This window comes from uncultured Traorella sp., assembly GCF_944327115.1.
Classification (GTDB): domain Bacteria; phylum Bacillota_I; class Bacilli_A; order Erysipelotrichales; family Erysipelotrichaceae; genus Traorella.
Genome location: NZ_CALVGS010000052.1, coordinates 1 through 48,247 on the forward strand (window position 1 = coordinate 1; position 48,247 = coordinate 48,247).

Genomic DNA, 48,247 nt, shown 5'->3' on the forward strand with positions numbered 1-48,247 from the left:
CTGCACCGCTATGTCTTTTCCTCTTATCTGATTGATAAGATGAGAGCGTATAATGTGATTCCCTTGTTTCTGTTTGAAGAAACTCAGTTTTATGAATGTGACGGCTTCATCTTAGCCGGAGGCGGCGATATCGATCCTAAGCGATATCATCAGCCAAAACATCCCGAAACAAAAATCGATACATGCAAACTTGAAGAAATGGAATTTGCGGTTGTGGACCATGTTCATAAAAGACAGCTTCCCTTGCTTGGCATCTGCAAAGGAATGCAAGTCATCAATGTCTTTTTTGGCGGTACGCTTCATCAGCATATATCCCAACACCAAAATGTAACACATCCGGTTATCTTATCAAATAAAAAAGAGATCCTTGTTTACAGCGACCATCATCAATGCATCGATCAGCTTGCTTCAGGCTTCCAGATCAAAGCAATGAGCCGTGACCAAAGGATCGAAGCAATACAGATGAATCAGATATTGGGGGTCCAGTGGCATCCTGAAGTAGAAAAGGATTCTTTCCTGCTAACTTCTTTTTTTCAGGAAGTATCGGCCCATAAAGTAACAAAGCATCAGAACCGATAGAATGATCATATAACGGTCAAAGTGGAAATATTCATTTAAAACTGATGAAAAATAAATCAAAAGCAAAGAGCGCAGCCATCGGCATCCCCCATCCAGCAGCATAAACACCCAGCGGTTCATCTTCAACATGCCTGCTGCATAGGAAAGTATAAAGTCAGGAAACGGGGAAAGAGATCCAACAATGATATATAAATAACCCATTTTTTGAAATTTCTCCACCGCTGATGCCATCATTTCCTCACTGACAAACCTTAAAGCTGCCTTTCTGCCATAACGGTTGCTGATCTCATAGCCGATATGACCGCCGATACAGGTACCAAAGCCACTCAGCATTGAATAGAAAAAAGCTTTGTCAGGATATAAAAGACAAAGTGGCAATAAAACTGCTTCCAGTGAAGGAAGTGGTAAAAAAGCTTTAAAGATTGAATAAATAAAAAGAAACAAGCCTGATTTCATATCTCACCTGTTTCATTTTATGTGTCTTTTACTGATTTAATTCATCCAGTCGGTGAATGATACGATCCGGATAGATCTTTAAGCGTTCAATATCTTTTTCATGATGGACACCGCTAAGCACCAGGATCGTTTCCACATGCTCATTTGCTCCCAACGCTATATCTGTTTCCAGATTATCACCGATGATGATACATTCTTCTTTAGAAAGATGATAATAATCAAGAGCTTCATAAAGAAAAGCGCTGTGTGGCTTGCCGATCTTCATGGACGTCTGCCCACTGGCATATTCAAACATCTTAACAATCGATCCATTTCCGATATGAAACGTATCACCATGAGCCAATAACCGGTCATCATTCGTTCCCACCAGAATAGCTCCTCTTAACAGATACTGCAGCGCATGAGAATATTTCTCATAGTTTCCAAGCTTATCAAGTCCCACAAATAAGCATTGCGGTTCTTCGCTGATTTCAAAACCATTGTTATGCAAGGCTTCTGCCAATCCATCCATACCGATCATCTGCGCTTTATCATAGCCTTTCTTACGCATGATGCGTGCTGCCGCCATGGAGCTGGTAAAGAAATGCTTCTCTTCTATTCCTTTAAAACCTAATTTTTCCATATGCTCCACATTTTGCCGTAATGTCCGAGTCGCATTATTTGTCAAAAAGAAAAAAGGAATATGATTCTTTAAGCAGTTATCTATAAATTCCTTTGCACCGGCAATATTACTATTGCCGCGATACATCGTACCATCTAAATCAATCAGATATGTTTTCATTTTTAATCACCACACCTACTTTACCATATTTTCTCATAAAATACCAAATAAGAAAAGGAAAAAGCGCAAATGAGGCGAAAATATACAAGGCCGTATCAAAAGAAAACCATGCTGTAAGCATTTGACCTAATAAAGAAGCAACAAAACCGCTCATACCGAAATACACCGCAAAACCGATGATCTGCGAAGAAGCGGCTAAATAAGAAGGTGTACAGCCAACAATGAGCTTTTTAGAAAGGACGACGATGATCGGATGCGTAAAAATCTGAAGCAAAGATACGATAATGATCATATAGCTGACAGATACAAAACCATAGAGAGCAAATTTCAATGCACTCATCAATGTACAAAATACCAAGAGCTTAGAAATCGAAAATTTATGAAAGATCTTTTTTATACTTAAATATATTGGTATTTCCATAAAAGCCTGCAAGGCATATTTCAAAGAGATCATTCCTGCGGAAGCTTTCAGCTGTACCATCTTATCAACAACGATATATTGATCGGCAAACCCCATCAGCATCAAAAAGAAAAATATCATTAAATAACCGATATATTCTTTATTTTTCAATAAAAGCAGAAAATCCTGCACCTTGATTTCTGTCTTTTCCTTTTGTTTCTCCGGCCACTGATAGATCAAAAAGAAGCTGATCAATGAAGAAAGGATACACAAGCTTCCCTTACCGACAGGCATGAGCTGTGCAGAAAGCAAAGAACCGCTGATAAGTCCCAATGCTCCCATGCTTTGATATTTTCCGAAATTATCCGGTTTTGCCATTAGAACAATGGTTTCACAGCTGCTCATCAATGTTCGTGAAACACCAATTAATCCTATTAAGAAAAATGCTTTGAAAAGCATTGAATCAATCAAATAAAAAAGGATCATAAATCCTATATATAAGCTTGTACTGATATAAAAAGAAGGCTTTAAACGGCCCTGACCATCACTCTTTTTTCCCAGCCACAAAGACATCAAAAATGAAAATAAGGCACCTCCGCCAAGAATCATGCTTTTCTCAAAAGCCGTATAACCTGCATCATTGATCAAAGGAATCAGTTGAGATGCAATACATCCTACCGATACATATGAAAAGTAAAGAAAAAAAGCAAGCCGAACATTTTTCATGTTTTCACCTGCTTTTAGTATATGACTACAAAGTAGTTCTATGTATAAGGGAAGATAGAGTTACCAGCTGGTATGAGAAATGAATGAAAAGGGAAATTTAGTACCAACCTTTGTTTAATAACTCTATCATGGTTATTATACCATAAAAAAACTAAAATGGTTAAAAAATAACTAAAAATTTTCTTTTTTTTATTAAATAAGTGTTTATCATTTATTCATCTGCATTGTATGATCATAAATGATCAATGATTACTGCCGTTTTTTATATGCATCGAATAATCTATGTAAAGCAATCTCAAGCTGCTTGGTAGGAAGCGCTAAATTGATCCGCATAAAGCCTTCACCATTCTTCCCAAATGTACTTCCTTTATTTACGATAAAGCAAGCATCATCATATAAGAAAGAAAACATTTCTTCTTCATTTTCAAAATAAGCACGCATATCCACCCACATTAAATAAGTCCCCTGCAATTCACTGTGCCATGCTTTTGGAAAACAGGAAGCAAAAAAATCAGATGCTTTTTTATAATTGATGCCGACAACATGCATCATTTCTCTGATCCACCGATCACCACATCGATAAGCACATTCTGTTGCTGCCATGGAAAGCGGATTGATCGAAACATGATCTTCACCGATATAAGCTGTTCGAAGCTTTTCATTCGGAATGATGATATTGCTTGTCTGCAAACCTGCCAGATTAAACGATTTACTGGCAGCGGTACATAAAATAATTTGATCATAGGTATTTAAAAACTTTAAGATATTCGTATGTACATAACCTTCCATGATACAGTCATGATGAATCTCATCTGCGACGATCAGGATATCATTGGCTTTGCATATCGCAACGATATGTGCTAATTCTTCCTGTGTAAATACTTTTCCGACCGGATTATGTGGCGAACATAAAATCAATACCTTATTATTTTTTTCCTTTGCCTGTTTTTCAAACAAGGCAAAATCAATTTCATAATGCTGATCTTTTAATATCATCGGACATTCGACAACACTTGTCTTATTTGAACGTGCTGCCTTAAAAAACGGCGGATAGACAGGAGTAAAGATGATCACTCCATCTCCCTCTTCCGTAAATGTTTTGACGCTGCGCACAAGAGCTTCCACAACTCCGTGACTCAGCACGATCCAATCTTTATCCACATGGACATGATGATGACGTTTCATCCATGAAACGATGCTTTGCAGATAAGCATCGCTCACTGCCTGATAACCATAAGGATCCATTTCATCTACCGCTTTATGCAAGGCAACCTTTATTTCATCCATGACCTTGAATTCCATATCGGCAACACTCAGGGGAATGATATCTTCAGGATATTCTTCATTTTTTGTGTTACGCACCATCCATTTTGATGCGAAGGTCTTTTTTCGATTCAATTTAGATTCAAAATCGTACATAATTACTCCTCATTCAATAAACGCTTTTCATAATTTCCAATGACATGCAAGCCTTCCGAAATAACGATGAAGGCATGTTCATCCATATCCAAAACAAGCTTTTTCAAAGCCGAAATCTCATATTTTGAGATAATCGTCACGATGATATCCATATCATGATCCGTATAAGCACCATAGCCATGCCAATAGGTCACCCCTCGGCGAAGCTGTGAAATGATCTTTTTCTTGATCTCTTTATTTTGTGAAAAGATCATGACATGGGTTGCGATATTCTGTGTATGAAAACGATCGAGTGCCAGCGTAAAAACGGTCACATAGAGAATCGAATAAATGGCCGTTTCAATATCAAATAAAACAGCACATATCACATAAACAACAGCATTTAAGATCAGTGATAATCGGCCGACAGAACCACCCTTGGTCTTTAAGGCATAATACATGCCCAAAATATCAAAACCGCCGCCGCTGCCGCCTTCTCTCAAGCATAAACCAATCCCGATGCCGCCAATCAAACCGCCTACCAAAACACTTGTCAGCGCATCTTCCAAAAGCGGCGTCTGCGGTATGGGAATCAAGACCAGCACGATAGATTGAACGATCGTCGAAAGAACCGAAAGATAAAAGAAACGATGTGACAAGCTGCGATAAGCCATGATATATAATGGTATATTCAATGCGAAATAAACATATCCCGACCAATCATACTGTGACTGGCTTGAAATGACTAAATTAACAATGGAGCGCAATACCTGAGAAACTCCTAATAAACCGCTGCTGTAAAGATTCAGCGGCACGACCAATAAATTGACCCCTAAAGCAAACAAACTTGACCCAAATATGACGATAACATAGGGCTTGATCTGTTTCCAATTCATTTTTCTTCACCCTCTAACTATATTTCTTATGATCTTTGGCACGCTTCAGCTTCTCTAAAACATTTTCCTTAGAAAGATCTGCCTGATCCAGTTCATGAATATCAAAACCAAGCTCCTTTAGAAGCATTTCAATGATCTCACGGGGATCGACATCTCTGTAAAGCATATCATTTTCCGCATAATAAGCTTCATCTAAAGCAGCCATATCATTCGTCAGCACACATTCGATGTCCAACGCTTCGACAAGCCCCTCCAGTTCACTTTTAAGCAGCGGATCGCGCAGCAGCAGTCTGCGATCAATACCATATTTCTGCCATCTTGCCAATAATAACCGATAAATTTCATACACCATCGTTTTTAATGAAGTACAATAGATCTGAACATCCTGAAAGCCATCCTCTTCATTGCCCACGATACACAATGTCTGAAGCTCATCCTTCAAAGGCAAGGTCATGACCTCTATCATGGCTTCCCCGTCACCTCTTGCACACTGTTTTTTTATTTGATCGATGCGTGATGGATCAAAATAATCAATACGCAATACCTTCATCTTTCCCTCACAGACAGAAATTTGCGCATCAGATATATATTCGACCATTTTACCGCTCTCATATTTGATCTGATTTTCAGCACAATAAGCAATCGTCTTTACATAGCGATGCAAAGCTTCCAGATAGATCGTTCGATATCCGTAAGGTATCTCTTCATTGCTGTTGACATTGGCATAGCACAAAAAACCGCCATAGCTTCCCACATTTAAGTCAAAATCATCCGGCTGATCCGTCCTTGTCCGCTTCAATAATGCCAATTCAATACAGTCATGGTATTTTATGATGCTCTGCGAAGGTGCCTGCTGATTAATGCCCATATACTGAGCCAGCTTATCGGCACTGATATGAAAATTCAGGACGACATCCTCGCTCGCATCACAGCCCATATATACGACCCTGCTGCAAGGAAGATGGATCTTCACGATCTGGTTATGCATATAATCCTGAAAAAAACGTATTTTCACAAGCTGGCTGATTTCTTTTTGAACATCATCATAAAAGCTTCTTCTATGATCCGTTTGAAAAGAAGCCAGCATCTTATTGATCCATTCGAGATCCGCATCGCTTTGCAGTTCTTCTTCAATACCGCTGCCGGCACCCTCATAAAGATTTTTACCGACGGCCTTGATACATATCGGCACGATATCTGCCTGTATCTCCTTCTCAACAGCAACTATAAAATGAAGCTGATCGATCTTATCATAATAGTAATCAAAGCTTTCCTTTTCCTTGATACGCACCAATGTTTTTTCAACATTACGATGGGCATCTTTCTGAATCCATTTATCATTAACATGAAACGCATAAGCTTCTACATCATCTAAATTAAAAAGAAGCTGAATCATGGAATGTAACTCTTCAAAGGTTGTTTTCTTTGAAACCAGCACTCGGCGCATCACTCTTTTTTTCATTCCTGTTAAAGAAATTCTCAGTTGAATTGCTTTCATGAATCCTCCTTTATCCTGAGTACATTATACTATATTTTTATTAAAATACTTACTTTTTTTCAAATCAATCAAAAAGAAGCAGAGCTACCTGCTTTTCGTATAGATCATAACTTCATTTGGCATACATACGATAGGTGAGAGCGAATCCTTATCATGCCAGCCCATCTGCTCACAATTGTGATTAGGACATTCAACATCCACGACCCGAAATTTAGAATCCTTGACCTCCAGATGCATGACACCGTAAGAGCCGCTGAATTCATATGTCTGATCGACATCTATATCAAATTCCAAAATTACTTCATCCCGATATTCCACGACACCGAGATCGCCATGATGCATGCTGCCGATCAGCTGATATACGATCACGCCTGCAATTGCTATGATTAATAATCCTATAATCAATTTTATATCTTTTTTGTTCATCATTTTTCTCCAGTAATAAGATTATAGTTGATTCTTATAAATTATACAAATGTTTCTCTTAAATTTTTTCAATAAAGCTATCCACATAAAAAATAACGTGATAAAATAAAGAAAAAAATAGGAGATATGAGATGAAAGATAAATTACCTGTATTAACATTAGACCCAAATTCAGAAGAAATTCAGGAAACGGTAAATCAGCCGGATGAAATCGTCTTAACAAGTGAAGAAGAAAAACTCGTGCAGGAATTTTCTGAAAAGATCGATATCAGTGATGCCAATATGGTGCTTCAATACGGTGCCAGCGCTCAATCAAAAATCAGTTCTTTTTCAGAAAGTACCCTTGAGAAGGTTCGTACCAAAGATCTGGGTGAGATCGGTGACTCGCTCAGCGAGCTGGTCGCACAGCTGAAAACAAATGAAAAGCCGGCCAAAAAAGGCTTCTTTGGTTTATTCAATAAATCCAGGATCGAACAGCTCAAGGCCAATTATGCTTCTACGCAGACAAATATTGACAAGGTCGTTTCTGTCTTAGAGAAGCATCAGATTTCTTTGATGAAAGATATCACGATGCTCGATCACCTCTATGAGATGAATTTAGAAAATTATAAAGAATTGACATTGTATATTTTAGCCGGCAAGCGCAAATTGGAAACTGCCCGTCAACAGGAGCTTCCAAAGCTTGTGGAAAAAGCAAATCAGTCCCGCTTGCCTCAAGATGCCCAGGCGGCCAATGATTATGCGGAATTCTGCAATCGCTTCGAAAAGAAACTGCATGATTTGGAATTGACACGTACGATCAGCATTCAGATGGCACCGCAGATCCGTCTGGTACAAAATAATGATACATTGATGGCGGAAAAGATCCAGTCATCTCTGATCAATACGATTCCTCTTTGGAAAAGTCAGATGGTGCTGGCATTGGGCATTGAGAATTCCCGTCAGGCCATGGAAGCCCAGCGTACGGTTACCGATATGACAAACGAGCTTTTGAAACGCAATTCAGCTATGTTGAAGCAAGGAACGATCGAAACGGCAAAAGAAAGTGAACGAGGTATCGTTGATATTGAAACGCTGCAGTCTACCAACAAGGATCTGATCGAAACCCTTGATGAAGTATTGAGGATCCAAACGGAAGGTCAGCAGAAACGTCAGCAGGCTGAAGCTGAATTAAGAAGGATCGAAAACGAATTAAAAGAAAAACTGACAAATACAGTAAAGGCATAAGATCATTGGATCTTACGCCTTTTACTTTCATCTACTAACTGTTGGATTGCTTTGGCAGGGCAGCCATCGGCATGCGCACAACCGCTGCATCCACTGCCACAGCCCTTTTGTTTTCTCATAGATCTTATTGCGAAATATACACATACCAGCAGTATTACCAATACGATAGCAGTTGTCATAATCCACCTCTATTGAAAGCATAGCACGATTCAAAGATACTTGCAAATCTTATGAATTTCGATTAAACTATATCTACAAGGAGGCTTTCTCTATGAAATATGATCCACACAAATCATCTTTATTTGATTTAGATGCCAATGTGGCAGCAATTCTGGTCTATCTTCTTCCATGGATGGTCAGCATCATCTCCTCTTCTTTAGGCGGTGTTGCATGGATCATACCTCTTTTAGCGCTGATCTTGGAAAGAAAAAGTGATTTTGTTAATTTCCATGCGGCAAATGCACTTGCTTTTTTTGTGATAAATGCTGTCATATATTATATCACCGTGTTTTTCGGTCTTACAGCAGCATTAACCTCTTGGTTAGATAATATGTTCATATTGGGTATCTTTTATATGGGTATCCGTGGAATCATTTCAGTGATTTTGGGAATCATCTTCGCAATCATTGAAATCTATTTGGGTGTCGGAAAATTATTTTCCATTATCAGAGCTTATGAATATAAGGACATCAACGTTCCCGTCATCGCTCAGATTGCCAGAATCATCTTAAGCTTTAAAAGATAAAAGCACAATAGAATGTGCTTTTTTTTATCTGCTTACAATTTTTTCTTTCATGACCTTACAGTGTACATTCCCCTGCTTTACAGCTTCAATTAATATTCCATGAGCCATATCATTTTCACAATCACGGATAAACTGCAAGGTCTTGATCTCCAGTTCATTTTTCCGCATCTCAACACAGATATCTACCAAACGATCTGAGCGGTGCACCAAATAAAAGCGTCCCTTTTCTTTCAACAGGCGATTTGCACTGGCGCATAGCACTTCTAATGTAAGATAACATTCATGACGGGCAATCCTTTTATAATCGCTGACATTTAACTGCTTATCGCTGGTAACCTTAAAATAAGGGGGATTACAGATGATCACATCAACAGGTTCACATACCACATCCTTGATATCTGCATGAATGATCTCAAAATCTTTGATATGATGCTCATTAAGATTCATTTGTGCCAGCTCACAAGCCTCTTTTTGGACATCAACTCCTATCAGCTTCCCTTTCGTATATAAAGAGGCATAAAGCAAAAGAGCACCATTATTCGTTCCGATATCCAAGACGCGCTCATCCTCTTTGATTTTCATAAAATGGCCTAACAAAGCTGTGTCCGTGTTCATACGGAACATATCTTTACGCTGATGAAGATAAATATCGGTTCCCGGAAGATAATCATAAGTCATATTCATAGCAACATCTTATCAAAATTTATATAGAAAATAAAGAATATTTTTTATATAATATCGAGTATGAGCATTAGAAATTATATCGGTAACAAAGACTTTTATAAACAAACGGCCCTTCTAGCCATTCCTTTATCGCTCCAGCAATTGCTGGGAAGCGCTATGGAAATGATCGATTCTTTGATGGTCAGCTGGATCGGTATGATCAGTGCTGTCGGAAGTGCTTCACAGGTAATCATCATTGCCTCTACGATTACATGGGGCATTTTAAGCGGCACCAATATCTTTGCATCACAATTCTATGGAAAAAAAGATGATGCCCACTTAAAAAAAGTATTTGGTCTTTCCTTATGCCTGACATCGATAAATGCTTTATTTTGGATGCTCTTGATTTCACTGTTTCCGCAAAACCTGATCCGTTTCTACATCAGTGACAATGATATCATCATCCATGCCCTGGATTATTTGAATATCGCACGATTTACGATCCTTCTTGAAGCAGTTTCTTTTACGTTCAGCTATCATTATCGCTGTGTCAATAAGGCTAATCTTACTTTATATGTCAGTATTTTTTCCATGCTTTGCAATATCGTCTTAAATTATATCTTTATCTTCGGATGGGGACCTATTCCGGCCATGTATATTTCAGGAGCCGCTTTAGCAACCTTGCTCTCACATTTCTTCTCCATTCTGATCTATCTCATATACGGCATCAAAACCAAACAGCCGTTTCTTGGCAGCTTTCATGAAATGTTTTCCTTTAGCTTCGACTTTGTCCGCCATATCTTACGACGTGTCTATCCGCTCATCATCAACGAAGCCCTATTTGGCTTTGGCAGCTCTTTGATCATCAAAGCACTCGGCGGTCTTAGCCGAGAAAACTTGGAAGCTTATTATATAGGAGATCAGATTGCCGCTTTCTTCTCCTTTATCATATGGGGCTTTGGAGGGAGTGTCCAGCTCATGTTGTCATATGATCTTGGAAAAGGAAATCAAGAAGGAGCCATTCAAAAAAGCAAGCATTTCATGGGTCTGGCTTTTGTGCTGGCAATCTTATTAGCTTCTTTGTTATCCTTATGTTCACCTTTGATCATGAGCTTCTATAATATTCAAAATGAAGCTATCTATGCATCCACAAGAGCAGTTTTATTTGTATTTTGTTTAAAGATTGCTTTCCGCTTGTTTAATTTTACGATCTTTTCAATATTACGCAGTGGCGGTGATTCCAGGATCATTTCCTTTTTGGATGCGGGAATCATGTATCTTGTGGCCATTCCGTTATCTTTTATAAGTGTTTATCTTTTTCATATTGAAAGTGTTGCGATCGTATATCTTATTACTCAAAGTGAACAAGTCGTACGTTTCATATTTGGAATCAAAAGAATTCGTAAGGGTATATGGGCTGCGGATCTGACACATGTCAAATAAATATATTATTTTTTGTATATAAAAACTATTCATAATGTCAGGATTAGTGTAAAATAATATTGTTAAGAGGGAATGCAAATGAATATGTCTAAAAAGAAAGATTTTATTATTAATTTTATATTTTATGGAATCCTTTTGGGACTCTTATATATTGGATTTAAGTATATTGCTCCTATTTTGATTCCGTTTATGATCGGTTTTCTGATATCTTATTTTATCCAGCGGCCTGTCCGCTATCTTCATAGAAAGCTGCAAATCAATAAAAAAATTCTTTCCATTACCTTACTGCTTCTTTTTTATGTGCTGATCAGCTTTTTGCTTTTTCTATTATGTGTCAATGGTTATTCATGGATCATGAGCCTAACAAATGAATTACCAAAATTTTATGAATATGTTGTCCAGCCGACGATTGATAATCTGATTCAGGAAATATTATTATTAACTGAAAATATGCCTCCTGAGTTTAAGAGCGCTCTTGATGAGCTTACAAGATTGATGCTGGACAGCTCAAAACAGCTTCTGGGAACCATATCTAATTTTATCGTCCAGTATCTTGCCAATGCCGTAAAAGGAATTCCCGGACTGTTTATTTCATTCGTCATGACGATCATCTCATCATTCTTTTTCATCATCGACTATGATAAGATCATTCAGTATATCTTGTCACATTTAAATGATACGGCTCGAACATTTTTATCCGATACCCAATATTTCTTAAAAAACAAGTTATGGGTCATCATCAAAGCCTATGCTAAGATCATGACATTGACCTTTGTTGAACTGTCTATTGGTTTAAGTCTGATAGGTACGGAGCATCCGATTTTAATAGCACTTGCCATCAGTATCTTTGACATCCTGCCGGTCTTAGGTACCGGAGGTATCATGATTCCTTGGAGCCTGATATGTCTTATTCAAGGAAATATCGCAATGGGCGTGAAACTTTTGATCGTATATGTAATCATCACTGTGATCAGAAATATCATTGAACCTAAGATCGTGGGTGCTGAGCTGGGCATCCACCCATTGGCAACTTTGATGGCGATGTTAGTTGGTGGTCAGTTGTTCGGCATCATCGGATTATTTGGCTTCCCGATCTTACTTTCATTCATTCTATTCAAAAAAGAACAAAATAATCAAAAAAATAAAAATATCTCTGTATGATTTATACAAAGATATTTTTTAGAGAAATCATTTTTCTCATTTAAAGGTTTTCCAGTCTTTTGATCATCTCTTCCATGGCATTAACATCGCTTCCCTGATAAATGATGAAGGCTTCCATCAAAATTTTTTCAATCTGTTTTTTATTTTCATTTTGAGAAACCTGCACCTTTTTTTGAAGCAATTCTTTTAACCGATTTTTTGCCTGGAACAGATGATGCTCCTGCATGACCTCATCAAGCAGATCCTTCAATGTCCATGAAAGGTTATGAGGTGTTGATGCTATAAAAATTGCATTGATTCCTTTTGATTTCAAGCTGTCAGTAATCTCATTCATCTTATCTTCTCCATAGTCAAACATATATACAAAAGAATTTGACAATGACATCCTGGTTTCTTCCTGATTACTTTGAAGCACCAGATCTTTCATTTTAGTATGCAGATCCTGATCTGAAAGATAAGAATAGTCAAGCTTTAAATCATGGATCATTTCCTTGGAAATATTTGCGATAAGACATTTACTCATATTTTTTCTCCTCATCATAAGTATCTAAAAAATGATAACTCTTTTCTTTATCAAAATAAGATATAATTTGTCCGATATTTACATTTGCTGAACTTTTAAAAATATTCTTTTCCACATACGGATTGACTTCATGAAGCTGCGCGATCAGATCCTTGATCTCCTTACGTTTAGAAAAATGTTCAACTTCATCATCCTCGGTAAATTTACAGGCACATCGTATAAAAGAAAGATCATTATGCTTGCACCAACGCAAGACATCCGCTTCCCGGATCAGATAAAGCGGTCGTATAAGCTCCATTCCCTCATAATTATCTGAGTGCAGCTTTGGCATCATGGTCTGATATTGTCCTGCATAAAACATGCCCATCAGGATCGTTTCGATCACATCATCAAAATGATGACCAAGAGCAATCTTATTACAACCGTTTTCCTGAGCGATACGATACAGATGACCTCTTCTCATCCTTGCGCAGATAAAGCAGGGATTTTTCTGCAAGGTCGTGACATAACTAAAAATTCTGGCAGGAAAGATCTCAATAGGTATTTCCAATTTCTTTGCATTCTCAATGATCTTATTACGATTTGCTTCATTATAACCGGGATCCATCACGATATATTTCACATCAAAATCAATTTTTCCATGACGTTTCAGCTCCTGAAACAGCTTTGCCATCAGCATGCTGTCCTTGCCGCCACTGATACAACAAGCAATGACATCCCCTTCTTGTATCATATCATATTCACTGATAGCTCGTACAAAACGGGCCCATAATTCTTTACGATAAGTTTTTACGATACTTCTTTCTGCTTCGTTCCATGCTCTCATGCCTGTTATTTTATCAGACTTTACAAGTAAATGCCACTATAAAAACCAGTAAATGTTTTTTGCCATGGCCTATTAATTAGTAAAACCTGTTTCATATGAATATGACAATTTATCTGTTATGTCGAGATCAGAAAGTATCGCTTGATCAATTTTTCAAAAATATCCTATGTGATTTTATGATCAAAATAATCTAAAAGAAAAGACGGATATCCGTCTTATTCCTTTGCTATGTCGCAAATACGCTGAATATGTAAGCCCAAATAGCCAATTTCAATTCTAGGGATCGTATGGTGCAGTTGGCTTCCGATTTTGATCAGAATGGTTTCCGCAGTTTCATAGGCCAATGGAAAATGTGTCTGTACATATTCATCCATATCTAAATTCAATTTTTCATTGGTCCTGATCCTTGCCAGCATATATTTTATATGTGTTAATAACCGGCTATAAGCTAATGACTGCATATTGATGGAAGTATTCAGCTTTTCTTCGATCATCTTGATACTTTCTTGTACGATTATGGCCACCTTCATGCTTTCATCTACTTTCTCATGAGTAGCGGCACTATGCAGATGCAAGGTAATATATCCGATTTCATCCTCGTTGATTTCATAGCCCAGTCTATTTTGAATGATTGCTTTTGAGATACTGGCAGCTTCATATTCATCCGGATTCAACATACGTATTTCATTGGTAAACGGATTAGAAATTACCAGTCCATTTTTTATTCTCTCAACAGCAAAAGCAATATGATCACTTAAAGGTAATAGAATGTTATGATCAAGGCTTCCCAGTTTTTCACTGGCATGCTTGAGAATCTGATGAGCAATTTCCAAAAAAGCCGGATCGATTTTTTCAATAATTTCTCTACCGCCTCTTTCTGCTTCACCTTGAAGCTGATAAAGAGCTTCAAAAGAGGTATTGGCAATCTGATCCTCCACCTTTTTTCCAAAACCGATCCCTCGATCCAATATCAGATACTCTTTATGATCCTCTGCGACAAGAATTGCATTATGATTTAAAATTCGAGTAATCTTAAACATTCTATTCCTCCTAAACTAGGATAAGCGAATGATTTCTTCCTTTGCCTGTACATCTCCAAGCTTCAAAAGTTCAAGATGCTGCTGATCTGAAAGATTTGTAAATACCATGACAGATGCACTGCTTTTCGCATGTTCCTGAATATATTTTAAATCAAAAGAAAGCAGTTTGTCACCTTTTTTGATTTCCTGTTCAGCTTCGCAATGCAATTTAAACCCTTCTCCATTCAACTTAACCGTATCGATTCCAATATGAAGCAAAAGCTCGACTCCTTCTTTGCTTTCAATACCAATGGCATGCCTGGTCGGAAAGATCATCTTAACGACACCGTCACAAGGTGCATAGACATTTCCATCATTAGGAAAAATGACCACACCATCACCCATCATCTTGGCCGCAAATGTTTCATCCGGAGCTTCCGTGATCAGCTTCAACTCACCACTGAGTGGTGAAACGAATACATCTTTCACATCACTCACCTTTTTTTCTTCAATGACCTCAAACTCTTCATGAGTTGATGGATGATGAAGATAATCTTCAAGATTCGATTTGATGACCGTTACTTTTGGACCATAAATGATCTGTACACCTTTACCTTTAAAGATCACACCTGCTGCCCCGCTTTGCTTCAAGATATCTTCACTTACTTTAGATGCATCAAAAACAGTTGTTCTTAAACGAGTGGCACAGCAGTCAATATCTGAAATATTATCAGTGCCTCCTAATCCCTTTACGATTAATGCACTTACTGAATTACCGCTTCCTTCTTTTTTCGCATTTACATCCGCACGAGTATATAGCTTTGTTTCTTCATTATCATCTTCACGACCCGGCGTCTTCAGATTCATCTTTTTAATAAAGAAGGTAAATACCAGATAATAAACGATAAAGTAAACAATCCCTACGATAACGACCCAATACCAGTTTGTTTTCGCATTTCCCTGTAAGATTCCAAAAAGCGAAAGATCGATTAAACCTCCCGAGAATGTCATACCAACACCCACTTTGAAAATATGCATCAGCATATATGCAAGACCTGCAAAGATACAATGAATGACATATAGAAGCGGAGCTACGAACAAGAATGTGAATTCAAGCGGTTCAGTAATTCCTGTCAGCATGGACGTTAAAGCGGCTGAAATCAACAAACCACCGGCAATTTTTCTCTTTTCCGGTTTAGCACAGCGATACATCGCAAGCGCTGCACCCGGCAGACCAAAGATCATCAACGGGAATTTACCGGCCATAAAACGTGTTGCTTCCGTATTAAATACCGTCGTTGCCGGACATCCCAATTCCGCAAAGAAAATATTCTGGGCACCTTCCACGATCGTACCGCACACATTGGCCGTACCGCCAACAGCCGTCTGCCAGAATGGCATATAGAAAACATGATGCAGACCAAAAGGTATCAGGGCTCTCTCCATAAGACCATACAGGAATGTTCCCCCATATCCGGAATTACGCACCAGCTCACCAACGGCATAGATCCCATTCTGAATCGTCGGCCAAATATAAAACATGATAATACCGACAATCAGATAAACAACGGAACAAACAATCGGCACAAAACGAGTTCCGCCAAAGAAAGAAAGTACCTGTGGTAATTCGATCTTATAAAATTTATTATGTAGATAGGCAACCCCTAAACCAACAATGATACCGCCAAAGACACCCATCTGTAATGACTGGATACCTACGACATTCGTGATCGAACCTTCCGGTAAGCTCTCCGCAATACCTGTAACACTTATCATCGCACTGATTGCGGTATGCATCACAAAGAAAGCAATCGCACCTGCCAAAGCAGCAACTTCCTTTTCTTTCTTTGCCATACCGATGGCAACGCCCATCGCAAACAGAATCGGTAAATTTGCGAAAATGATATCGCCACACTTATTTAAGACTGTCAAAATCGCATACATAAAGGTTCCTTCACCTAAGATAGAAGTTAATCCATAGGCTTCCACCATCGTTGGATTCGTAAATGATCCACCGATACCTAAAAATAGTCCGGCTACCGGAAGTATCGCAATCGGCAGCATAAAGCTTCGTCCTACACGCTGCAGGACCTCAAAAATCTTGTCTTTCATCTTTCCCTCTCTTTCCGTTTTCTTTAGAAAATAAAAAGGCACTAACTAAAGAAAACTATCCATATAAGACAATTTCATAGTTAATGCCTGCATCACCAGTAACACTCTACGCCCATTATATTAACCTAGAAAGCGCTTTCTGTCAACACAAAGATGAAATTTTTTCATAAAGGTGACTATGATAAAAAAATAGTTAATGAAAAAAATAATTATTTTATTTTTTTGGGAAAAATGATATTTTCATAGATATAGAACAGTAGTGTCATGAAAGGAAAACTGGGAATAACGGCAGATTTTGTTTGGAAGAATTACAGTTGGTCAATCATTCAACTCAAACTATACATCCGACCTTGTTTCCATAGACATCAGGTATGTATCATATACATCCTCTCTTCATTTCCTTCTTCATCTTTCACCATGCATAAAAATTGATAACCACATCTTTCGTAAAAAGAAGTATGATCCGTAACTAAATATAATTTCTCATATCCCATCTTACCGGCTTCTTTTCTTATATATTCCAACAAATTTCTCGCAATATTTTTTCTTCGATACTCTTTTTCGACATAAAGTGCACATAGATTCGGTGTAAGATCAGGAAGATCATGAAAATCATTTTGAATGATCCCTGCCCCTGCCACTATTCGATTCTGTTCATTCAAAACAAGATACCATTGGGGTATCCCGTTTTTACGTTCGATGCACACATTCATGCTTTGTAAATAGACCTCATAAGGAATCTGCCACTTCTGTGAGAACCAGAAAGCTGCTTTTTCTATATATTGAGGATCATCACAAAGACGAATCATTTTTATCATCGTATCATCTCCTTCATCAAGTATAACATATCCATGATAATTTTTTCTTCATTAAAAAGCATCAACATGATATGCTTGTCTTCATATACTGAATAAGAATGATTCTTTTAGCTGATTCTGTAAACCACATCTATCCAAGGAGAACTTATGAAAAAAATTAACAGCTTTATCTTGCTACTCTTATCTGTTTTCATTCTTAATACTCAAAATATCAAAGCAACTGCCACATCAAATTTTGAAACGACATCCGGAAGCTATACAATCGAAAATATATTAAGCAAATTCAATGTATTTTCGTTTAACGATGTTAGCGGTGTGCATATCGTAGGCCCGATCATTGCCAAGGGTGATCTATATAATCGCACGAGTCATCAAGGGTTTACCTTTGGTGATTATGATCAAGGCATTTCCAGCTATATTCAAGGAAAGATCGCTGCCGGAAGCCGTATTAGCAGTTCTTACAGTCATATCAATCCTGACCAGTATATCGGAAATACAAATACTCTTTTTAAAAAGGTTTATTGGGGAGATGACTTTGTTTATCAGGTAAATGGTGCTGATTATGTCAATAATAAAGTCAATGTCTATCAAACAGATCATTATGTCGATTGGAACAAGGCTAAAGATATGCTGGCAAATGAATCGATCCAACTTTCCCAGCTGCCTTCCCGTCTATTAACAAATGCAGATATAATCACAACGCCAGGTATTGTCAGCGTACAAATTCATGCAGGAGAGCGTGTAACGATACCTGAAAGTGTCTTACGTCAGATCAATCGCATCCAGTTTATCGGCAGCTATGAAGAACAAACCGTCATCAATATTCTTTCTGAAAATGAGGTCATTCTTCCGGGTATGATCACATCCTCTTCATTTGGTGAATATGGAAGCAATATGAACATCGTGTTTAATATTCCTTACAGCACCCAGGTAACTTTGCCCAATGCTTATGGTAATGGTATCGGTCATATCGTAGCCCTCAATGCTAATGTCATTCATCGCAGCGGTAATTATAACGGCGGCATCATTGCGGCCAATTTAGACAGCTACTCAGAAGGACACATGTGGAATTATAGCGGTGGACCGTTGATCCCGGAAACACCTGTCGAAACAACTCAAATCAGTGGTACTAAATATTGGAACGATCAAAATGATTCCTATGGATTACGTCCGCAAAGCGTTCAGATCAATCTCTATGCCAATGATGAGCTGATCGACTCACAAAATATAAATGAAGCAGGAAACTGGAAATATTCATTCAATGATCTTCCTATCTTAGAAGAAGGTTCTTATTCGATACGTGAAACTGAAACAGAACATTATATCGCTTCTTATGAAGATCATGATATTACCAATACCCTTCAAACAGGAAATATCCAAGTAGAAAAAAAGATATTCATCAATCAGATACAAACTGACAGTGATGAGATTTTCCATGTTGCTCTTTATGCCAGGGATCAATTAATAGCCGTCAAGTCAATTCAGGCAAATGAAACCATTACCTTTGAAAATCTTCCTTTAGGTACGTATCATCTCTATGAAACCGACAGTAAAGGTCATACGCTTATCAATTTTCCTTACCAGTCTATCTTCACATCAAATATGATCGAATTAAATGAACACCAACAGATGTTTACAACTACCCTTATCAATTCAATCAATACCCATGTACAGATTTATAAAAAAGATATTGATGATAATAACTTGAAAGGAGCCCACCTCCAGCTATTAGATGAAAATCAGAATATCATAGCGGAATGGATTTCTACCGATGCGTCTTATGACATATATGCATTACTTTTACCGGGTAAGGAATATACGTTAAGAGAAACAAAATCACCTCAGGGCTATCAAAAAGCAAATGATCTAAGCTTTACGGTACAATACAGTAATCAGATACAAAGAATAAATCTGATCAATGAACCGGAAAAAATCATTGATCCTGAAATTGTGGTTGATCCGGAAAAGCCGGCAACACCTCAAAAACCTGTTGGTCCAATTCAATCAGATAAAACAAATACACCAAAGACAAGTGATTCTTCACTTATGATTTATGGTTCACTGTTACTTATCTCCGGTTTATGCATCCTATTATCCGTTAAGATGAAAAAAAAGTCCTAGTGACTTTTTTTTGTTTAGGGCTATACAGCATGGATCGATAAATTAATCTGAGAGGATCAATACATCTAAAACAGCACATGAGATAATCCCATCTAAGCTTTGTTCCCATACTTGTAAGAAAGACTAAAAATGTAATTCCTCATGATCATGTCATGCATCAGCTTTTTATCATATAATGGGTATCCAAATAAAAAAGCTCTTCAGATAAATTGTCTGAAAAGCTTTAATAATTCTTAATTATGAAGTGTTTCAACTACCTTATACAACGTAGTTTCATCACCGACATTTCCCGGGAAAACAACGACCGGAAGATTTTCAAATTTACTGCCTTCCAGACAGCGAACCACACCGACATTCTGTTGGATCTGGCCCAATACCCATTCTTTTGATACTTTTAGGCCTATTGTTAAAGCATCGCTGGAGGTAATACCGCCTTTGGTGATCAAAAAGCGCGGGCGAATCGTTAAACGGGAAAGAACACCAATCAGCTCACTTGAAATCGCTGTTGCCATTTCCAGTTGCTTTTCCGGGTCATCACCCGGAAAATCCACTCTTTCTCTTCGTGTCGCAACGACCGCAACCTTATCCTCTTTCAATACCTTTTCAAGTTCATTGCTGACACGCAGACTTTCTTCATGTAAGGTATGGTCTAACACCTTATGCTGGTTAAATTCGATCCATACCAAATCCCTGGCATGTTCTTTTAAATAAGCTAATTGTGAAGCCGTTTTCTTTACATGGCTGCCGACAAGGATCAAACCTCCCGTACCTTCCTGAACACAATCTTCTTTCGTCAGATAAGCCCTATCTTCGATATGGGCCAGCTCTTTTACGATACTGGCAGCACAACGGAACATATAGCGCTTATGACATTTTTCAAAGGCACCGACAAATTTCTTCAGATCATCCATGCATGTACAATTGACGATTACCTTATTGAAATGTGAAACACTGTCCAGTTTCTCAACAACTGTATGCTCATCATTAAGATCTTCAAGTGAGATGCTGATACAATCAGCAGCCTTATAAGCACCCTTTGTCTTTTCTTCTACATATTCCTTTAGATCAGAAGCATGGTAGGCAAAAGATTTATCCTTTGCAAACTCGCTTTCACCACATGGCAGCCAGCCATCATCCATTTTCACATAATGAATATCATTTTCTGTTTTACGAATACCATCTAAATATGGGCAAATGATCTCACCGTCAATTTGTTGTCCGTTTTCTTCTAAGACCTGACGGATGACTTCTGTTTCCAACGGATAATGACCACGTAATGTTGAATCACCTCTTGAAAGGATCATAAAGTCAGTATTGCTTTGTTTAGCGGCTTCTACGATCAACTGTGTTAGTTCTTTATGATATTCAGCTGTTTTTTCTTCACTGAAAGAACGAGAATTTGTCAGAATATAGAAAAGTGATCCTGATGATGTCATAGCTTCCTTCAGATTATCAAGTGTTGGCTGAGTAATTACCAAAACATCATGAACACTTTGAATACCTGTCGGATCATCATCAAGTACGATCATCTTTCTATTTTCCATAAAGCATCTCCTTTGCACGATCAATAGCCATTTCAGGACTTGTAAGCACCGGCTTAGAAGTTTCTTTCAAATAAGGAAGGATAGCTGTCATAGAACCCTGGGCCAAGACAACGACATCACATTCTTCACAAGCCTTGTTGATTTCATTTAATACAAGCTGATTATGCTTTTCGACATTTTTCTCCTTCATCAGGATATCTAAAGCACCATTAACAAGATATTCTTTTACTTCAACTTCTTTTCCGGCTTCCTTAGCCTTGGTTCTTACTAAATTACAGCTAGGCTTCATCGTAGAGGCAACAGTTGCGATCACCGCAATTTTCTTACCTAAGGACACAGCCTTCTCTGCCATGGCTTCATCAATCTTAAGTGTTGGGATATCTGTGCATTTCTTCGCAATATCAAACGCTTCACCAACGCTTGAGCACTGATTAAAGATCAAATCAGGCTTTAAAGAAGCAGCTGTCTGAACATAGGTCATCATACGTGAAATAATAGCCGGTGTCAGACCGCCATTGCCCTTGACTTCTTCCAAGAGTGAATCATCAATGATATTCACTAATTCAACTTCGGGCATCTTTTCTTTTACTAATTCTTTTAAATCATTTAAAGAAACAGGACTTGTGTGAATCATTACTATTTTTTTCATCTTATTTACCTCCATATTCTTCTAAATCTTTCATTGCCTGATAGATTAAATCTTTGGTTACCGGATATGGTACATGTTCAAGCTCGGAATTACTTTCAGCTTTTTCCAATATATCCGTCAGATCTTCATGAATATCCAATTCCAAATCTTTCAGACAGGTTGGTAATCCGATCTGCTTATTAAACTGATAAGTCTTTTCTAACATATCCATCTGCTTGTCCATCATCAGCTGTACTAAAGTTCCATAAGAAACGACCTCACCATGCAAATGATTTTTTTCAATGTGCTTACGTACGGTCAAGCCATAGAAAAGTGCATGGGCAAGTGCTGAATTATAGGCCGGATCAACTGATAAAGAAACACTTCCCGTCGTAATCAGAATATTCTGAATTACCCTCTCAAGAGCCGGTGTCACTTTATGATGTTTCGCATCCTCTAAAGCCTTTGCGCCATCACGAAGCATTGGATAGTAGCAATTTTCACCAATCTTGATACCTAATTCACTGGCATAATCCAATTCATCATTTCTGGCACTAAATACAGATTCTACATGTTTTGCCATCGTATCACCGATACCTGCCCATAAATATTGGAGCGGAGCATCACAGATGATGCGTGGCTCAATAAAGCAGTGAACCGGAGGCTGCTTGAGCTTCGGAATATCTTTAAATGAACCATCAGCATTATACATGATACTGATCTTTGTTACTGCAGCACATGTCGAAGCAATGGTCGGAATCGTATAAACCGGTAAATTCAGCTTATCACCAACATATTTGACCGTATCCAGACATTTACCGCCACCGACACCGATCAGTGCCTCTACCTGGTCCATGCCTTCAAATTGACATATCTTTTCAACATTTTCATAGGTTGCTTCATGACCATAGTTTTGTGAAACTACGACATCTAATTTAGCTTCAGCAAGCGCCTCATCTAAATAAGGCTTTGCAGCCTGATAAGCTTTATTTCCGTATAAAACGGCAACCTTGGTATTTTCTTTCAAAAAATCACGAATTGATTTACATGCATCCACGCCCATCGTAAATCGTGGTAAAAATACACTATTCATAAAAGTTCCTTTCTATAAAAGAAACCATGCGAAAACATGGTTCCTATTTTGCTAATAATTCGTCAACGTAAGCCTTTAATTCAGGAACCTGACAGCCTTCATTGAAGCATTCCAAAAATCTTGGAGATAATGCTTGTTTAACGATATCCTGATCGATAGCTTTTAATGCAGAAACCAAATCTTTGCCAATTGCTTCCTTCATCTTGAACAGATTTGCAGCATTTCTATTCTGAGATTCTTTTCTGCCCGGCTCATTTGGATAACCCATTCCCTTAGGTGAACCAAAAGCCTTTTCAAAAATCGTATGAATATTCAGTTCAGCACCCCATCCAAATCCTTTTGCATAAGGAATTGAAAGTGCATTACCGTTATTGATCTGTAAGAATAAGTAAGCATCACTTGGTTCGATGCAATAACCGCAGACAACGCCCGGGAATGCATTTAAAGCCATTAAAGCTCCCTGACCTGTACCACATCCGGTAACTACAAAGTCAACAGCCTTTGAATTTAACAATAAAGCTGCCTGAACACCAAGGTTCAAATAAGTCAGATAAGGATCATCGCCATCCTTGCACATACCTGTATTATATACAGTGTGTCCCATTGGCTCTACAACATCTTTCAACTGTTCCAAAATAAGTGCGTTTTTAGAAGCCTGACTAAATTCATTCATCAATGCAATTTTCATAATCGTTCTCCTTTTCTATTTTATATTAACGTGACAGCCATCCGCCATCAACAGGTAATGTAGCCCCACATACATAATCAGAGGCACTGGAAGCTAAGAAAACCACCGGTCCTTTAAGTACTTCAGGTTTTCCCCAATATCCGATAGGGATACGGTCCAATACTTCTTTATTACGTACAGGATCTTCCTGCATCGGCTTTGTCATCGGAGTATCCATATACCCCGGTGCGATAGCATTACAATTGATTCCAAGTTTCGATAATTCATTGGCCATGGATTTGGTCAATCCCATGACACCGCTCTTGCTTGCGGCATAGGCCGGAGCATAAATACCGCCGGTAAATGATAACATGCTGGCAATATTAATGATCTTGCCCTTGGTCTTTTGCTTAACCATTTGATTTGCAGCACTTTGTGACATATGGAATACATTTTTCAGATTCAGATTGATCAGAAAATCCCAATCTTCTTCCGGATAATCTAAGAACGGTGTACGACGGTTCGCACCGGCATTATTTAACAGAATATCCAAATGACCATATTCCTTTACCACTTCTTCTACGATTTTATCAGATAAAGCCTTTGAAGGTTTTGACAGATCAGCGAAATAATAACGATATTGACGTCCTGTTTTTTCAATAGCAGCTTTGATTTCATCATCATTATCATTACCAACATTGAAGATGTCAGCGCCCGCTTCAGCTAAAGCTATGCACATAGCGAAACCAAGCCCTCTGTTGGCACCAGTCACTAATGCAACCTTTCCATTTAATTCAAACATCTTTCTACCTCACTCGCATTCCTCAAAAATGAAGGTGGCTCTAACAGCCACCTTTATCAAAACTATTCGTTACCTACAGTAACTGTTTCACCATAGATGTACTGGTCATTTGAACCAATAACACGAATATAATCTTTAACAAATTTCTTAATAGCAGCTTCTGCAACCATCATGATTTCAAGATAGTTCAGTCCCGGATTTTCTTCCCAAGCAGCCTTCATAGCATCTTCAGCAGCATGGAAAGCATCAGTACAAACATTGATCTTGTTAATACCGCCGGCAACAGCCTTACGGATGTTTTCTTCTCCTGAACCTGAACCACCGTGTAATACAAGTGGCATATTAAGAGCTTTCTTTAGTTCAGCAAGTCTTTCGAAATCAAGAACCGGAACATAACCTTTCGGATAATTTCCATGAGCTGTACCGATAGCAACCGCTAAAGCATCTACACCTGTATCCTTTACAAACTGAACAGCTTGTTCAACATTTGTGTACAGATCATCTCTTGAATTGTCGCCATCAGCAGCCTGTCCTACGTGTCCTAATTCACCTTCAACACAGATGTTCAAAGGATGAGCCAAGGATACGATCGTTGAAGTTCTCTTAACATTTTCTTCATAAGGATAGGAAGAGGCATCAATCATTACGCTTGAGAAGCCACGATGAATTGCATCTACCATATCACTGAATTTCTGTCCATGGTCAAGGTTCAATGCAACCGGAACATTTGCACGTTCAGCCATTTCCTTGATCATTGGAACCATTTCAGTCGGATGAGCCAGTTTAGCCATCTGGCCAACTCCAATATTAATGATAATAGGTGAATGTTCTTCCTCAGCAGCTTCGATGACTGCACGAGCCATTTCCATGTTCACACTATTAACTGCCATAACTGCATAATTGTGTTTATGAGCATGCATTAAGATATCTTTCATTGATACATACATAACTAATTTCTACCTCTTTTCCTTCCTTTAGATTCAAATAATAATATTACAGGTTAATGTCTAAGTCTACGATTTCTTCTTCGACTGTATCTTCTTCAGCCAGCGGTTTCTTAACAATAGCATATAATACACCAGTTACCACTGAACCAACGACCAATGCAACAACCCACATCAAAGGATTTGTTGACAATGGCATAACGAAGATACCACCATGAGCTGCAGGAGTTCCGATTCCAAGCATCATTGCCAAACCACCGGCAATACCACTACCGATCATTGAGCAAGGGATGAAACGAACAGGGTCGTTAGCTGCGAATGGAAGAACACCTTCAGTAATGAAGCAAAGTCCCATGAAGATACAAGAAATACCAGTATCTCTTTCAGCCTGAGTAAACTTCTTAGGCTGTAAGAATGTAGAAATAGCAACTCCCAGAGGTGGAGTCATACCACCGATGATCTTTGCTGATTCTGGCGCATAGATTCCGTCAGTCATCAATGCGTTAGCAGCCATAGATGCAGTCTTGTTGATAGGACCACCCATATCGAAGCCCATGCAAGCACCGATAACGGCACCAACGATAAACTGAGATCCACTGTTCAGTGAAGTGATCCAGTCTAACAATAAATTCATAATCCAAGTCATTGGAGCCATTGCTACACCGAAGAATACAACACCTGAAATGAAAGTTACACATACCGGAATGATCAATACCGGCATCAAACCCATCATAGCTTTAGGAAGCTTGATCTTCTTAAATACATTTACTAACCATCCAATGAAGAATGCCATGATCATTGCACCCAAGAATCCGGCTTTAGCCTGGTTAGCAGTATAACCGATGATGAAGCCCGGAACGATACCTGGACGCTCAGACATAGAATAAGCAATACCAGCAGCTAATACACCGCAAGCAAATGCCATAGCAAAATCAGATAATTTAGAAATTGACCACCAGAACTGTTTCCAATCTAACATATTTAAGTTAGAGAAAATAGTTGCAGCTCCTTCAGCATCAGGTGCGTAATCTCCTACTTGCCATCCACCAAGACCTTTTGCAAGAGCACCTAAGATACCTCCGGCAACTACCATTGGGATCATGTAGGAAATACCGGTCATAACATGTTTCTTAACAGTACTTATTGACATAATTTTACCCCTCTTTATTTTTTTTATTTTCTATTAGCTAACTTCTTTTCGATTGTCGCAATCAAGCTCTTTGGATTCTTCATTGCAACGTTGATAGGAATATCAACTACCGGCTTACCGGCAAATCTTTCAACTCCGCCTACTGCGATATCATGAGCTAAAATAACAACATCAGCAGCAGCAATGTCTTCAGCTGTCAACTGGTTCTGCGCACCAATCGTTCCCTGAGTTTCGATCTTGCACTGATGACCTGCTTCAGTAGCAGCAGCCTGGATCTTCTCAGCTACGATATATGTATGTGCGATACCTGCAGTACAGCATGTAACACCTACAATTCTCATTATTTTCACCTCAACTTTCTAAATGACTTGCTTAACTACATTCATAATTTAACACTCGTAAACCCTTTCAGTAAAAGTTAAGTGGTAATTTTAATGTGGTAATTTTTAATTTATTTTCATTTCATGTCTATTTTATGAGCATTTTTTGAATATTTTATTAAGAGAAATTGATATCAACATCGAAGTTTTCATCTTCCTGATTATCCCCGGCATCACCGCTTTCAGGCTCATTCAGGATCACATCGATCAATTCCTTTTTCGTTTTTACATCCTGCAATTTCGCAACACGTGCATCATTACCGAGCTTGCCTGCCAATTCAGCCAGCAGCATCATATGATTGGCAGCAAAATCAGAATCATTGCTTACACAGAATAAGAAAATGATATTTGTATCCTGAAAACCGTCATTCGACATGCTGCTTTCCCATTTGATCATATTCTTCGTACGTCCGATCGCAATACCGATCTTCTTAACAGCATCACTTTTTCCGTGAGGAATTGAAATATGATTTCCCATGCCCGTAGGTCCTTCTGCCTCACGTACATAAATATCCGATACAAACTGATCTACACTTGTAATATAATCATTTTCCAAAAGTCTTTGACTCAAATTTCTTAATACTTCATCCTTTGTAGTTCCTTCTACTTCAAGATCAATAATATTCTCATCCAAAATATCTATAAGTGCCATATTTTTTCCCTCCATTGCTTATTGAACCAAATATGTATAGAAATCGACATTTGATTCAATATTTCTTAAAATGTTGACTTTCTCGTCGCTATCAACAAGCTTGATATATTGCTTATAAAACATCTGTGTCCGATTGGCCTCAAATTCATTAGACATTTTCACAACCAAAAGGAAGACCACATCTACTTTTTCAGTGTCCCATAAAATCGGCTCTTGCAGGGTGGCAATTGCTACCTTTGCCTCATTGATCTCGTTTTGATCACCATGAGGAATCGCTACACCATTACCGATGGATGTCGGTGTGATATTTTCACGATCAAAGACCGTTTGAATATATTTATTGGTAACATAACCCTTTTTAACTAATTTTTTTCCGATCAAATTCAAAAGCTCTGTCTTATCCTTGACCTTCTGATGAACAAAGATCAGGTCAGGCTCAAAAAGCTGGTGACAGGAAGCATCGAAATGCACCCTTTTCTCATTGCTTTGATAATTGATCTGACGGATTTTCTCCTTCACCTTATTGACACCGGTATCGTTGATCCAATCACTGATTTCCACGATGCGGGGATCCTCCAGATATAGATGCTTGGTCGTAATGATCAGATTCACATCTTCACAGTCACGGATATTAAAATCATGCATGCTGCTGACATGAATCGTCTTCAGCTCATCGCAGGAACGCTTCAGCTTATCACAGATCATCTGATTCACTCCCATGCTTGCATTTGAAACAAGCAGTGCCGTGATCGGTGATGAGTTGCGATCCAAAGCTGACTGAATATATAAGGCAATATAGCTCAGCTCGTCTTCCGTGATCTTCAAACCGAAATCTTCTTCAAAAAGCACTGAGATGAGCCATGAGATACGCAGTGTCTGTTTGAACTCGCTTTTGATATAGCCCGTCAGCTCATTCGAGTACGTACGCTCATACTTCATCCTGAAAATCATGGGTCTTAGATGCAGCAGCAAACCGCGATAAAGCTCCTCATCATTCGTCAGATCGACATTGGTCACATTGCTGACAACATCAATGACCTTCTTCACAAAGGCTTCCAGCTTAGAATCATATTCTTCCAGGATCGAATGCAGACCGGTGCCGTTATATCCCTGATCGATCATTCTGGCACACAAGATCTGAATTGATAAGAAAGCAATATCTTCGATTGGAATCTGCAGATCCATATTTTCAGTGATCTTTTTGAATACCATTTCCGCAAGACGATATTCGCTGTACTGTGACAGCGTCTTCAATTCGCTTTTTGAAATCTGCAATGACTTACGCTTGTCCTGCATACATTCAAAAACGCTCATACAGGAGTAAATCAAAATTTCATTAAAAGATTCATCTGCCAGATTAAAGCCCCATTCCTTTTCCGTAGAAATGATGCTTTTACGTATCAGATTTACATTTAACCCGGGCATGAAATACAGAATACTGGCATCAATATCCGAAGTATTCTCCATTTTCATAATGAAATTCTTTAAAGCCAGGCGATAGCTAACCTCACTGCACTCAAGTTCCAATCCCTTGTTACGGACGATATTCAGATTGATAGAAAAAATCTTTAACCAGTCTTTACAGTCATTGATGACCTTTAATGCTGTCGGTACGCTGAGATAGAGATAATCTGCCAGCTGTCTTGTAGTTAAACTCGTCGTTCTATTCATTTTAAGAATCCTGCGTAAAGCTGCGATCATACGTGACTGGTCACTTTGGATGACATCCCTGTTGGCGCTTGTTACATTCATCATGATCTTGCTGCGCTGATATTCATCCGCTTTCAGCCACATACCGATTCGAGGCTTCTTGCAGATTTCGCCTAAACCATTTTCCATCAACATCGTATTGATAGCATCGATCTTCGTGCGAATCGTTTTCTCTGACAAACCTATCTCACTTGCCAGCTGATTATTGGTCACCATGTCATTTTCTAAAAAGGCTTTCAATATTTGCTGGGTGTAGTAATTCGATTTGTTATCGTTCAAGCTCTTCACTCCTTTCATGTGTAATTTATCACAAGTTTTCCACTCTTCATTAAAAGAAACATGGAAACAAATGTGGTAAATTTTTATTTATTCAAACTTATTATAACGTTTTCATTCATATTTTTCAAATTTTGTGTGTATTAAAAAGGAGCAGAACCTAATTTTTCCACTCCTTTTCTTCATATTTGGATTTCATTATTTTTTTTGAGTAACTTTTGATAATATTTTGTTGACATTGTGAGTAACTTGTCCTAGAATGTAATTGTAATCAAAGATTATTGAGGTGTAATGACTTTGATTTGATGTTTTTTGAAATAGTTCATGTATTTTACTTCCGGAAGCTTGTCCGTAACCAGCGCATCGATCATTTCAAGATCTGCAAAGCGATTGAACGCTACACAGCCGATCTTACTGGAGTCACACATGAGATAGACCTTGTCAGAACGTTCTATCACCTGTCGCTTCAATATACCGTCCTGTGGATCCATGTTGGTCAAACCTCTTGTCAGAGAAAGTCCGACCGTCGCCAAAAAAGCTTTTGAATAATAGTAATGCGCATGTGTTGCATCAAAATTAAAACCTCGGATGCGAGGACAATATTCCCCGCCAAGAAGGATGACTTTCATATCCTCACAATCTTTTAAAGCTTCCATTGCTAAAATACTATTTGTCACCACGGTAATATTCTTTGTCTTATCAAGATAAGGAATGATATGGCAGGCAGTCGTACCGGAGTCCACAAAGATGACATCGTTTTCTTCGATGACCTTTGCGGCAACTTCACCGATACGTTCTTTCTCTTCAAGGTGAGAGCTTAAACGCAATTTGATGTCGATGAAGGTCTTTCCTTTCATGGAATCATCCTCATTGATGACGACACCTCCATATACCTTGCTGACGATCTTGCGGTCTTCCAGCTCTTTTAAGTCACGACGAAGCGTCTGCATTGATACCTTAAAAATATCCAGCAGCTCTTCATTCGTTGATGATTTTACTTTACGAAGATAAGCTTCTATTTCATTGATTCGATTATATTTCATCTCTTCACCATCCTCCTCAATATTATAGCGATTCACTTTAATTTTTTCAACAAAGAAAAAGGAAAGAGGTAAAAGGCAAAATGAAAAAATTATTAGAAACTGTTACAAAATTTCCGCAGACACAGGTATGGAATGACTCCTGCAGCTGTAACGAGCTGAGCTATGCGATTGAAAACGGTGCAGTAGGCGCAACAACCAATCCGGTCATCGTTTTGAATGTATTGAAAAAAGAATTGAAGGAATGGGAACCGACAATTGAAAAGATCATTGCTGACAATCCGACTTTCAGTGAAGATGAAGTAGCATGGGAAGTGATCAAATCAATGGGAGCGAAAGCAAGCAAGCTTCTCTATCCTATATTTAAAGAAACAAACGGACAGAAAGGACGTATCTCTTTCCAGACAAACGCTAAATTTTATAATAATGCCGCTAAGATGGTCGATCATGCCTGCGAGCTGGCAGCAACCGTTGAAAATTCCCAGATAAAGGCTCCTGCTTCAAAAGCCGGTATCGAAGCCTATGAAGAAATGACCTATCGTGGTGTCAGCATCAATGCGACCGTTTCCTTCACCGTTGCTCAGGCCATTGCCGTTGCGGAAGCAGTTGAAAGAGGTCTGAAGCGTCGTGAAGCCGAAGGCTTGCCAATTGATACGATGCATCCGGTATGTACGATCATGGCAGGACGTGTCGATGACTATTTGAAAAATGATATCAAAGCAAAAGGAATGCTTGTAGAACCTGAAATATTGGAATGGGCAGGTGTCGCAGTTGTAAAGCATGCTTATCAGATATATAAGGAAAGAGGCTATCGTACACAATTGTTAGTAGCTGCTTACAGAAATCCTTATCACTGGCTGTCATTTATCGGCGGCGATATCGTTCTGACGATTCCTTATGCATGGCAGGTTAAATATAATGAATCTGATTATGAGATCAAAGACTATATGAGCCAGCCGGTAAATCCGGATTATCTATCTAAGCTGATGGAACTTGAAGAATTCCGCAAAGCCTATGATGAAGATGGTTTAAAACCTGAAGACTTTGAACACTATGGTGCCTTTAAAGCAACCATCAATTCATTCTTGGGAGGCTATGATGACCTCTGCAAGCTGATTCGTGGCTATATGGTGAAATAATATGGCACATACATTTTTAACTCCATCTAAGATCATCAGCGGCTCTAACGCTTTAAATGATGCTCAAGCCACGATAGCATCTTGCGGTACAAAAGCCCTGATCGTGACAGATGAAACGATGATCAAACTGGGAAATGCCCAAAAAGTCATTGATATCTTAAGTGCCAATGATCAAAAATTTGTTGTCTTTGCCGGTGTTACAGGCGAACCAAATGATATCATGATTGCTGATGGTGTCAAAGCTTATCAGGAAAATGAATGTGATTTCCTTATTGCCATCGGCGGCGGTTCACCGATTGATTCAATGAAAGCAATCGCTATGATGAACCAGTCAAAAGAACCGATTGCTTCTTACATGGGTAAAAACATTGAAATGGATCTGCCAAAGATGATTGCCATTCCGACAACGGCCGGAACAGGAAGTGAAGCAACGATGTTTACGATCATCACCGATACCGCATCAGAAGTAAAGATGCTTCTAAAAGGTGCCTGCCTCATTCCTGATGTAGCCATCATCGATCCACTATTCTCAATGAGTGCCCCTAAATCTGTAACAAGCTCCACAGGTATCGATGCCCTCTGCCATGCTGTTGAAGCCTATACTTCAAGAAAGGCACAGCCACTTTCCGATACCTTTGCACTTAGTGCCATCAAGAGAATCTTCAACAATCTTCTGATTGCTTACAACGAACCATCTAATGAAGAAGCACGTATTCAGATGTCACTGGCTGCCTTAGAAGCAGGTATTGCTTTCAATAACTCTTCCGTAACGATCGTTCATGGTATGAGCCGCCCGATCGGTGCCCTCTTCCATGTGCCTCATGGATTAAGTAACGCCATGTTACTGGAAGGCTGCATGAAATATGTCGTTGATGGCGCTTATGATCGCTTTGCCGATATTGCCCGCTACACCGGTGTATCAACCAGCACTTCTGACAAAAAAGCTGCCAATGACTTCATCAATTATCTCGTTGATTTCCTTGCCAAGATGAATGTACCTACGATGAGTGAATATGGCATTGATAAGGAAACATTTGACGGATGCATTGATAAAATGGCAAATGATGCTTATGCCAGCGGATCACCAAGCAATACAAGAAAAGAAATCAAAGTCAGCGATATGGTTCGCTTATACAAAGAAATCTATAAATAATAGAAACTCCTGTTTGCGTTCACAAACAGGAGATTTTTTTCATCATTGATTGATGAAAATATAAAGATTGCCTATATAAAAATCTACAATACTACCATTACTTGTTCTTTTTTAATTTATGAATCAGGCTTCTTGTCTTTGTTAAAGCAGATTTGGTTTCATTGAAGTTTTCTTTTGCTATTCCATAGTAAATCAGATCTGTTAATACCAATGCAGAATTTCTTGAAGAAATTGCACCTAAGCGCAGTTCTTTTTCTTCAATCGGTGTATAAAGCTTTATATCTGCATTTTTTGATAACGTACTTTTCACATTATACTGTGTTATCGCTATAACCGGAACCTCATTTTCCTTTGCGTAATCTACAGCCAGGTTTACCATCTGGGTTTCACCGCTATAACTGATGGCTATTAAAATATCTTCTTTGCTGATATGGGCCAATCTGGCTAAAAGCACATCAAAATCCTCATGATAAATTACATTTCTATTAATACGGGTCAGTTTCTGCATAAAATCTATACAAACAATTCCACTGCCTCCTACTCCGATCAAATAGATATTCTTGGCATGTTTTACTTTATCTATTGCATTCTTTAAATTTGTGATATCAAGGAGCTTGTATGTCTGTTGAATATTACGTTCTGATATCTTTTGGATCTTCTTCACCATTACTTCGACAGAATCAGTTTTTTCAATTAAGACATTAAATAATTCATCACTTTCATCTTCATCTTTCGCTAAATCTAATTTCATAGCAGTAATACCTTTATAACCCAGCTTTTGCGCAAAGCGAATTGTCGCTGCAGCTGAAGTACCTGTTTCTTCTGCTAACCTTTGTGTCGTAAATGTCAGGGCTTGTTCTCGATTATTCAATATGTAGTCTGCTATGCGTTTTTCTGTGGCAGTAAAAGAAGATGATGCTTGTTTTATTTTATATATGCAACTCACACTGTTACCTCTCTCTCCTTATTATAATATTATAATAACATTAAATTGATTGCCAAAGAAAGATTAAATTATTAAATAAGCAAGAATATCGGCTGTTTTTTCATTTATTTCTCTTTAAATGCATCTCTTGCAAGTAAATATGCTCCATATACCGGATTGTGAAGAGGAGCGATGATCTTTATTTTTTCATCACATAATTTGTTCAACGGATCTAAAATATAATGACCCGCTTTCCATACGCCACCGGCATAACTTACTAATACATTTTCCGGGAAATCTGATTCCAACGCATGGATCATTTGATACAGATGTTCTGCCGCTTCTTCATATATTACAATTGCAGCGGCATCATTCTCTTTTGCCAATTCATATGCATATATTGCGAGATTTGCAATTTTATCACGCTTATTTTCCAAAACATTTGAGATGAAAGCTATCATATCATAATCATCATCTATTTCACATTTTTCCTTAAGATAGGACATAAGTGCTGTTTGAGGTTTTCGTCCGTCACACTGCATGGAATATTCCTGAAGAAGTCTTTTCGCAATCCAATATGCACTTCCTTCATCTCCGATCTGGAATCCCCAGCCACCACACCGGTCATACTCATCATTATGTTTAGCCAGTGCAATAGATCCTGTACCGGCAATCAACAAGATCCCATCTTTTCCATTCAATGCTCCTTCCAAAGCAATCTCTGCATCATTTTTTATGATATAAGCATGTCCTTGAAAGCTCTTGGCACATATCCTTTCTATTTTTTCCCTGATTTCCTTATTTTTCCCATAACCTGCCAATCCGGCACAAATATAAACTTCATCATCTATATCAATATTATTCTGCATGCATATTTTCTCTATACCGCTAACCAAAATTTGTATGGCTTCATTTTCTTCGACTTGCAGGACATGACAGCTGGAAAGCGTAAATTCACATACTTTTTCATTTTTCTCTGAATAACAAATAAAAGCTGTCTTTGTTCCGCCGCCATCAATTCCTACATAATATCGCATACTTCATCCTTTGCGAAACGAAATTTTTGCCATGGTTTGATGTAATCCAATAAAAATATTTCATTTTCTCTTATATGTCCCACGACATTCGACATACCCGTATTTTTCATATCATGCAGTGCTATTTGAAGCTCTCCCGCATAATGCCCGTATTTACTGCTTTCAATTACGATATCTCCTTTTTGAATCATTTCTTTTGGATGAAATAATTCAAAATCATGCCCTTTATATTTCACTCTGCTTTGCGTAGAACGAATCATGTTCTCATTTTTATCGCCCCGATTGAAATGCAATTCTTCAAATAATATTTTTTGTTCGGTTTCGGGAACATTCTTTTCCAGCTTTACATGAAATGTGACCAAAGATAAATCCAAGTTACTCACGCTGTCTAATTCTTCATCTGTTGGATAACAATTAGAAATGATGATATCATCTATACAATCCATTGCGATAAAATGCTGAACCTGTACATCGATAGGTAAATTTCTATGCATTTCCAATGTTGGTAAACCTTCTGTAACCGGCCATGATCCAAAGGTATTTTCATTTTGGCTTGTGACAAAGGCAGCGGTATGCAAACCATGCTTTTTAAATCGTTCTGTACATTTTTTAAAGAATTTTATTTCCAGACCTGAATATGCATGTGGATAAAAATTATGACAACCATATAAATTATAACGATTTGGCTGATAATCCATGATCGTATCAATGGTACTGACATCATTGCTCATATTAATTTCAATTTTTAAATCATATGGATTAAATGTCATGAGTGATTCTTCGCTTCCTGTAAATCCGACATCCAGACGTAATCCGTCAGCTCCGATTTCTTTAAAGAAAGACAAATCCTGATAGCTGATTCCTAGTTGTGAAAAAACTCTTGGGGCCACATCTACGATAATTTCAAAACCTTTTTCTTTCGCATATAAATTAATTTCTTTAAAATCCTGTTTTATCTCTTCCTTGCTTTTTTCTACTGATAATAAACAAGAAAATATTCTTGAAAATCCACGTGCTGCCGCTTTGTCAATATAAGACAGAATTGTTTCTTTATCTGATTTTTCCGGATAGATCGATATTCCTAATTTTCTCATATGTCCTCCTTTTACAATAAATGCCCTGTTTTATTCTAACAGAGCATTTCTATTTAGTTAAGCCTCACTTACTGATACATCCTGACATTCTTCTTTATATAATCCGTTATCATACATTCTGAAGAATGGATAATAAACGATGATCGATAAGATAATCAACAATACATTTAATACAGCAGCTCTCCAATCATTACCACAAGCAAGGAATGCTCCAATTGGTCCCGGCAGCGTCCAAGGTGAACTGGCAACTACACGATTAACAAGTCCCATGGATGTTGCGATCCAGGCAATCAAGCTATTTAAGAGCGGTGCAATAATAAATGGAATGATCAATCTTGGATTTAATACGATAGGTGCTCCGAAAATCATCGGTTCATTGATATTAAATATTGATGGAATCAATGCTGTTTTTCCTAAAGCTTTACCATATGCAGAACGTGCTTTAAAGGCAAATAAGATCGCTAATCCCAATGTTGCACCTGAACCTCCGATCATGACAAACCACTGATAGAATGGCTCAGCAGCAATATTCGTTATCTCTGTACCGGAAACGAATGCTGTCGTATTTGCTTCCAATAATACCAGCCATAACGGACGAGCCAATGACCCTACGATTGACCAGCCATGAATACCAAATGACCAGAAGAATTGTGCTAAGAAGATAATCAAGAATACAGATGGCAAAGAATCTGAAGCCTTGATTAATGGTGAAATAATGGTAGCTACGATAGAATGTACATCAATTCCAATAAACATCGTTATCGTTGCGACAACTAATAAAACGATAGCAGTTGGCGTTAATGCTTCAAAAGATCTGGCAACTGAAGCCGGTACCTGAGCCGGCATAGAAATTTTGAATCCACTTTTCTGTGTAAATCTGAAGACTTCAACAGCAAAGAATGAAACAATAATTCCGATAAACATTCCGGCAGAACCTAAATTACCCATTGGCAATACAAATCCTGATGGTACTTGTGAAAGAAAATTGGCTAATTCTTCATTTGAAGCCGCTAAAGTTTTTATTCCTTCTGTAACTGCAGGAATCGATGAAGGAATAATGGTTAACAAGAATGCTAATTCTGAAAGAATTCCTCCTGACAGACCGTCTAAATCATAGGACTGTGCCAATGAATAACCAATACCGAATACAGCATATAATGTCATAATATACATGGAAACACGATATGGCATTAATATCTTCGTCTGATTTGCAGCTATAAACTGTGTAATCCCCCAATCACTTGGCATTGAATTTGGCAAGAAAGCAATAACCATGAACATTGATGAAACAATGATTAACGGTAATGTAGCAATAATACCATCACGAATGGCACGTAAATGACGCTGCTCTGCTAACTTGGCCATTGGTGTTGATAATTTCTCATCCATAAATTTTGTGATTTTATCAAACATCTTTAATTTCCCTCTCTTTCAATTTATTATTTTAAATCGCCTAACTCAGATTTGATCTGAGCTAATAATTTTGATCCGCCTAATGGCGTATAGCCTTGTGGCTGGATCAATACGCAAGGAACCCCGGCATCAGTCGCCTGAGCCTTCAATACATCGTAACGATGACGAATTTGCGGAGCAACTAACCCAATCGCATACCCGTTCTTAATTTCTTCTGCAAAAGCTTGCGTACTGCATTCAGAAACACTCATATCAATTCCATCCTTTTTTGCTGCTTCCTGTAATGCTTTTGCACAAATAGCACTCGACATCCCCTGCGAACAAACTAACAATACTTTCATGTACAATCTCCTTTCTGTTTTTCTAACCATGCTCATTATAGCATTGTAATCGCTTTCCTGCAATAATATTTTATTAATTTTTTATTTTTTTTGAAATATTATTTTACAATTACGCTATTATACCTGTATATACGACTAAAAAGATCAAAAAAGCTATAAATACAGATAAGAGCAATCCAACGATCCAAAATGATTTACATATCCCTGTCTTTCTTTCTATGAAAAACTGAGAAAAAGCTACCGAAAATCCTGAGAAAAGTCCTCCAAACAAGACGGTAGGCAAACGATAGTCGATCTTCATCCACTCACATGCCTGAGGTATCAAAAATAAAGATCCAAATGTAACGATAAGAATAAGAAAAGCACTCTTATATCCGAAAATGGGAATATCATAGTCTGTCACACCTGCAGAGGATCTATATTTTCTCTGCATATCCTTATTCTTTACTTGCCAAGTTTTTAATTCTGCCATAAAAATCATGAACCTCCTTTCGAACGCTTTCTGTATATGAAATTCTGCTGAAACAATGATCAGCATCAGGAATTAAAATCACTTCAGCTCCTGTATAAGCCTTCTTATAATTATCCAGGCTTTCCATTGTCACATATTGATCTTTTGTGCCCTGAACAATTTTTATAGGTCCCTGATACCTGTCAATTCCACTAAAATATTCAAAATTTTTACTTTCTTCCATCAGCTTTGGATTTATTTTAAATCCATTTACTTCTAAATTACTTTCATCCATTGAATCACGTGTCATTTGAAATAATATTTCATCAAAATTTCCGGCCGGTGATAATAAAAACAATGATTCTACATTCATCTTTTTAGCCACATGAGAGGCGATAACCCCACCCAAACTAAAAGCAAATAAATGTACCTTATAATTTTCCTTCTGAAATTGTCGAACTATATATTGGCATTGCTCAATTTGACTCTTGATACTTTCTTCTTCAAAAAAACTACCATCACTATCCCCGGAACCTAAAAAGTCAAATCGATATACTGAAAAACCTTCCTGACAAATATCATCTCCAAATGTACGAAGCATAAAGTGGTGATCCGCTTTATTACCCATAAACCCATGTATGATACAAACGATATCATGACCTGTTCCTTCATGCAAAAAGCCACGAATTGTTTTATCCTGAATTTTAATTTCTTTATATTTCATTTATATTCCTACTTATTTTCTAAATCATATAATCGTTTATTCATACGGATCAAATTTTCCGCGAGTGTACAAACTTCAATAGCCGCCATTAAATGATCCTGTGCATGAACAAATAAAACCGTGACTTCATGATGTTTGCCGGCAGCTTCTTCTTGAATCATTTCTGTCTGCACCTTATGTGCAGATACCAGACTTTCATTGGCCTCATTTAATAATTCTTCGGCTTTCTCAAATTCTCCCTTTTCTGCACAAGCAATTGCCTCATAAGCCAATCCTTTCGCATTACCGCCCTTGCTTACTAATTCAAATACAATTAATTCCATGTTTTCCATTCTAATGAAACCTCCTTTATACACCTGTTCTGATTATTTTGGAAATATGTCCGTCAGCTTCTTCTAAAACCTTTTGAGCATTTGTCTTATCCATATTCATGATATGCATGATGATGGCAGTTTTTACGTTCTTTCCGCTCTCAGCAAATAAATCATGCGCTTCTTCATCATCAATTTTCAAAAGTTTTTTCAACATACCATTGGCACGCTTTTCCAGCTTCACATTCGTTGCCTGGACATCAACCATATAATTGTGAAAAACTTTTCCCATTTTTATCATCGTTGCAGTAGATATCATATTTAAAACCATTTTTTCTGCTGTTCCGGCTTTCATTCTCGTTGATCCTGTCACTACTTCCGGACCCGTTACCACTTCTACCGGAAAATCAGCATATTTTGAAATATCCGCATCTTCAACACAACAAATGCTGCCTGTTACTGCGCCAATAGAAGCCGCATACTTTAAAGCTCCTATGACATAAGGTGTTCTCCCGCTTGCGGCAAGACCAATAACGATATCTTTAGAACTTAAATTCCTTTCATTCAAGTCTTTGATGCATTGATCAAATGAATCTTCTGCTCCTTCTTGTGCTGCAAAGATAGCTTTTTCTCCTCCGGCAATAATTCCCTGCACCAAATCCGCTGAAACCCCATAAGTAGGGGGACATTCAGAAGCATCTAAAATACCTAAACGCCCTGAAGTACCAGCTCCTATGTAAATGATACGTCCGCCATTTTTCACTGCTGCATAGGCCGCATCTACTAAAGCTGTTATTGCCGGAATCTGCTCTTTTACAGCATCTGCAACCTTTTGATCCTCATTATTTATTTTTATAAGAATTTCTTCAGTTGAGCAGCTGTCTATATCAACTGTATCCGGATTTTGCTGTTCTGTAATCAACCCTGCCAAACTTTTATTTTCCATGTACACTTTTCCTCTTCTCTCTAATAAAATTCTGATACCATGTAAAACTGTCTTTCTTATAACGATTATATGTTCCATTTCCAAAATTATCCGCATCTACATAAACGACACCATAACGTTTTTCCATTTCACAGCTTCCTGCAGATACGATATCTATGATTCCCCACATTATATACCCGATTAAATCCACGCCATCTTGAATGGCTTCTTCGATTTGTTCAAAATGTTCTTTAAGATATCTGATTCTATATTCATCATGGATCGTTAGATCTGGTTCCAAAACATCTCTGCTTCCCAATCCATTTTCTGAAATGAAGACAGGTTTTTGATATCGATCATATACTTTATTTAATGTGACTCTCAAACCGATGGGATCAATCTGCCAACCCCATTCAGTGGCTTTTAAATAAGGATTTTTTGTACTTACTACCAAGTTTCCGGCTGTTTTTTCTTTTTCCTCACAAGAAACAACTGAAGATTGATAATAAGAGAAGGAAACAAAATCAGCAGTATTTTTAAATAAAACGTCTTCATCTTCTTTTGTTATCTCAAATTCAATACCACGTTCCTCGAAAAATCGTGTCATATAAGACGGATATTTACCTCTTGCTAACACATCTGCGCAAAACCAGGTATTTGTATTTTCTTCAGTAACCATCTTCATATTATCCTCAGGACTACATGAATAAGGATAGTAACAAAAGCAAGCAATCATACAGCCAAATTTCCCTTTGACCATAGAATGACCAAGTTCAATAACTTTTGCACTAGCAACAAATTGATGATGTAACGACTTAAAAACAAGAGATTGATCATAATCTCCCTCCACAGGTTTCAATAGTCCTACACCGTTATAAGGTGAAAAATAACCAGCATTAATTTCATTAAATGGCAGATAATAATCAATATATTCGCCCCAATTTTCAAATACGACCCTTGCAAACCTTACATAAAAATCAATAAGCTTTCGATTTGTCCAACCACCATATGCTTCTACCAAGTGTAGAGGAATTGCATAATGATTCATGGTCAAAAATATCTTTATACCTGCATCATGCAGTTTTTTTATAATTTTGTCATAATAATGGATCCCTTCCTGATTCGGTTCTTGTTCATCACCCTTTGGAAATAAACGGGCCCAGCTTATAGAAAAACGATACATATCAATGCCCAGTTCTTTCAATAATGCAATATCTTCTTCCATACGATGATATCCGTCTGATCCTTTACGGAACGGATAATAACCGTCTTTAGACATCTTTGCCTGCTCAACGATATCTTTCGTTAATAAACGGGTATTCGTCGTTGCATTTGATGTTCTCTTCATATAAGGTCTGCAATCTTGGGTATCAATACCCTTTCCACCTTCATTCCATCCTCCTTCATATTGACTTGCGGCTGTTGCGCCACCCCACAAGATTTTTCTCTCTTCACATTTAAATTTCATTCGAGCCCTCCTGGAAACCGCTTTCTTAACATGTATAGTATAACATGATTCAATCTGAAATGAAATAAAATTTTAATTATAATTAAAATATTTTGATAAATAATTTCAATTTTTATTTTACAATCTCCAAAATAATGCCTGTACTTTTGATATGATCTCCCTCATTTTATGCCGGAAGATTCCCGGTAATAAAAAAATTTATAATCAAACTTTTATAAAAAATCACAACAGAAAACTCCTGTTTGCCAAACAAACAGGAGCTATATTTAATATTCATCATTTTAAAGCTCAATCTGACACTTTATAAGCATCAAAATATTCATACATCATATCCAGTTCCTCCAATAAACGATCCATGTAATTTTCATTTGCATCTTCATTAGGAACATACTTGACACCATCAATGCTTACACCGGATTCATTAACCAATACGATCGTTTCTTCACATCCCACACAATAACCATTCCAATTGTAAGTCAGTCGATATATCCAATCTCCTTCAAATGCTTCATCCGTTTTTTCTATATTACGGGAAACATTAGGAAAGAACATGATCATGGGATAACCATTTGCCCGATTGACAAATATATACCCGTCATCATCGACATATTCAAATTTAACACCTAAAGCGCTGTAAAAAGAATCTTCCGGAAACTTATCCTGAACCTGTGAGCACCCGGCAACGATAAGAGCAAACATCATCCATACTACACATATTATTTTCTTCATACACTCACCTGACCTATTCTACATCTTCTTTGTATTCACCATATTCTTCGTACAGATAAGCGATCTGATCGAGCACAAGCTGATAATATTCCTCAGGATCAGAGCTTTCAGGAACATATTTGAAACCATTGACACTTAAACCATCTTCACTCAACAGCACAATTGTTTCCTCACAGTTGTCACAATACTCATTCCAATTATATGTAATTTTATAAAGCCACCGATCATTCGCTTCTTCATCGGTCTTACTAAATTTTAAGCCATAAAAATAAGTTAATAATGGATTACCCGTTGCTCCGCTATCCACATATAAATATTTTTCATTTTCTTCTTCAATATATTCAAATTTTGCACAATTAGCATATGTATAATTATCAAAAATTGTTCCTCTGTCAGGTTCCCTCCACCTTATCATCTGAATAACACCAACGACACTGATCAGCAATAGACAGCCTGCCACAACAATAAATAACCGAAATACCAATGATTGTCTTAATTTCTCTTTCATATGATCTCCTTATATTATCCGATACGAAACCATCAAAATAGATACTACTATATCAATTCGTTTACACTCATAATCTCTAAATACTTATCATACATTTTGTATGATCACATCCAAGTCTTCTTCCGCAAATAGCTGATCATTTAAATATACCGTTATCTTCAACGTTTTTGGTATTTCCAAATTTTCATAAATATCAGCAGGAACCAAATAAGTCATGATAGGTACTTGTAAAGATTGGTCTTTGCTTATTTTTTTAGGTAATATTTCAGACTTGGCACTTGTAAAACCGGTTGTTCCCGCAAAAAATTCAGGAAACGTAATCTTAATATTCATTTTATCATGTTCATCTATATTTATATTCGTATTACTGGATATCTTGAGATAAAAATTTATACTTTTACTCTCTTCTTTATCTATATTTTCTGTGAATAGAGTGATATTCTCAAAATTCAACTTATAATCTTTTTTGTCTGGTATTGTGACCGTTTGATTTTGATATGAACGATTTCCTGCAAGAAGAAAGATACAACAGCCTATACTCATCAAAAATACTGTAATGAATAATTTTCTTTTAAGCATATTATATCCCTCCCTTCTGTACCATCAATCATCAGATATCTCTTTTTCATAAGGACCTGCTGTTTCTCTGCAACTGCCATCCAGATACAAAGCTTTTAAATCTTCCCGATCCTCCGGTATATCTTCATAACGATCATAAGTATGGATCTGTCCTACATACTCTACTGGTATCGTTTCTTCCATATTACTGCAAACAATCGTAACATAAAGCGTTGACATACCTTTCTCATATTCTTCTTCACTAAAATTATTCTTCACTCTGGCATTTCCCATATTTCCTAATGTCTTATCAAAATAATATGCTACAAATTCATTAGAATCATATTTTACCGGTATTTCAAAGTCTTCAAAATATGGAATAATAAAACTATCAAATGTCATATAACCCGGCTCTTGTTTATAATAATCAACAAGTTTTTGATCAAGTGAAAAAGAAAATTTTTTAATATGAATCATTTCTTCATAAAGTGGCGCTATAACGATCTGATAACGATAAATATAAGATTCACCATAATAAGGGTCATCATAAAATACTTTTGAAACATCTAATATTTTTACTTGAAAATGTTCTCCCTTTACATAAGTATCTGCATCAGCCTGAAAGAAATTTTTCATGCTTTCTGTCAAGTCTGGATTATTATTGTCAATAAGCTTTAGTTGTTTAGGCGTACAAGCCAGAAGTAAAAAACCAAGCAATATCATTCCATATTTTTTTATCTTCTTGCATTTATTTCTCAATATAAAACTACTATTACCTATCAACCTTCTATCCTCCATTTCTTTCAATACATGTTCATCTAAAATATCTTGCATAAAACTGACTCATCTATCTTTATTTAATTCTCATTAAACTTCACTTTTTCTAAATGGTTTTTTGTTAATTCTAAAATTTCACAATCAAACTGTGAAACCTCTTCAAGATAATGGCTTGTAAGAATCATCGTTTTCCCATTTTTCTGCTCATTTCGAATAATCTCAATCAATTTTTTCTTCACGCTGTGATCCAATCCATTAAAAGGCTCATCCAAAATAATATACTCAGGGTCTTCCATAAATGCCTGAATTAACCGTAATTTTTGCTTTGTACCCATCGAATATTTACGATAGGTACGATCAATTTCACCCTTCATTTCAAAGATATCCGCCCATTTATATAAATCTTCTTTACCACATATCTTTTTTATAGATGCAATTATTTCCAAATTTTTTATTCCACTTAAATATGGAACAAAATCAGGATTATTGATACAAACTCCAGCATTTTGAATAAAATCATATTCCTTTCCCAATTGCTTGCCGTCAATCAATATTTTTCCCGAATCACATAATGAAAAACCACAAATCATTCGTAACAATACGCTCTTTCCTACACCATTATCTCCCAGGATAACATAAGTTTTCCCTTTTTCAAACGTATAACTGAAATCATGAAATAAAGGTTTATTTTTAAATCCTTTTGTAACTTTGACTAATTCAATACTCATAATATGTACCTCTACACTATTTCCTTTCTATATTTTAAGATAAGATAATAGATCACACTGCAAATAATTAAACAAATGATATTTTGTATCATGCCCATCATTGAATTTGAAAAGAATATTAAATCTAAAAAATGAAAATTAATATCTAACATTATTATAAAGATATAAATGATCAAAATAACCACTGTAATAACATTAACATTAAATCGAGTTAGAAGTATCTTTGCCAATATTGACATAGAAGCATATATACATCCATATTTAACACTAAATATAAAAAGCATAATAAAGCTTGTAAATGAAAAGTTATAGTTTCTGATTAAAAACACAAAAATCAAGCTGGCAAGAAGAATAGATAGAAATATCAGTATAAATTGTTCGATACCTTTTTTTACGATTTTTTTTAATTCATATTCAATATAGTTTTTCTTATTTTGAAAGCGATATATTATAAAACTATCCAGCCCATATTCATCGGATACCTGTACTACCATATTGATGCTTATAAGCGTAAATAATAATGAATAGAATATAAACAGACGAATTTGAGCCATTGGATTATTTGTAAACTGAAAAGAAGCAGCTTTCAATATTTCAGATAATTCATTTCCTTGAAAATAATAATTTTGTAACTGCGACTCACATAAAATAAGTAAAAATATAGAAATATATAAAATTTGAATCAAAACTAATTTAATCGTCTTCATCATGAACAATCTCTTTTCCCTTTACTATCAACCAATAAATCAATACATACAGCAACAAGTAAATAACAAAGTGTGACAGCTGCATATTCGGACCGCTCGGATATATACCATAAAATATATTTATTGATTGAAGAAAGTCATTATTCGTCATAATTGAGGAACATAATACTATTGGAAAAAAAATATAAGACCAATCTTTTTTGCCAATCTTTTCAAAATATATTATTATAAAAATAAACAACAGAGCTGTAAAACACTGATAACAATAAACTTGTATCACTTCAAATAAATTACACATATGTGTTGTAAAAAGAACAAAACAGATAGGAACTAAATAAGCCAGAACCAAAACCATATTACGACAAATTCTATCAACGACATAATCTAACCAAAGAGTATATCTTGTAACCATCATTTCCATAGGTTCCTGATTAAAAAACAATAATACAAATTCACCTAAATAAATAATTAAAAGAGGCTGAAAATTACTTCCTATACTGTAATACATTTCTCCATTAAAATAGCCTAAAACCCTTGAAATATCAAAATACAAAAAGAATGAAAAAAGAATAATAATTGCAATTGTTATGTAATTAAAATAAAGTGAAATTTTCTTTTTAATAATATTTAACATATCCATACACCAAATACGCTTTCAGAATCAATATAAATAACATTACATAAAATTATTTTTACTTTATTCATTACAATTACCTTCTTTCCATCAAATTGGTTCTCAATATATATTTAAATAACTTTTTATACAATTCACATACAATAAATTCTTCGTAAAATTATTCAGTTAGATCATTTTTACATGATTCTTTCCTTATTTTTCTTAATATAATAATAAATTATTCCACCTATTATTACTAAAACAATTACATGATAACAGACAAGATAGGTTGTCATGAGATACGGATAAGTCGATGGTGCCGTATAAGCCAATACCGAATAATAATCCAGCTCTCCTGATCCCATCAAAGCACTGATTACATAAAAGAGAAATGGAATCAGTACGATCAAATACTTCTTATCTGTTCTTAATGATACATATATCGTCAATAAGCCAAACTCCAAAGCAATCAAAAAATATGATACAAATCCTTCGGCCAAATAATACAAATGATAGTGTTCAATCAGTGTTTCTCTGTCAAATATATCCGCAAACATTGTATAACCGCCAATGATTTCTTCACCAAGCAAACTTCTTGACGGGAAATAGGCAGCTGCCCATTCAAATACGATGACATATCCTATGTAAACAGCCAAAGCGCCAATCAAGGCGGTCAATATTATATTTTTTATCAATTCTTTTGAATATTTATTTTTTCTTATTGCCGTAAAATGCATCACTTTATCTTTATATACAAGAAATGAAAATACTGAATAGGTAGATATGAGAGGAATCAGAATCTGCCATAACCCCATACCAAACATAAAAGTTGTTTCTAAAGGCGTACACATCGCAAAATATATTTCATTCGTATTATTTAATTCATTCACAAAATAAAGCTGTTCCGGTGTTGGCTCACCAAATCTGGCCCTTAAAGAATCTCCTTCTTGGGTATAAAACATAATTGCTGATAAAACAATAAATAGTATGACAGTTTTTATAAAGTAGCGAATCCATATTCTTTTCATAGTTTTATAGATCCATTAGAAAGCAAATCTGAATCCTGAAATTTTTGATTTTACATTTTCTAGGCAGTTAGGAATTATTCCGCTACTTGTAGATATGGATGGTATTGTTAAACCTGTAACAACTGTTGTACCTGAATAAGTTATTGTTTTACCAGTCCGCGTCTTTGTATTTGCTTCCACATTTGTTAAAAATGAGCCAGAAATTATAGGTAATGATATTCTATTTTTTTTCATTTTCACACCTCTCAATTCTTCCACACAATCTATTTGTTTTTATAGATTGAATCTTCCAGAAATCATCAAAAATCCGTTACCTTCTAAAATGGAACCTCGCAATAATACATTAGTAGAGCCGTTTAAGAATTATTATCTTTCATGACTATAAATCAGTCAGTCTATATGATTCTTTCCTTATTTTTCCTAATATAATAATAAATTATTCCACCTATTATTACTAAAACAATTACATGATAACAGGCAAGATAGATTGTCATGAGATACTGATAAGTTGATGGTGCCGTATAAGCCAATACCGAATAATAATCCAGCTCTCCTGATCCCATCAAAGCACTGATTACATAAAAGAGAAATGGAATCAGTACGATCAAATATTTCTTATCTGTCCGTAGTGATACATAAATCGTCAGCAATCCAAATTCCAAAGATATCAAAAAATATGATACCAATCCTTCTAGTAAATAATAGAGCCGATAATGTTCAATCAGTGTTTCTCTGCCAAATATATCGGCAAACATCGTATATCCGCCAATAATCTCTTCACCCAGCAAACTTCTTGATGGGAAATATGCAGCTGCCCATTCAAATACGATGACATATCCTGCATATATTGCTAAAGCTCCGACCAAAGCAGTAATTACGATATTCTTGATCAATTCTTTTGAATATTTATTT

At 36.9% G+C, this 48,247-nt stretch carries 53 protein-coding genes; 8 read left to right on the plus strand and 45 right to left on the minus strand.

Features of this window, described 5'->3' with window-relative positions; all coding sequences use genetic code 11:
- A partial coding sequence (locus Q0K35_RS04935) for a gamma-glutamyl-gamma-aminobutyrate hydrolase family protein (protein WP_294561561.1) occupies positions 1-579 on the plus strand: 579 nt, incomplete at its 5' end.
- Here Q0K35_RS04935 and Q0K35_RS04940 read toward each other — a convergent pair.
- The 7 genes from Q0K35_RS04940 to Q0K35_RS04970 all read right to left on the minus strand — a co-directional run bounded on the left by Q0K35_RS04940 (position 520) and on the right by Q0K35_RS04970 (position 7,160).
- Positions 520-1,035, minus strand: a complete 516-nt coding sequence (locus Q0K35_RS04940; protein WP_294561562.1) for a VTT domain-containing protein — start codon at positions 1,033-1,035, stop codon at positions 520-522. The genes Q0K35_RS04935 and Q0K35_RS04940 overlap by 60 nt on opposite strands.
- Positions 1,036-1,063: 28 nt before the next feature.
- Complete coding sequence (locus Q0K35_RS04945) at positions 1,064-1,816, minus strand: HAD-IIA family hydrolase (protein ID WP_294561563.1); 753 nt, start codon at positions 1,814-1,816, stop codon at positions 1,064-1,066.
- Positions 1,797-2,942, minus strand: coding sequence for an MFS transporter (locus tag Q0K35_RS04950; RefSeq protein WP_294561564.1), 1,146 nt, complete (start codon positions 2,940-2,942; stop codon positions 1,797-1,799). The genes Q0K35_RS04945 and Q0K35_RS04950 overlap by 20 nt, the downstream gene beginning before the upstream one ends.
- A 249-nt stretch (positions 2,943-3,191) precedes the next feature.
- Positions 3,192-4,361 (minus strand): PatB family C-S lyase, encoded by a 1,170-nt coding sequence (locus Q0K35_RS04955; RefSeq protein ID WP_294561565.1) that lies wholly within the window; start codon positions 4,359-4,361, stop codon positions 3,192-3,194.
- 2 nt (positions 4,362-4,363) lie between these two features.
- Entirely contained in the window at positions 4,364-5,236 is an 873-nt protein-coding gene (locus Q0K35_RS04960; RefSeq protein WP_294561566.1) for a YitT family protein, read from the minus strand.
- Between the two features lie 13 nt (positions 5,237-5,249).
- Positions 5,250-6,734, minus strand: a complete 1,485-nt coding sequence (locus Q0K35_RS04965; protein ID WP_294561567.1) for a hypothetical protein — start codon at positions 6,732-6,734, stop codon at positions 5,250-5,252.
- A gap of 84 nt (positions 6,735-6,818) precedes the next feature.
- Positions 6,819-7,160: a NusG domain II-containing protein gene (locus Q0K35_RS04970; RefSeq protein ID WP_294561568.1), complete on the minus strand. Its 342-nt coding sequence runs from the start codon at positions 7,158-7,160 to the stop codon at positions 6,819-6,821.
- Between the two features lie 131 nt (positions 7,161-7,291).
- Here Q0K35_RS04970 and Q0K35_RS04975 point away from each other — a divergent pair, with 131 nt between their 5' ends.
- On the plus strand, positions 7,292-8,386 hold the full coding sequence (locus Q0K35_RS04975) for a toxic anion resistance protein (protein ID WP_294561569.1): 1,095 nt from the start codon (positions 7,292-7,294) through the stop codon (positions 8,384-8,386).
- 2 nt (positions 8,387-8,388) lie between these two features.
- On the opposite strand, the gene Q0K35_RS04980 is transcribed toward Q0K35_RS04975, so the two are convergent.
- On the minus strand, positions 8,389-8,565 hold the full coding sequence (locus tag Q0K35_RS04980) for a FeoB-associated Cys-rich membrane protein (RefSeq protein ID WP_294561570.1): 177 nt from the start codon (positions 8,563-8,565) through the stop codon (positions 8,389-8,391).
- 92 nt (positions 8,566-8,657) lie between these two features.
- On the opposite strand from Q0K35_RS04980, the gene Q0K35_RS04985 reads away from it, so the two are divergent.
- A complete protein-coding gene (locus tag Q0K35_RS04985; RefSeq protein WP_294561571.1) occupies positions 8,658-9,131 on the plus strand; it encodes a hypothetical protein in 474 nt (157 codons plus the stop codon).
- Positions 9,132-9,155: 24 nt separating this feature from the next.
- On the opposite strand, the gene Q0K35_RS04990 is transcribed toward Q0K35_RS04985, so the two are convergent.
- Positions 9,156-9,815 carry a methyltransferase gene (locus Q0K35_RS04990; protein ID WP_294561572.1) on the minus strand — a complete coding sequence of 220 codons (660 nt, stop codon included), beginning with the start codon at positions 9,813-9,815 and terminating at the stop codon, positions 9,156-9,158.
- Between the two features lie 60 nt (positions 9,816-9,875).
- Between Q0K35_RS04990 and Q0K35_RS04995 the strand changes: the two genes are divergently transcribed.
- Positions 9,876-11,237, plus strand: coding sequence for an MATE family efflux transporter (locus tag Q0K35_RS04995; protein ID WP_294561573.1), 1,362 nt, complete (start codon positions 9,876-9,878; stop codon positions 11,235-11,237).
- 78 nt (positions 11,238-11,315) lie between these two features.
- Positions 11,316-12,398, plus strand: coding sequence for a sporulation integral membrane protein YtvI (ytvI, locus tag Q0K35_RS05000; RefSeq protein WP_294561574.1), 1,083 nt, complete (start codon positions 11,316-11,318; stop codon positions 12,396-12,398).
- 40 nt (positions 12,399-12,438) lie between these two features.
- Here ytvI and Q0K35_RS05005 read toward each other — a convergent pair whose 3' ends face one another.
- The 5 genes from Q0K35_RS05005 to Q0K35_RS05025 all read right to left on the minus strand — a co-directional run bounded on the left by Q0K35_RS05005 (position 12,439) and on the right by Q0K35_RS05025 (position 17,696).
- On the minus strand, positions 12,439-12,921 hold the full coding sequence (locus Q0K35_RS05005; RefSeq protein ID WP_294561575.1) for a DUF3783 domain-containing protein: 483 nt from the start codon (positions 12,919-12,921) through the stop codon (positions 12,439-12,441).
- Entirely contained in the window at positions 12,914-13,747 is an 834-nt protein-coding gene (locus Q0K35_RS05010) for an ATP-binding protein (protein ID WP_294561576.1), read from the minus strand. The genes Q0K35_RS05005 and Q0K35_RS05010 overlap by 8 nt, the downstream gene beginning before the upstream one ends.
- A gap of 215 nt (positions 13,748-13,962) precedes the next feature.
- Positions 13,963-14,787: a PRD domain-containing protein gene (locus tag Q0K35_RS05015; RefSeq protein ID WP_294561577.1), complete on the minus strand. Its 825-nt coding sequence runs from the start codon at positions 14,785-14,787 to the stop codon at positions 13,963-13,965.
- Between the two features lie 15 nt (positions 14,788-14,802).
- Positions 14,803-16,878, minus strand: a complete 2,076-nt coding sequence (locus Q0K35_RS05020; protein ID WP_294561578.1) for a PTS transporter subunit IIABC — start codon at positions 16,876-16,878, stop codon at positions 14,803-14,805.
- Between the two features lie 365 nt (positions 16,879-17,243).
- Positions 17,244-17,696 carry a GNAT family N-acetyltransferase gene (locus tag Q0K35_RS05025; RefSeq protein WP_294561579.1) on the minus strand — a complete coding sequence of 151 codons (453 nt, stop codon included), beginning with the start codon at positions 17,694-17,696 and terminating at the stop codon, positions 17,244-17,246.
- Positions 17,697-17,843: 147 nt separating this feature from the next.
- Here Q0K35_RS05025 and Q0K35_RS05030 point away from each other — a divergent pair, with 147 nt between their 5' ends.
- The gene (locus Q0K35_RS05030) at positions 17,844-19,817 is read left to right on the plus strand and encodes a collagen-binding domain-containing protein (protein WP_294561580.1); all 1,974 of its coding nucleotides are present in this window, start codon (positions 17,844-17,846) and stop codon (positions 19,815-19,817) included.
- Between the two features lie 233 nt (positions 19,818-20,050).
- Here Q0K35_RS05030 and Q0K35_RS05035 read toward each other — a convergent pair whose 3' ends face one another.
- The 11 genes from Q0K35_RS05035 to Q0K35_RS05085 form a co-directional block, all read right to left on the minus strand.
- On the minus strand, positions 20,051-21,361 hold the full coding sequence (locus tag Q0K35_RS05035; protein ID WP_294561581.1) for a four-carbon acid sugar kinase family protein: 1,311 nt from the start codon (positions 21,359-21,361) through the stop codon (positions 20,051-20,053).
- Entirely contained in the window at positions 21,351-22,010 is a 660-nt protein-coding gene (locus Q0K35_RS05040; protein ID WP_294561582.1) for an aspartate/glutamate racemase family protein, read from the minus strand. The genes Q0K35_RS05035 and Q0K35_RS05040 overlap by 11 nt, the downstream gene beginning before the upstream one ends.
- A gap of 1 nt (position 22,011) precedes the next feature.
- Positions 22,012-23,082: an iron-containing alcohol dehydrogenase family protein gene (locus tag Q0K35_RS05045; protein WP_294561583.1), complete on the minus strand. Its 1,071-nt coding sequence runs from the start codon at positions 23,080-23,082 to the stop codon at positions 22,012-22,014.
- A gap of 43 nt (positions 23,083-23,125) precedes the next feature.
- Positions 23,126-23,770 carry an RpiB/LacA/LacB family sugar-phosphate isomerase gene (locus Q0K35_RS05050; protein WP_294561584.1) on the minus strand — a complete coding sequence of 215 codons (645 nt, stop codon included), beginning with the start codon at positions 23,768-23,770 and terminating at the stop codon, positions 23,126-23,128.
- Between the two features lie 25 nt (positions 23,771-23,795).
- The gene (locus Q0K35_RS05055) at positions 23,796-24,551 is read right to left on the minus strand and encodes an SDR family NAD(P)-dependent oxidoreductase (RefSeq protein WP_294561585.1); all 756 of its coding nucleotides are present in this window, start codon (positions 24,549-24,551) and stop codon (positions 23,796-23,798) included.
- 62 nt (positions 24,552-24,613) lie between these two features.
- Positions 24,614-25,498, minus strand: coding sequence for a class II fructose-bisphosphate aldolase (locus Q0K35_RS05060; RefSeq protein ID WP_294561586.1), 885 nt, complete (start codon positions 25,496-25,498; stop codon positions 24,614-24,616).
- 46 nt (positions 25,499-25,544) lie between these two features.
- Positions 25,545-26,645 (minus strand): PTS fructose transporter subunit IIC, encoded by a 1,101-nt coding sequence (locus Q0K35_RS05065; protein ID WP_294561587.1) that lies wholly within the window; start codon positions 26,643-26,645, stop codon positions 25,545-25,547.
- A 23-nt stretch (positions 26,646-26,668) separates the two neighbouring features.
- Positions 26,669-26,986 carry a PTS fructose transporter subunit IIB gene (locus Q0K35_RS05070; RefSeq protein ID WP_294561588.1) on the minus strand — a complete coding sequence of 106 codons (318 nt, stop codon included), beginning with the start codon at positions 26,984-26,986 and terminating at the stop codon, positions 26,669-26,671.
- Positions 26,987-27,143: 157 nt separating this feature from the next.
- Positions 27,144-27,677, minus strand: coding sequence for a fructose PTS transporter subunit IIA (locus Q0K35_RS05075; RefSeq protein WP_294561589.1), 534 nt, complete (start codon positions 27,675-27,677; stop codon positions 27,144-27,146).
- An 18-nt stretch (positions 27,678-27,695) separates the two neighbouring features.
- Entirely contained in the window at positions 27,696-29,666 is a 1,971-nt protein-coding gene (locus Q0K35_RS05080) for a PTS sugar transporter subunit IIA (protein ID WP_294561590.1), read from the minus strand.
- 275 nt (positions 29,667-29,941) lie between these two features.
- Positions 29,942-30,706, minus strand: a complete 765-nt coding sequence (locus tag Q0K35_RS05085) for a DeoR/GlpR family DNA-binding transcription regulator (RefSeq protein ID WP_294561591.1) — start codon at positions 30,704-30,706, stop codon at positions 29,942-29,944.
- 80 nt (positions 30,707-30,786) lie between these two features.
- Here Q0K35_RS05085 and Q0K35_RS05090 point away from each other — a divergent pair, with 80 nt between their 5' ends.
- Complete coding sequence (locus tag Q0K35_RS05090) at positions 30,787-31,842, plus strand: transaldolase family protein (RefSeq protein WP_294561592.1); 1,056 nt, start codon at positions 30,787-30,789, stop codon at positions 31,840-31,842.
- 1 nt (position 31,843) lies between these two features.
- Complete coding sequence (locus Q0K35_RS05095; protein ID WP_294561593.1) at positions 31,844-32,995, plus strand: iron-containing alcohol dehydrogenase; 1,152 nt, start codon at positions 31,844-31,846, stop codon at positions 32,993-32,995.
- A 97-nt stretch (positions 32,996-33,092) separates the two neighbouring features.
- Here Q0K35_RS05095 and Q0K35_RS05100 read toward each other — a convergent pair whose 3' ends face one another.
- From Q0K35_RS05100 to Q0K35_RS05195, 20 genes are all read right to left on the minus strand, one after another.
- Positions 33,093-33,941, minus strand: coding sequence for a MurR/RpiR family transcriptional regulator (locus Q0K35_RS05100; RefSeq protein ID WP_294561594.1), 849 nt, complete (start codon positions 33,939-33,941; stop codon positions 33,093-33,095).
- A 104-nt stretch (positions 33,942-34,045) separates the two neighbouring features.
- Positions 34,046-34,957 carry a BadF/BadG/BcrA/BcrD ATPase family protein gene (locus tag Q0K35_RS05105; RefSeq protein ID WP_294561595.1) on the minus strand — a complete coding sequence of 304 codons (912 nt, stop codon included), beginning with the start codon at positions 34,955-34,957 and terminating at the stop codon, positions 34,046-34,048.
- Positions 34,942-36,051 carry a MupG family TIM beta-alpha barrel fold protein gene (locus tag Q0K35_RS05110; RefSeq protein ID WP_294561596.1) on the minus strand — a complete coding sequence of 370 codons (1,110 nt, stop codon included), beginning with the start codon at positions 36,049-36,051 and terminating at the stop codon, positions 34,942-34,944. The genes Q0K35_RS05105 and Q0K35_RS05110 overlap by 16 nt, the downstream gene beginning before the upstream one ends.
- 57 nt (positions 36,052-36,108) lie before the next feature.
- Entirely contained in the window at positions 36,109-37,464 is a 1,356-nt protein-coding gene (locus Q0K35_RS05115; protein WP_294561597.1) for a PTS sugar transporter subunit IIC, read from the minus strand.
- A gap of 26 nt (positions 37,465-37,490) precedes the next feature.
- Complete coding sequence (locus Q0K35_RS05120) at positions 37,491-37,805, minus strand: PTS sugar transporter subunit IIB (protein WP_294561598.1); 315 nt, start codon at positions 37,803-37,805, stop codon at positions 37,491-37,493.
- 109 nt (positions 37,806-37,914) lie between these two features.
- Positions 37,915-38,277: a hypothetical protein gene (locus Q0K35_RS05125; RefSeq protein ID WP_294561599.1), complete on the minus strand. Its 363-nt coding sequence runs from the start codon at positions 38,275-38,277 to the stop codon at positions 37,915-37,917.
- Positions 38,243-38,980: an alpha/beta fold hydrolase gene (locus Q0K35_RS05130; protein ID WP_294561600.1), complete on the minus strand. Its 738-nt coding sequence runs from the start codon at positions 38,978-38,980 to the stop codon at positions 38,243-38,245. The genes Q0K35_RS05125 and Q0K35_RS05130 overlap by 35 nt, the downstream gene beginning before the upstream one ends.
- Before the next feature lie 8 nt (positions 38,981-38,988).
- Complete coding sequence (locus Q0K35_RS05135) at positions 38,989-39,312, minus strand: PTS lactose/cellobiose transporter subunit IIA (protein ID WP_294561601.1); 324 nt, start codon at positions 39,310-39,312, stop codon at positions 38,989-38,991.
- Between the two features lie 16 nt (positions 39,313-39,328).
- Positions 39,329-40,237 carry an N-acetylmuramic acid 6-phosphate etherase gene (gene murQ / locus Q0K35_RS05140; RefSeq protein ID WP_294561602.1) on the minus strand — a complete coding sequence of 303 codons (909 nt, stop codon included), beginning with the start codon at positions 40,235-40,237 and terminating at the stop codon, positions 39,329-39,331.
- Positions 40,227-41,684, minus strand: coding sequence for a glycoside hydrolase family 1 protein (locus Q0K35_RS05145; protein ID WP_294561603.1), 1,458 nt, complete (start codon positions 41,682-41,684; stop codon positions 40,227-40,229). Before Q0K35_RS05145 ends, murQ begins: the two co-directional genes overlap by 11 nt.
- Before the next feature lie 288 nt (positions 41,685-41,972).
- Entirely contained in the window at positions 41,973-42,413 is a 441-nt protein-coding gene (locus Q0K35_RS05150; protein ID WP_294561604.1) for a hypothetical protein, read from the minus strand.
- Between the two features lie 13 nt (positions 42,414-42,426).
- Positions 42,427-42,921: a hypothetical protein gene (locus Q0K35_RS05155; RefSeq protein WP_294561605.1), complete on the minus strand. Its 495-nt coding sequence runs from the start codon at positions 42,919-42,921 to the stop codon at positions 42,427-42,429.
- Between the two features lie 87 nt (positions 42,922-43,008).
- Positions 43,009-43,500, minus strand: coding sequence for a hypothetical protein (locus tag Q0K35_RS05160; RefSeq protein ID WP_294561606.1), 492 nt, complete (start codon positions 43,498-43,500; stop codon positions 43,009-43,011).
- A gap of 24 nt (positions 43,501-43,524) precedes the next feature.
- Entirely contained in the window at positions 43,525-44,313 is a 789-nt protein-coding gene (locus tag Q0K35_RS05165) for a hypothetical protein (RefSeq protein WP_294561607.1), read from the minus strand.
- A 23-nt stretch (positions 44,314-44,336) separates the two neighbouring features.
- On the minus strand, positions 44,337-44,984 hold the full coding sequence (locus Q0K35_RS05170; RefSeq protein ID WP_294561608.1) for an ABC transporter ATP-binding protein: 648 nt from the start codon (positions 44,982-44,984) through the stop codon (positions 44,337-44,339).
- Positions 44,985-44,995: 11 nt separating this feature from the next.
- Positions 44,996-45,694, minus strand: a complete 699-nt coding sequence (locus Q0K35_RS05175; protein WP_294561609.1) for a hypothetical protein — start codon at positions 45,692-45,694, stop codon at positions 44,996-44,998.
- Positions 45,678-46,325, minus strand: a complete 648-nt coding sequence (locus Q0K35_RS05180) for a hypothetical protein (protein WP_294561610.1) — start codon at positions 46,323-46,325, stop codon at positions 45,678-45,680. Before Q0K35_RS05180 ends, Q0K35_RS05175 begins: the two co-directional genes overlap by 17 nt.
- Positions 46,326-46,504: 179 nt before the next feature.
- Positions 46,505-47,335 (minus strand): hypothetical protein, encoded by an 831-nt coding sequence (locus Q0K35_RS05185; RefSeq protein WP_294561611.1) that lies wholly within the window; start codon positions 47,333-47,335, stop codon positions 46,505-46,507.
- Between the two features lie 15 nt (positions 47,336-47,350).
- Positions 47,351-47,569, minus strand: a complete 219-nt coding sequence (locus Q0K35_RS05190) for a hypothetical protein (RefSeq protein WP_294561612.1) — start codon at positions 47,567-47,569, stop codon at positions 47,351-47,353.
- 161 nt (positions 47,570-47,730) lie between these two features.
- Positions 47,731-48,247, minus strand: a 517-nt coding sequence (locus tag Q0K35_RS05195; RefSeq protein WP_294561613.1) for a hypothetical protein, incomplete at its 5' end; no start/stop codon positions are given.

Bases quoted from the DNA above. Each gene is read 5' to 3' on its own strand.
- Q0K35_RS05190 (WP_294561612.1), bottom strand. From the start codon at position 47,569: ATGAAAAAAAATAGAATATCATTACCTATAATTTCTGGCTCATTTTTA.
- Q0K35_RS04945 (WP_294561563.1), bottom strand. From the start codon at position 1,816: ATGAAAACATATCTGATTGATTTAGATGGTACGATGTATCGCGGCAAT.
- Q0K35_RS05090 (WP_294561592.1), top strand. From the start codon at position 30,787: ATGAAAAAATTATTAGAAACTGTTACAAAATTTCCGCAGACACAGGTA.
- Q0K35_RS05180 (WP_294561610.1), bottom strand. From the start codon at position 46,325: ATGTTAAATATTATTAAAAAGAAAATTTCACTTTATTTTAATTACATA.
- Q0K35_RS05075 (WP_294561589.1), bottom strand. From the start codon at position 27,677: ATGGCACTTATAGATATTTTGGATGAGAATATTATTGATCTTGAAGTA.
- Q0K35_RS04960 (WP_294561566.1), bottom strand. From the start codon at position 5,236: ATGAATTGGAAACAGATCAAGCCCTATGTTATCGTCATATTTGGGTCA.
- Q0K35_RS05015 (WP_294561577.1), bottom strand. From the start codon at position 14,787: ATGTTTAAGATTACTCGAATTTTAAATCATAATGCAATTCTTGTCGCA.
- Q0K35_RS05155 (WP_294561605.1), bottom strand. From the start codon at position 42,921: ATGAAAGAGAAATTAAGACAATCATTGGTATTTCGGTTATTTATTGTT.
- Q0K35_RS05005 (WP_294561575.1), bottom strand. From the start codon at position 12,921: ATGAGTAAATGTCTTATCGCAAATATTTCCAAGGAAATGATCCATGAT.
- Q0K35_RS04965 (WP_294561567.1), bottom strand. From the start codon at position 6,734: ATGAAAGCAATTCAACTGAGAATTTCTTTAACAGGAATGAAAAAAAGA.
- Q0K35_RS04995 (WP_294561573.1), top strand. From the start codon at position 9,876: ATGAGCATTAGAAATTATATCGGTAACAAAGACTTTTATAAACAAACG.
- Q0K35_RS04990 (WP_294561572.1), bottom strand. From the start codon at position 9,815: ATGAATATGACTTATGATTATCTTCCGGGAACCGATATTTATCTTCAT.
- Q0K35_RS05010 (WP_294561576.1), bottom strand. From the start codon at position 13,747: ATGAGAGCATGGAACGAAGCAGAAAGAAGTATCGTAAAAACTTATCGT.
- Q0K35_RS05045 (WP_294561583.1), bottom strand. From the start codon at position 23,082: ATGAATAGTGTATTTTTACCACGATTTACGATGGGCGTGGATGCATGT.
- Q0K35_RS05145 (WP_294561603.1), bottom strand. From the start codon at position 41,684: ATGAAATTTAAATGTGAAGAGAGAAAAATCTTGTGGGGTGGCGCAACA.
- Q0K35_RS05055 (WP_294561585.1), bottom strand. From the start codon at position 24,551: ATGTTTGAATTAAATGGAAAGGTTGCATTAGTGACTGGTGCCAACAGA.
- Q0K35_RS05185 (WP_294561611.1), bottom strand. From the start codon at position 47,335: ATGAAAAGAATATGGATTCGCTACTTTATAAAAACTGTCATACTATTT.
- Q0K35_RS04985 (WP_294561571.1), top strand. From the start codon at position 8,658: ATGAAATATGATCCACACAAATCATCTTTATTTGATTTAGATGCCAAT.
- Q0K35_RS05030 (WP_294561580.1), top strand. From the start codon at position 17,844: ATGAAAAAAATTAACAGCTTTATCTTGCTACTCTTATCTGTTTTCATT.
- ytvI (WP_294561574.1), top strand. From the start codon at position 11,316: ATGAATATGTCTAAAAAGAAAGATTTTATTATTAATTTTATATTTTAT.
- Q0K35_RS05120 (WP_294561598.1), bottom strand. From the start codon at position 37,805: ATGAAAGTATTGTTAGTTTGTTCGCAGGGGATGTCGAGTGCTATTTGT.
- Q0K35_RS04980 (WP_294561570.1), bottom strand. From the start codon at position 8,565: ATGACAACTGCTATCGTATTGGTAATACTGCTGGTATGTGTATATTTC.
- Q0K35_RS04970 (WP_294561568.1), bottom strand. From the start codon at position 7,160: ATGAACAAAAAAGATATAAAATTGATTATAGGATTATTAATCATAGCA.
- Q0K35_RS05085 (WP_294561591.1), bottom strand. From the start codon at position 30,706: ATGAAATATAATCGAATCAATGAAATAGAAGCTTATCTTCGTAAAGTA.
- Q0K35_RS05175 (WP_294561609.1), bottom strand. From the start codon at position 45,694: ATGATGAAGACGATTAAATTAGTTTTGATTCAAATTTTATATATTTCT.
- Q0K35_RS05165 (WP_294561607.1), bottom strand. From the start codon at position 44,313: ATGCAAGATATTTTAGATGAACATGTATTGAAAGAAATGGAGGATAGA.
- Q0K35_RS05110 (WP_294561596.1), bottom strand. From the start codon at position 36,051: ATGAGAAAATTAGGAATATCGATCTATCCGGAAAAATCAGATAAAGAA.
- Q0K35_RS05130 (WP_294561600.1), bottom strand. From the start codon at position 38,980: ATGAAATATAAAGAAATTAAAATTCAGGATAAAACAATTCGTGGCTTT.
- Q0K35_RS05060 (WP_294561586.1), bottom strand. From the start codon at position 25,498: ATGTATGTATCAATGAAAGATATCTTAATGCATGCTCATAAACACAAT.
- Q0K35_RS05065 (WP_294561587.1), bottom strand. From the start codon at position 26,645: ATGTCAATAAGTACTGTTAAGAAACATGTTATGACCGGTATTTCCTAC.
- Q0K35_RS05040 (WP_294561582.1), bottom strand. From the start codon at position 22,010: ATGAAAAAAATAGTAATGATTCACACAAGTCCTGTTTCTTTAAATGAT.
- Q0K35_RS05125 (WP_294561599.1), bottom strand. From the start codon at position 38,277: ATGGCAGAATTAAAAACTTGGCAAGTAAAGAATAAGGATATGCAGAGA.
- Q0K35_RS05095 (WP_294561593.1), top strand. From the start codon at position 31,844: ATGGCACATACATTTTTAACTCCATCTAAGATCATCAGCGGCTCTAAC.
- Q0K35_RS05035 (WP_294561581.1), bottom strand. From the start codon at position 21,361: ATGGAAAATAGAAAGATGATCGTACTTGATGATGATCCGACAGGTATT.
- Q0K35_RS05105 (WP_294561595.1), bottom strand. From the start codon at position 34,957: ATGCGATATTATGTAGGAATTGATGGCGGCGGAACAAAGACAGCTTTT.
- Q0K35_RS04940 (WP_294561562.1), bottom strand. From the start codon at position 1,035: ATGAAATCAGGCTTGTTTCTTTTTATTTATTCAATCTTTAAAGCTTTT.
- Q0K35_RS05115 (WP_294561597.1), bottom strand. From the start codon at position 37,464: ATGTTTGATAAAATCACAAAATTTATGGATGAGAAATTATCAACACCA.
- Q0K35_RS05170 (WP_294561608.1), bottom strand. From the start codon at position 44,984: ATGAGTATTGAATTAGTCAAAGTTACAAAAGGATTTAAAAATAAACCT.
- Q0K35_RS05160 (WP_294561606.1), bottom strand. From the start codon at position 43,500: ATGCTTAAAAGAAAATTATTCATTACAGTATTTTTGATGAGTATAGGC.
- Q0K35_RS05020 (WP_294561578.1), bottom strand. From the start codon at position 16,878: ATGAAAGACAAGATTTTTGAGGTCCTGCAGCGTGTAGGACGAAGCTTT.
- Q0K35_RS04950 (WP_294561564.1), bottom strand. From the start codon at position 2,942: ATGAAAAATGTTCGGCTTGCTTTTTTTCTTTACTTTTCATATGTATCG.
- Q0K35_RS04955 (WP_294561565.1), bottom strand. From the start codon at position 4,361: ATGTACGATTTTGAATCTAAATTGAATCGAAAAAAGACCTTCGCATCA.
- Q0K35_RS05135 (WP_294561601.1), bottom strand. From the start codon at position 39,312: ATGGAAAACATGGAATTAATTGTATTTGAATTAGTAAGCAAGGGCGGT.
- Q0K35_RS04975 (WP_294561569.1), top strand. From the start codon at position 7,292: ATGAAAGATAAATTACCTGTATTAACATTAGACCCAAATTCAGAAGAA.
- Q0K35_RS05025 (WP_294561579.1), bottom strand. From the start codon at position 17,696: ATGATAAAAATGATTCGTCTTTGTGATGATCCTCAATATATAGAAAAA.
- murQ (WP_294561602.1), bottom strand. From the start codon at position 40,237: ATGGAAAATAAAAGTTTGGCAGGGTTGATTACAGAACAGCAAAATCCG.
- Q0K35_RS05070 (WP_294561588.1), bottom strand. From the start codon at position 26,986: ATGAGAATTGTAGGTGTTACATGCTGTACTGCAGGTATCGCACATACA.
- Q0K35_RS05050 (WP_294561584.1), bottom strand. From the start codon at position 23,770: ATGAAAATTGCATTGATGAATGAATTTAGTCAGGCTTCTAAAAACGCA.
- Q0K35_RS05150 (WP_294561604.1), bottom strand. From the start codon at position 42,413: ATGAAGAAAATAATATGTGTAGTATGGATGATGTTTGCTCTTATCGTT.